55 protein-coding genes and 1 pseudogene (1 of these 56 only partly in view) are annotated in these 56,106 nt (G+C 71.9%); 38 read left to right on the forward strand and 18 right to left on the reverse strand.

Going from position 1 to position 56,106, the window contains the following annotated elements; genetic code table 11:
- Window positions 1-404 precede the first annotated feature (404 nt).
- The 4 genes from ACZ52J_RS13165 to ACZ52J_RS13180 form a co-directional block, all read right to left on the reverse strand.
- Window positions 405-1,097 carry a hypothetical protein gene (locus tag ACZ52J_RS13165; RefSeq protein ID WP_465618286.1) on the reverse strand — a complete coding sequence of 231 codons (693 nt, stop codon included), beginning with the start codon at window positions 1,095-1,097 and terminating at the stop codon, window positions 405-407.
- Between the two features lie 219 nt (window positions 1,098-1,316).
- The gene (locus tag ACZ52J_RS13170; protein ID WP_465618288.1) at window positions 1,317-1,508 is read right to left on the reverse strand and encodes a DUF397 domain-containing protein; all 192 of its coding nucleotides are present in this window, start codon (window positions 1,506-1,508) and stop codon (window positions 1,317-1,319) included.
- A 44-nt stretch (window positions 1,509-1,552) separates the two neighbouring features.
- The gene (locus tag ACZ52J_RS13175) at window positions 1,553-1,744 is read right to left on the reverse strand and encodes a DUF397 domain-containing protein (RefSeq protein WP_465618290.1); all 192 of its coding nucleotides are present in this window, start codon (window positions 1,742-1,744) and stop codon (window positions 1,553-1,555) included.
- An 11-nt stretch (window positions 1,745-1,755) separates the two neighbouring features.
- Window positions 1,756-2,604 carry a helix-turn-helix domain-containing protein gene (locus ACZ52J_RS13180; RefSeq protein ID WP_465618292.1) on the reverse strand — a complete coding sequence of 283 codons (849 nt, stop codon included), beginning with the start codon at window positions 2,602-2,604 and terminating at the stop codon, window positions 1,756-1,758.
- Between the two features lie 242 nt (window positions 2,605-2,846).
- Between ACZ52J_RS13180 and ACZ52J_RS13185 the strand changes: the two genes are divergently transcribed.
- From ACZ52J_RS13185 to dnaE, 5 genes are all read left to right on the forward strand, one after another.
- A complete protein-coding gene (locus ACZ52J_RS13185; RefSeq protein WP_465618294.1) occupies window positions 2,847-3,209 on the forward strand; it encodes an ATP-binding protein in 363 nt (120 codons plus the stop codon).
- An 11-nt stretch (window positions 3,210-3,220) separates the two neighbouring features.
- Window positions 3,221-3,454 carry a hypothetical protein gene (locus ACZ52J_RS13190; protein ID WP_360505420.1) on the forward strand — a complete coding sequence of 78 codons (234 nt, stop codon included), beginning with the start codon at window positions 3,221-3,223 and terminating at the stop codon, window positions 3,452-3,454.
- 172 nt (window positions 3,455-3,626) lie between these two features.
- Complete coding sequence (locus ACZ52J_RS13195; protein WP_465618296.1) at window positions 3,627-4,706, forward strand: hypothetical protein; 1,080 nt, start codon at window positions 3,627-3,629, stop codon at window positions 4,704-4,706.
- The gene (locus tag ACZ52J_RS13200) at window positions 4,703-5,977 is read left to right on the forward strand and encodes a hypothetical protein (RefSeq protein WP_465618298.1); all 1,275 of its coding nucleotides are present in this window, start codon (window positions 4,703-4,705) and stop codon (window positions 5,975-5,977) included. The genes ACZ52J_RS13195 and ACZ52J_RS13200 overlap by 4 nt, the downstream gene beginning before the upstream one ends.
- 129 nt (window positions 5,978-6,106) lie before the next feature.
- On the forward strand, window positions 6,107-9,640 hold the full coding sequence (dnaE, locus tag ACZ52J_RS13205) for a DNA polymerase III subunit alpha (protein WP_360505424.1): 3,534 nt from the start codon (window positions 6,107-6,109) through the stop codon (window positions 9,638-9,640).
- Between the two features lie 132 nt (window positions 9,641-9,772).
- Here the strand turns inward: dnaE and ACZ52J_RS13210 are convergent, their stop codons facing one another.
- On the reverse strand, window positions 9,773-10,660 hold the full coding sequence (locus tag ACZ52J_RS13210; protein ID WP_465618300.1) for a LysR family transcriptional regulator: 888 nt from the start codon (window positions 10,658-10,660) through the stop codon (window positions 9,773-9,775).
- Between the two features lie 72 nt (window positions 10,661-10,732).
- Here ACZ52J_RS13210 and ACZ52J_RS13215 point away from each other — a divergent pair, with 72 nt between their 5' ends.
- The 6 genes from ACZ52J_RS13215 to ACZ52J_RS13240 all read left to right on the forward strand — a co-directional run bounded on the left by ACZ52J_RS13215 (window position 10,733) and on the right by ACZ52J_RS13240 (window position 17,140).
- Entirely contained in the window at window positions 10,733-11,623 is an 891-nt protein-coding gene (locus tag ACZ52J_RS13215) for a dihydrodipicolinate synthase family protein (RefSeq protein ID WP_465618302.1), read from the forward strand.
- A 137-nt stretch (window positions 11,624-11,760) separates the two neighbouring features.
- Window positions 11,761-12,807 (forward strand): aspartate-semialdehyde dehydrogenase, encoded by a 1,047-nt coding sequence (locus ACZ52J_RS13220; protein WP_465618304.1) that lies wholly within the window; start codon window positions 11,761-11,763, stop codon window positions 12,805-12,807.
- A 296-nt stretch (window positions 12,808-13,103) separates the two neighbouring features.
- A complete protein-coding gene (locus ACZ52J_RS13225) occupies window positions 13,104-14,450 on the forward strand; it encodes an NYN domain-containing protein (RefSeq protein ID WP_465618306.1) in 1,347 nt (448 codons plus the stop codon).
- Window positions 14,451-14,552: 102 nt separating this feature from the next.
- Window positions 14,553-15,551, forward strand: coding sequence for an ABC transporter ATP-binding protein (locus tag ACZ52J_RS13230; RefSeq protein ID WP_465618308.1), 999 nt, complete (start codon window positions 14,553-14,555; stop codon window positions 15,549-15,551).
- Window positions 15,548-16,357, forward strand: a complete 810-nt coding sequence (locus ACZ52J_RS13235) for an ABC transporter permease (protein WP_396287777.1) — start codon at window positions 15,548-15,550, stop codon at window positions 16,355-16,357. Before ACZ52J_RS13230 ends, ACZ52J_RS13235 begins: the two co-directional genes overlap by 4 nt.
- Before the next feature lie 54 nt (window positions 16,358-16,411).
- Entirely contained in the window at window positions 16,412-17,140 is a 729-nt protein-coding gene (locus ACZ52J_RS13240) for a hypothetical protein (RefSeq protein WP_465618310.1), read from the forward strand.
- 138 nt (window positions 17,141-17,278) lie between these two features.
- On the opposite strand, the gene ybaK is transcribed toward ACZ52J_RS13240, so the two are convergent.
- Genes ybaK through ACZ52J_RS13255 form a run of 3 tightly spaced genes read right to left on the reverse strand, consistent with a single transcriptional unit; the run spans window position 17,279 to window position 20,179 of the window.
- Window positions 17,279-17,773, reverse strand: coding sequence for a Cys-tRNA(Pro) deacylase (gene ybaK, locus ACZ52J_RS13245; RefSeq protein ID WP_465618312.1), 495 nt, complete (start codon window positions 17,771-17,773; stop codon window positions 17,279-17,281).
- A gap of 46 nt (window positions 17,774-17,819) precedes the next feature.
- Window positions 17,820-18,548 carry an LON peptidase substrate-binding domain-containing protein gene (locus ACZ52J_RS13250; RefSeq protein ID WP_360505440.1) on the reverse strand — a complete coding sequence of 243 codons (729 nt, stop codon included), beginning with the start codon at window positions 18,546-18,548 and terminating at the stop codon, window positions 17,820-17,822.
- 50 nt (window positions 18,549-18,598) lie between these two features.
- Window positions 18,599-20,179, reverse strand: coding sequence for an oxidoreductase (locus ACZ52J_RS13255; RefSeq protein ID WP_360505442.1), 1,581 nt, complete (start codon window positions 20,177-20,179; stop codon window positions 18,599-18,601).
- Between the two features lie 90 nt (window positions 20,180-20,269).
- Here ACZ52J_RS13255 and hisD point away from each other — a divergent pair, with 90 nt between their 5' ends.
- The 8 genes from hisD to hisF all read left to right on the forward strand — a co-directional run bounded on the left by hisD (window position 20,270) and on the right by hisF (window position 26,231).
- The gene (hisD, locus tag ACZ52J_RS13260; protein WP_360505444.1) at window positions 20,270-21,577 is read left to right on the forward strand and encodes a histidinol dehydrogenase; all 1,308 of its coding nucleotides are present in this window, start codon (window positions 20,270-20,272) and stop codon (window positions 21,575-21,577) included.
- Window positions 21,574-22,725 (forward strand): histidinol-phosphate transaminase, encoded by a 1,152-nt coding sequence (locus tag ACZ52J_RS13265; protein WP_465618315.1) that lies wholly within the window; start codon window positions 21,574-21,576, stop codon window positions 22,723-22,725. The genes hisD and ACZ52J_RS13265 overlap by 4 nt, the downstream gene beginning before the upstream one ends.
- A gap of 5 nt (window positions 22,726-22,730) precedes the next feature.
- Window positions 22,731-23,324: an imidazoleglycerol-phosphate dehydratase HisB gene (gene hisB, locus ACZ52J_RS13270; RefSeq protein WP_360505447.1), complete on the forward strand. Its 594-nt coding sequence runs from the start codon at window positions 22,731-22,733 to the stop codon at window positions 23,322-23,324.
- Window positions 23,321-23,473 (forward strand): hypothetical protein, encoded by a 153-nt coding sequence (locus ACZ52J_RS13275; RefSeq protein WP_360505449.1) that lies wholly within the window; start codon window positions 23,321-23,323, stop codon window positions 23,471-23,473. The genes hisB and ACZ52J_RS13275 overlap by 4 nt, the downstream gene beginning before the upstream one ends.
- A 76-nt stretch (window positions 23,474-23,549) precedes the next feature.
- A complete protein-coding gene (hisH, locus tag ACZ52J_RS13280) occupies window positions 23,550-24,185 on the forward strand; it encodes an imidazole glycerol phosphate synthase subunit HisH (protein ID WP_465618318.1) in 636 nt (211 codons plus the stop codon).
- Window positions 24,186-24,280: 95 nt separating this feature from the next.
- Window positions 24,281-25,006 carry a bifunctional 1-(5-phosphoribosyl)-5-((5-phosphoribosylamino)methylideneamino)imidazole-4-carboxamide isomerase/phosphoribosylanthranilate isomerase PriA gene (gene priA / locus ACZ52J_RS13285; RefSeq protein ID WP_360505475.1) on the forward strand — a complete coding sequence of 242 codons (726 nt, stop codon included), beginning with the start codon at window positions 24,281-24,283 and terminating at the stop codon, window positions 25,004-25,006.
- The gene (locus tag ACZ52J_RS13290; protein ID WP_465618320.1) at window positions 25,003-25,464 is read left to right on the forward strand and encodes a RidA family protein; all 462 of its coding nucleotides are present in this window, start codon (window positions 25,003-25,005) and stop codon (window positions 25,462-25,464) included. Before priA ends, ACZ52J_RS13290 begins: the two co-directional genes overlap by 4 nt.
- Window positions 25,461-26,231 (forward strand): imidazole glycerol phosphate synthase subunit HisF, encoded by a 771-nt coding sequence (hisF, locus tag ACZ52J_RS13295; RefSeq protein ID WP_360505455.1) that lies wholly within the window; start codon window positions 25,461-25,463, stop codon window positions 26,229-26,231. Before ACZ52J_RS13290 ends, hisF begins: the two co-directional genes overlap by 4 nt.
- 143 nt (window positions 26,232-26,374) lie before the next feature.
- Here the strand turns inward: hisF and ACZ52J_RS13300 are convergent, their stop codons facing one another.
- The 4 genes and pseudogenes from ACZ52J_RS13300 to ACZ52J_RS13315 form a co-directional block, all read right to left on the reverse strand.
- Window positions 26,375-27,154: a VOC family protein gene (locus ACZ52J_RS13300; protein WP_465618322.1), complete on the reverse strand. Its 780-nt coding sequence runs from the start codon at window positions 27,152-27,154 to the stop codon at window positions 26,375-26,377.
- A 195-nt stretch (window positions 27,155-27,349) separates the two neighbouring features.
- A pseudogene (locus ACZ52J_RS13305) lies at window positions 27,350-27,580 on the reverse strand (LuxR C-terminal-related transcriptional regulator); the annotation flags it as partial.
- A 245-nt stretch (window positions 27,581-27,825) separates the two neighbouring features.
- Complete coding sequence (locus ACZ52J_RS13310) at window positions 27,826-28,470, reverse strand: TIGR03085 family metal-binding protein (protein WP_465618324.1); 645 nt, start codon at window positions 28,468-28,470, stop codon at window positions 27,826-27,828.
- Window positions 28,471-28,634: 164 nt separating this feature from the next.
- Window positions 28,635-29,207, reverse strand: a complete 573-nt coding sequence (locus ACZ52J_RS13315) for a hypothetical protein (protein ID WP_465618326.1) — start codon at window positions 29,205-29,207, stop codon at window positions 28,635-28,637.
- Window positions 29,208-29,341: 134 nt separating this feature from the next.
- Between ACZ52J_RS13315 and hisI the strand changes: the two genes are divergently transcribed.
- The 19 genes from hisI to ACZ52J_RS13410 all read left to right on the forward strand — a co-directional run bounded on the left by hisI (window position 29,342) and on the right by ACZ52J_RS13410 (window position 50,254).
- Entirely contained in the window at window positions 29,342-29,713 is a 372-nt protein-coding gene (gene hisI, locus ACZ52J_RS13320) for a phosphoribosyl-AMP cyclohydrolase (RefSeq protein WP_465618328.1), read from the forward strand.
- 35 nt (window positions 29,714-29,748) lie between these two features.
- Window positions 29,749-31,272, forward strand: a complete 1,524-nt coding sequence (locus tag ACZ52J_RS13325) for an anthranilate synthase component I (RefSeq protein ID WP_465618330.1) — start codon at window positions 29,749-29,751, stop codon at window positions 31,270-31,272.
- A 66-nt stretch (window positions 31,273-31,338) separates the two neighbouring features.
- Window positions 31,339-31,833: a Uma2 family endonuclease gene (locus tag ACZ52J_RS13330; RefSeq protein ID WP_465618332.1), complete on the forward strand. Its 495-nt coding sequence runs from the start codon at window positions 31,339-31,341 to the stop codon at window positions 31,831-31,833.
- Window positions 31,834-31,859: 26 nt separating this feature from the next.
- Window positions 31,860-32,450: a TIGR02234 family membrane protein gene (locus ACZ52J_RS13335; protein WP_360510007.1), complete on the forward strand. Its 591-nt coding sequence runs from the start codon at window positions 31,860-31,862 to the stop codon at window positions 32,448-32,450.
- Window positions 32,451-32,642: 192 nt separating this feature from the next.
- The gene (locus ACZ52J_RS13340) at window positions 32,643-32,924 is read left to right on the forward strand and encodes an HGxxPAAW family protein (protein WP_465618334.1); all 282 of its coding nucleotides are present in this window, start codon (window positions 32,643-32,645) and stop codon (window positions 32,922-32,924) included.
- A gap of 156 nt (window positions 32,925-33,080) precedes the next feature.
- Window positions 33,081-33,521, forward strand: a complete 441-nt coding sequence (locus ACZ52J_RS13345) for a DUF2752 domain-containing protein (RefSeq protein ID WP_360510005.1) — start codon at window positions 33,081-33,083, stop codon at window positions 33,519-33,521.
- A 212-nt stretch (window positions 33,522-33,733) separates the two neighbouring features.
- Complete coding sequence (gene trpC / locus ACZ52J_RS13350; RefSeq protein ID WP_360510004.1) at window positions 33,734-34,540, forward strand: indole-3-glycerol phosphate synthase TrpC; 807 nt, start codon at window positions 33,734-33,736, stop codon at window positions 34,538-34,540.
- A gap of 9 nt (window positions 34,541-34,549) precedes the next feature.
- The gene (trpM, locus tag ACZ52J_RS13355) at window positions 34,550-34,699 is read left to right on the forward strand and encodes a tryptophan biosynthesis modulator TrpM (RefSeq protein WP_373560517.1); all 150 of its coding nucleotides are present in this window, start codon (window positions 34,550-34,552) and stop codon (window positions 34,697-34,699) included.
- Between the two features lie 49 nt (window positions 34,700-34,748).
- A complete protein-coding gene (gene trpB, locus ACZ52J_RS13360; protein ID WP_360510003.1) occupies window positions 34,749-36,017 on the forward strand; it encodes a tryptophan synthase subunit beta in 1,269 nt (422 codons plus the stop codon).
- A 2-nt stretch (window positions 36,018-36,019) separates the two neighbouring features.
- The gene (gene trpA, locus ACZ52J_RS13365) at window positions 36,020-36,829 is read left to right on the forward strand and encodes a tryptophan synthase subunit alpha (protein WP_465618337.1); all 810 of its coding nucleotides are present in this window, start codon (window positions 36,020-36,022) and stop codon (window positions 36,827-36,829) included.
- A 284-nt stretch (window positions 36,830-37,113) separates the two neighbouring features.
- Window positions 37,114-37,359: a hypothetical protein gene (locus tag ACZ52J_RS13370; RefSeq protein WP_360509887.1), complete on the forward strand. Its 246-nt coding sequence runs from the start codon at window positions 37,114-37,116 to the stop codon at window positions 37,357-37,359.
- Between the two features lie 138 nt (window positions 37,360-37,497).
- Window positions 37,498-38,016, forward strand: a complete 519-nt coding sequence (locus tag ACZ52J_RS13375; protein WP_465618340.1) for a MauE/DoxX family redox-associated membrane protein — start codon at window positions 37,498-37,500, stop codon at window positions 38,014-38,016.
- A 96-nt stretch (window positions 38,017-38,112) separates the two neighbouring features.
- A complete protein-coding gene (locus tag ACZ52J_RS13380; RefSeq protein WP_465618342.1) occupies window positions 38,113-38,976 on the forward strand; it encodes a DsbA family protein in 864 nt (287 codons plus the stop codon).
- Between the two features lie 120 nt (window positions 38,977-39,096).
- Entirely contained in the window at window positions 39,097-40,158 is a 1,062-nt protein-coding gene (gene lgt, locus ACZ52J_RS13385; protein ID WP_465618344.1) for a prolipoprotein diacylglyceryl transferase, read from the forward strand.
- A gap of 149 nt (window positions 40,159-40,307) precedes the next feature.
- Window positions 40,308-41,045, forward strand: a complete 738-nt coding sequence (locus ACZ52J_RS13390; RefSeq protein ID WP_465618346.1) for a VIT1/CCC1 transporter family protein — start codon at window positions 40,308-40,310, stop codon at window positions 41,043-41,045.
- Between the two features lie 420 nt (window positions 41,046-41,465).
- Window positions 41,466-46,067: a glutamate synthase large subunit gene (gltB, locus tag ACZ52J_RS13395; RefSeq protein ID WP_465618775.1), complete on the forward strand. Its 4,602-nt coding sequence runs from the start codon at window positions 41,466-41,468 to the stop codon at window positions 46,065-46,067.
- Window positions 46,060-47,520, forward strand: a complete 1,461-nt coding sequence (locus tag ACZ52J_RS13400; RefSeq protein WP_465618348.1) for a glutamate synthase subunit beta — start codon at window positions 46,060-46,062, stop codon at window positions 47,518-47,520. Before gltB ends, ACZ52J_RS13400 begins: the two co-directional genes overlap by 8 nt.
- 349 nt (window positions 47,521-47,869) lie before the next feature.
- Window positions 47,870-48,736 carry a helix-turn-helix domain-containing protein gene (locus ACZ52J_RS13405; protein WP_465618350.1) on the forward strand — a complete coding sequence of 289 codons (867 nt, stop codon included), beginning with the start codon at window positions 47,870-47,872 and terminating at the stop codon, window positions 48,734-48,736.
- A gap of 60 nt (window positions 48,737-48,796) precedes the next feature.
- Window positions 48,797-50,254, forward strand: coding sequence for an aldehyde dehydrogenase family protein (locus ACZ52J_RS13410; RefSeq protein WP_465618352.1), 1,458 nt, complete (start codon window positions 48,797-48,799; stop codon window positions 50,252-50,254).
- 96 nt (window positions 50,255-50,350) lie between these two features.
- On the opposite strand, the gene ACZ52J_RS13415 is transcribed toward ACZ52J_RS13410, so the two are convergent.
- The 6 genes from ACZ52J_RS13415 to ACZ52J_RS13440 all read right to left on the reverse strand — a co-directional run.
- Complete coding sequence (locus tag ACZ52J_RS13415) at window positions 50,351-51,295, reverse strand: AraC family transcriptional regulator (protein WP_360509895.1); 945 nt, start codon at window positions 51,293-51,295, stop codon at window positions 50,351-50,353.
- Between the two features lie 84 nt (window positions 51,296-51,379).
- Window positions 51,380-52,306, reverse strand: a complete 927-nt coding sequence (locus ACZ52J_RS13420) for an NADP-dependent oxidoreductase (protein WP_465618355.1) — start codon at window positions 52,304-52,306, stop codon at window positions 51,380-51,382.
- 137 nt (window positions 52,307-52,443) lie between these two features.
- Window positions 52,444-53,013 (reverse strand): Uma2 family endonuclease, encoded by a 570-nt coding sequence (locus ACZ52J_RS13425; protein WP_465618356.1) that lies wholly within the window; start codon window positions 53,011-53,013, stop codon window positions 52,444-52,446.
- An 82-nt stretch (window positions 53,014-53,095) separates the two neighbouring features.
- Entirely contained in the window at window positions 53,096-54,928 is a 1,833-nt protein-coding gene (locus ACZ52J_RS13430; protein WP_465618358.1) for a bifunctional metallophosphatase/5'-nucleotidase, read from the reverse strand.
- A gap of 341 nt (window positions 54,929-55,269) precedes the next feature.
- A complete protein-coding gene (locus tag ACZ52J_RS13435; protein ID WP_465618360.1) occupies window positions 55,270-55,881 on the reverse strand; it encodes a hypothetical protein in 612 nt (203 codons plus the stop codon).
- Window positions 55,868-56,106: the final stretch of an extracellular solute-binding protein gene (locus ACZ52J_RS13440; RefSeq protein ID WP_465618362.1), read on the reverse strand. The gene runs 1,414 nt beyond the window's last position; only the last 239 of its 1,653 coding nucleotides appear in the window; the start codon falls outside the window, past its right edge; the stop codon is at window positions 55,868-55,870. The genes ACZ52J_RS13435 and ACZ52J_RS13440 overlap by 14 nt, the downstream gene beginning before the upstream one ends.

Consider the following 56,106-nt stretch of genomic DNA (forward strand, 5'->3'; position numbering starts at 1 on the left):
ACGGGCCGAACACCGCGACTGGCCACCACCCGCTCCGGCCATCGTCACGATCGCCGGACCGGGCAGGACCTTAAATCACCGGCATTGGGCCTAGGGCCGCTCCGTGTTCGGGCGGGCATGAAGCGGAGTCAGGGCGGGCTCTCGATTGTCGGGGCGGGCCGGGGCGGGGCGGGCCGGCAGGAATGCCGACCCGACGGGGACTCCGTCGGTGTCGGATGCCAGCCAGGCCAGGCGGTGGGCGGACGGGCCGCCGGCAGGATCGGTCAGTGCGGTGATGCGAACGGGCAAAGTGTCTCCGCCGTAGAGAACGGCGACAGCCTGGAGCGACCGGCGGCCCCTCGCGCGAAAGTTGGGCGCGAGGGGCCGGCGTCATGCTGTGGTCCGCGTGGGTGCAGGAGCAGGCGTCACGGCGAGGCGGTGGCGGACTGGGTGGAGAGGGCGGAAGCGGCGAAGGCGCGGGTCCGTTCCGCGGCCTGGTCCAGGGGGACGTGCTGGTTGTTCGGCGGGTAGAAGTCGACCTCGCCGACCGCGCCGTAGTTCGCCCAGAAGCACGTCGTCATCGGGAAGCCGTCGGTGACGTTCTGCTGGCACTTCATCACCATGGTCATGGTGGAGTACGCCTTCGGCTCGCCGACGGGCGAACGGCCGTAGCCCTGAGCCAGCTTCATGGAGTGCTCGAAGGACGCGTCGAGCGCGCTCTGCGGGTCGGCGACCTTGGTGAAGAGGCTGGTCCTTCCGGTGAGGTGAGGAACCGTCGCGCTGTGCGACCCCTTGCTGATCGTGATCCGGGGGTTCCCGAAGCACGAGTCCTCGCCTTCGACCTCGCGCCCGTCCTCCTTGAGGGCGGGGAGGCGGTTGACCCCGAAGACGCCCATGTCCAGGTCGCTGCCGAACCTGAAGCCGCCATCGCCATCGGAGCAGGTCAGTCCGTCGAGTCGGGGGACGGTGACCTCCGAGTAGCGCGTGCCGGTGTCCGGCCCGAGCTTCTCCGCCTTCGGCGCGGCGGCCGGCTTGCCGCCGTCCCCCTGGCTTGACCCGCACCCTGCGGCGAGCACACCCAGAACCAGGGCTGCTGCCGGAATCCCCCACCTGCGCATGTACGTGGTACCTCTCGTGTCCCCGTAAACGATCACCGGGGATCGTACGCGACGCTACCTCGGGTACCGCTGGTTCATGCGTCAAGAAGGTCGGCGGCATCTTCATCTGACCGCATCCGCACGGTCGGTGGGGTGGGGTGAGGTGGGTCGTGGCGGAGGGGCGGTGGTTGCGCAGGAAGTCGGGCGGGCCGACTTCCTGCGCGGGCGGGGCATGAGGTGTCAGGCGTGGTGGTCGAATTCGCCGGCCTTGATGCCGTGGAGGAGGGCGGCGAAGGTGGTGGCGGTGGTGCTGAGGATGGTGTGGCCCTCGTCGGACTCGCGGAGTTCGACCGCACCGCCCACCGTGCGGACCTCCACACAGTTCTCGGCGTTGCCGCTGAAGGAGGACTTCTGCCACTCGGTGTCGGTCATTCGCGGGCCTCCCGCTGTGATTGGTTGGGCTCCGGGTGGGGTTGTCAGGCGTGGTGGTCGAATTCGCCGGCCTTGATGCCGTGGAGGAGGGCGGCGAAGGTGGTGGCGGTGGTGCTGAGGATGGTGTGGCCTTCGTCGGACTCGCGGAGTTCGACCGTCCCGCCCACCGCGCGGACCTCTACACAGTTCTCGACGTTGCCGCTGAAGGAGGACTTCTGCCACTCGGTGTCGGTCATGTCGGGCCCTTTCACAGGTTTCGCGCGATCTTGCGAATCAAGTCGCGAGAGTCATCCTCGCTCAGCGCCGACGCTTCGGTGCGTTCGAAGATCGCCCGGTAGCTGGTCAGCTCGCTGACGGCATCGAGGTATTCGGGGCCGTGGGAGGACTCCCGTTCAACGGTGTCCAGTTCACGGACCGCACCGAACGCGTATGTGAGGTTCTCGGCGGGCCCGGGGAAGGTCTCGATGTCGAACGGCACCACTCGAATGGTCATCCAAGGCAACTCGGAGTCTTCGAGCAGGGAAGAAAGCTGCTCCCTGAGGATCTGCGTGCCGCCGAACCGCGTCCACAGCACTGACTCGTAAATGAAGAAGGTCAAGGGCTTCGGGTTGCGACGCAGATCGGCCTTGCGCTGCATCCTGAAAGCGGTGCGGGCTTCCAGCTCGTGTCGAGGCAGCGGAGGGAAGACGCGTCCAAAGACGGCTGAGGCGTAGTTGAGGGTCTGGCAGGGGCCAGGCATGTGGGTGAGAAGCCACAGCATGAGTTCGCGGGAGGTCTTCTCAAACTCTGCGTTCTCGAGGACGCCGTCCGGGACAGTGCCTCGGTACTCCTCCCACCAGCCCTTGGATCGGTCCCGAACCATGGCTTCCAGAGCCTCGATCAGAGGTGGATTCATGCACTTGCAGGCTGCCGCGAAGGACCGGAGTCGGTCCACGTTGACGCTGGTCTTTCCGTTCTCCATCTGCGTCACCTGGGCAGCGCTCACTCCGAGCGCGCGAGCGAGCTGGCTCCCACCGAGGCCGGCTTGCTCGCGCATCTTCCGTAGCTCGGCGCCCAGGCGGCGCTGACGAAGGGTTGGGTTCTGGCGACCAGGCATGGAGTCAGTTTGCCTCGCCTGCACTCGATGGGGCCATCTGTCCCTCGGGAGAGGGAACCTCGGCAGAACAACCTAAAATTAAGTAGTTGCTGCGCTATGGTCGGTTTCACATCGATCCGACGGATCGTCAGTAACGCCTGCTAGCAAGCACCGCAGAGCACCCAGGCCCATCTGCCTGGCCTTGCTCACGGCGACATGTGTTCCGCCGGTTCTTCCCTCACTCACGCCTCGGGAGAAGTCCCATGCGTCACCTCAACACGCCCTCGATCGCCATCGCCCGTCAGTCCCTGCGCGACACCATGCAGCGCGTCGGGTGGGAGTCGTCCATCATCTTCGACGCGCAGCTCGCGCTCGTTGAGCTGCTCGTCAACGCGTGGCGGCACGGGGCCACGCCCGCGCCGATCGTCCAGATCATCTCCGCGAACCAGACCCTCCGCGTCTCCGTCACGGACGAGAGCCCGATCCCGCCCTCCCCGCAGGCGCCGGGCCTGTTCGCCGAATCGGGCCGGGGTCTCCAGCTGGTCGCCGGCCTCACGCACCGGTGGGGCGTGGACCCCCAGGAGCGTGGCAAGTCGGTCTGGTTCGAGCTGGACGGTGCCGCGTGAGGCGCCACCCCATGAAGCCGACCGATCCCCGGATCCGGCACTACACGGACGACCACATCCGCACCCTGCTGGCCGAAGTCCAGGAGCGCGGTAGGAAGTTCGGCCTGATCTGGCCGTCGGCCTGCACGGACAAGACCATCGAGGGCCGCGTCCTCGTCTGCTTCAACACCGCGCCCGCGTCGACCTTGCTCAACCTCCTCATGCTGCTCCTCGACGCCGAACGTGAGACCCCGTGCGATTCCTGATCGGGACGGCGTTTGCCGTCCTCCTCGCCCTCGCCTTCGCGACCGTCGCCCTGGGCGTCGTCACCGCCCTCCGCGCGACCCCGCCCGACGAGGACGCCTGACCGGCCAGCCCCTGCCGGCCCCCGCCAGCCCCCGCCGCCCGTGCGTCGGGGGCTGCGGCACGATGAACCCCATGTCAGAGCAGAGAGGCGACCGCTACGCGCCGCCGACCACCCTCCCGGGCCTCCTGCAGCGCGGCCGGGGGCAGGGTGCGCTGATCGCTGCCGAGGGCCCGGCTTCGGCCGCCGACCTCGTGTACGGCTGCATCCGTTGGGAGTGGCGCTGGGACTCGCAGGTCGACGACCGGGCGCTCTACCTCGCCCGACTGATCCGGGACTTGGAGCTGCCGCTCGGGCTGATCGTCGCACTTCTGGCCGGGGATGAGGACACCCGGTACCGGGCCAGCAGCGTTCTGGAGCTGCTTGCGCTCGCCGGCTCGGAGGAAGCCCGGAAGGCGCTGCCGGACTTCGTGCCGGAGCACAAGGAGCCGACCATGCGGCGCCCCGTGAAGCGGGTGGATCCGTACCCGGAGCGGGACAGCGCGAGCCTGCTTGCCCTGCTGCGCGACCCGGACGCCTCCGAGGGTGCCAAGGCGACCGCTCTGTGCGCGCTGTCGTTCCGGCCGCCCGAGCCCGCGCTGATCCCGCTGGTGCCCGAACTCGGTGCCGCCGACGGCACTCGGCAGCTGCCGCTCCTGGGTCGGGCGGTCGAGCGGCTGGCCGGGCAGGCCGTGCCGGCGGCTCGGGAGTGGGCGGCCTCGGACCGAAAATGGCTGGCCTGGACGGGTCTGGGAGTGTTGGCTGACCACGGTGATGAGAGTGATGTGCCGACGTTGATCGCTGAGCTGGAGCAGTGCTGGGCGGACCAGTCCTGGTGCGGCCCGGACGTACTCGCGGGCGGCCTGGCCCGGTTCGGTCCGAAGGCCGCCGACGCGACCTCCCTGCTGCGCCGCTTCTGGCTCTCCACCCCGCACTCGTACGAACGCCCCGCCTACCTGGAGGCGTTGGCGGCGATGGAGGCTGCGGGCATGGCCGAGGCGTTTGCCGAGTCGCTGTGGGACTGCGAGCCGAGCGCCCGCCTGCTCGGGATCGAGCGCGCTCCCGACCGGCCGTCCGTGAGGCTGAGGCTCGCCTGTCTTCGGGATGACCTGATGGAAGAACCGGAGGTCCGTGAGGCCGCCGGAGCACGACTCGCGAGATGGGCCAGACCATGACAGAGCGGATGTACGAGCACGCGCCGCCGACCACCCTCCCGGGCCTCCTGCAGCGCGGCCGGGGGCAGGGTGCGCTGATCGCCGCCGAGGATCCGGTAGCCGCCGCCGACCTCGTGTACGGCTGCATCCGTTGGGAGTGGCGCTGGCACCGGCAGATCGACGACCGGGCGCTCTACCTCGCCCGACTGGTCCGGGACCTGGAGCTGCCGCTCGGGCCGATTGTCGAACTGCTGGCCGGGGACGAGTACGCCTGCGCGCGGGCCACCCAGGTGCTGGAGCGGCTGGCACTCGGCGGCTCGGACGAGGCCCGGGAGGCGCTGCGGGCGTACGTCCGGGACGGCGAGCACTGGGTGGACGTCCTGGAGTCGGTGGCCGGCCGTTGGCCGGTGGCGTGGTGGGACGACCTCGAGGACGTGGCGCGGGCACGCCTGGAGGCGGGCCAGGACGACCCGCAGCCGTGGGCGTTGCCGTGGCACCGCTGGGACCTGGCTGCCCCGAAGCGGGAGCGCCCGGCCGAAGCGCGGGAGCAGACGGCGGAGCTGGCGGAGATGGCCTCCCCGGAGCTGCTGGAGCTGCTCGCCGACCCGGGTGAGTCGTTCCTGCGGAAGGCGTTCACGTTGGGCCGGCTCATCCACCGTGAGCCGGAGCCCGGCCTGGTCCCGCTGGTGCCGCTGCTCGGGATGGCGAACGGCCGGTACGCCATGCCGTTTCTGCGCCGGGCGGTCGGGAAGCTCGGCCCGCTGGCCCGGCCGGCGGCGCGGGGCTGGGTCACCTCCGGGACGCCCTGGCTGGCGGGGCTCGGGCATGAGGCGCTGGCCCGGCACATCGAGGAACAGGACGTTCCGACCTTGCTCGCCGCTCTGGAGCGGGACTGGGTGGAGCAGGTCTGGTGCGGCCCGATGCACACCGCCCGGGGGCTGGCCCGGTCCGGCCCCGGGGCGGCGGACGCGACATCGCTGCTGCGCCGGTTCTGGCTCTGGACCCCGCACTCGTACGAGCGGCCCGGCTACCTCAGGGCGCTGGCCGCGATCGACCCCGCCGGACTGGACGGCGCGTACGTCGAGTCGCTCTGGGACTGCCAGTCCGATGCCCGGCTGTGGGCGGTCGAGCACGCTCCGGAACGGCCCGCTGTGACGGCCCGCCTCGCCTACCTCCGGGACGATCCGATGGAGGAGCCGGAGGTCAGAAATGCCGCCGCAGTGCGACTCGCCGGGCTGACCTCGGGGCCCCTCCCGCAAAGCGAGGAAGCGTTGGAAGGGAGGCTAGAGTAGACGCGTGAACGTGTGAGTGATGGTCCGGGCCCCGCGAGGCGCTCCGGGCCACATCCATTTCCAGGGCATCCCCTGTGACCTGCACGTTCGCCGGCCCACCAGACCAGCACGAGCCCCGGAGGCCCCGCCTTGAGCGACCAGCCGTTCGCGCATCTGCACGTCCACACCGAGTACTCGATGCTGGACGGTGCCGCCCGGCTGAAGCAGATGTTCAAGGAGGTCGAGCGCCTGGGCCAGACCCATGTCGCGATGACCGACCACGGCAACATGTACGGCGCCGCCGAGTTCCACCGGCAGGCCACCGACGCGGGCATCACCCCCGTCATCGGCATCGAGGCGTACGTCGCCCCCGAGTCCCGTTCCAACACCAAGCGCATCCTGTGGGGCCAGCCGCACCAGAAGCGGGACGACGTCTCCGCGTCCGGCGCGTACACCCACAAGACGATCTGGGCCCGGAACAAGGAGGGCCTGCACAACCTCTTCAAGCTGACCTCGCGCTCCTACGCCGAGGGCTGGCTGGTGAAGTGGCCCCGGATGGACAAGGAGCTGATCTCCGAGCTGTCCGGCGGCCTGATGGCCACCACCGGCTGCCCGTCCGGCGAGGTGCAGACCCGCCTGCGGCTCGGCCAGTTCGACGAGGCCGTGAAGTCCGCCGCCGACTACCAGGACATCTTCGGCAAGGAGAACTACTTCCTGGAGCTGATGGACCACGGCCTCGACATCGAGAAGCGGGTCCGCGACGGGCTGCTGGAGATCAGCAAGAAGCTGGACATCCCCCCGGTCGTCACCAACGACTCGCACTACACCACCGAGGCCGACGCCGGCGCGCACGACCTGCTGCTCTGCGTCCAGACCGGCAAGAACCTCTCCGACCCGGACCGCTTCCGCTTCGACGGCACCGGCTACTACATCAAGTCCGCCGCCGAGATGTACGCGCTGGACTCCTCGGACGCCTGGCAGGAGGGCTGCCGCAACAGCCAGCTCCTCGTCGCCTCCCGCGTCGACACCGAGGGCATGTTCAAGTTCAAGAACCTCATGCCCCGCTTCCCCATCCCGGAGGGCTTCGAGTCCGAGGCGGACTTCTTCAAGTCCAAGGTCTGGGAGGGCATGGACTGGCGCTTCCCGGGCGGGTACGACGAGGAGCACAAGAAGCTCGCCGAGTACGAGATGGACACCATCATCCAGATGGGGTTCCCGGCGTACTTCCTCGTCGTCGCCGACTTCATCATGTGGGCCAAGAGCCAGGGCATCGCGGTGGGCCCCGGCCGTGGCTCGGCGGCCGGCTCGTTGGTCGCGTACGCGATGGGCATCACCGACCTCGACCCCATCCCGCACGGCCTGATCTTCGAGCGCTTCCTCAACCCCGAGCGCATCTCCATGCCCGATGTCGACATCGACTTCGACGAGCGCCGGCGCGGCGACGTGATCCGCTACGTGACCGAGAAGTGGGGATCCGACAAGGTCGCCATGATCGTCACGTACGGCACCATCAAGGCCAAGGCCGCCATCAAGGACTCCTCGCGAGTCCTCGGCTACCCCTACGCGATGGGCGACCGCATCACCAAGGCGATGCCGCCGGACGTCATGGGCAAGGGCATCCCGCTCTCCGGCATCACGGACAGCAGCCACCCGCGCTACGGCGAGGCCGGCGAGATCCGCGGGCTCTACGAGAGCGACCCGGACGTCAAGAAGGTCATCGACACCGCGCGCGGCATCGAGGGCCTGATCCGCCAGCCCGGCGTGCACGCCGCCGGCGTCATCATGTCCGCCGAGCCGCTCACCGACCACATCCCGGTCTGGACCCGGCACACCGACGGCGTCACCATCACGCAGTTCGACTACCCCACCTGTGAAGGCCTCGGCCTCCTCAAGATGGACTTCCTCGGCCTGCGCAACCTGACGATCATGGACGACGCCGTCAAGGCGATCGAGCGCAACAAGGGCGAGAAGATCGAGCTGCTCAAGCTGCCGCTCGACGACAAGCCGACCTACGAACTCCTCGCCCGCGGCGACACCCTCGGCGTCTTCCAGCTCGACGGCGGCCCCATGCGCTCGCTGCTGCGCCTGATGAAGCCCGACAACTTCGAGGACATCTCCGCGGTCCTGGCGCTGTACCGCCCGGGCCCGATGGGCGTCAACTCCCACACCAACTACGCGCTGCGCAAGAACGGCCAGCAGGAGATCACCCCGATCCACCCGGAGCTGGAGAAGCCCCTGGAGGAGGTGCTCCGGCCGACGTACGGCCTGATCGTCTACCAGGAGCAGGTGCAGAAGGCCGCGCAGATCCTCGCCGGCTACTCGCTCGGCCAGGCGGACCTGCTGCGCCGGGCCATGGGCAAGAAGAAGAAGGAGATCCTGGAAGCGGAGTTCGTCCCCTTCCAGAAGGGCTGCCGCGAGCGCGGCTACTCCGACGCGGCCATCCAGGCCGTGTGGGACGTCCTCGTCCCCTTCTCCGGCTACGCGTTCAACAAAGCGCACACCGCCGGGTACGGGCTGGTCTCGTACTGGACGGCCTACCTCAAGGCCAACTACCCGGCCGAGTACATGTCCGGCCTGCTCACGTCCGTCAAGGACGACAAGGACAAGTCCGCGGTCTACCTCAACGAGTGCCGCAAGATGGGCATCCAGGTGCTCCCGCCGGACGTCAACGAGTCGGACTCGGACTTCACCCCGCACGGTGACACCCTCGTCCGGTTCGGCCTCACCGCCATCCGCAACGTCGGCGGGCCGGTCGTCGAGTCGATGATCCGGACCAGGAAGACCAAGGGGAAGTTCTCCTCCTTCCCCGACTTCCTGGACAAGGTGGAGTCGGTGGTCTGCAACAAGCGGACCGTCGAATCGCTCATCAAGGCCGGCGCCTTCGACTCGCTCGGGCACACCCGCAAGGGCCTCAGCGCCCAGTTCGAGCCGATGATCGACAACGTCGTCGGGGTGAAGCGCAAGGAGGCCGAGGGACAGTTCGACCTCTTCGGCGGCGACGCCACCGACGACGAACCGAGCTTCGGACTCGACGTCGTCTTCTCCGAGGAGGAGTGGGAGAAGTCCTTCCTGCTCGCCCAGGAACGCGAGATGCTCGGCCTGTACGTCTCCTCGCACCCGCTGCACGGCATCGAGCACGTCCTCTCCGACAAGGCGGACTGCGCGGTCGCCGACCTCGCCGAACGGCCGGACGGGACGATCGTCACCATCGGCGGCATCATCTCGGGCCTGCAGCGCAAGATGACCAAGCAGGGCAACGCCTGGGCCATCGCTACCGTCGAAGACCTGGCAGGCTCCATCGACTGCATGTTCTTCCCGGCGAGCTACCAGCTGGTCTCCTCCCAACTGGTCGAGGACGCCGTGGTGTTCGTGCGCGGCAAGCTCGACAAGCGGGAGGACGTGCCGCGGCTGATGGGCATGGAGCTGTCCGTCCCCGACCTGTCGAACGCGCACGCCGACGCGCCGATCACCATCAACATCCCCAGCGGGAAGATCACGCCGCCGCTGGTCGCCCGGCTCAGCGAGGTGCTGACCCACCACAAGGGCACGACCGAGGTCCGGGTGCGCCTGGAGAGCCGCACCAAGACCACGGTGCTGCGGCTCGACCGGCACCGGGTGAAGTCGGACCCGGCGCTGTTCGGTGACCTGAAGCAGCTGCTCGGGCCCAGCTGTCTGGCGGTGTGAGAAGTCTGCGTGCGCTACGGGCGGTTGACGCCTGAGCGCGGGTAGTGGCCGTCCGCCTCGCCCGGTTCCCCGCGACCCTTTCGGGCGCGGGGAACTTCTGTCGGGGGAGTCGGGGGAGAGGGGCAGGGGTTTTCAGGAACCGCTGCCGAGGCCCGGGGGTACCGCGGTGTGGAGGGCGGAGACGAAGGCGGAGACGGCCGGGTGGGAGCCGGCGCCGGCGCGGAAGGCGGCGCGGGTGCGGCGGTACATGGGGAGGCGGGTGAGGGTGACGCCGGGCGGGGGCTGGGCGGTGCCGAGGTGGGGGACGAGGGCCACGCCCTGACCGGCGGCGACCAGCGCGAGCACGGTGGTGAAGTCGTCGATCTGGTGGCGGATCCGGGGTGCGAAGCCGGCCGACTCGCAGGCGCGGACGGCCATGGTGTGGCAGAGGGTGCCGGGTGAGGACACGATCCACGGCGCGCCGCGCTGTTCGGCGATGGTGCCCGGGGTGCGGGCGGCCAGGTACATGGGTTCGGTGAAGACCGGGCGGGTCGTGGCGAGACCGGGTTCGGGGTCGGTGGGGACGAGGTCGTACTCGTGGACCAGGGCCACGTCCAGTTCGCCCGCACGCAGGGCCGCGCCGACGGCCGCCGGGTCGACCTCGGTGACCATCGGCTCCAGTCCGGGGTGCCAGGCGGCCAGTTCGCCGAGCACCGCCGGGATGATCGCGCGGGCCGCCGACGGGTAGGTGCCGATCCGCAGCGGACCGGCCAATCCCCGCTTGGCGTGAGCGAGTTCGGCGCCCGCCTGCTCCAGGAGGGCGAGCACCGATTCGGCGTGCCGGACCAGGTTGCGTCCGGCCGGGGTGAGGGTGACCCGCCGGCCGGTGCGCTCCAGCAGCGGGACGCCCGCCTCCTTCTCCAGGACGGACAGCTGCTGGGAGACCGCCGACGGGCTGAAGGAGAGCGCCTCGGCGACGGCCGCGATGGTGCCGAGGTGGGCGAGTTCGCGCAGCAGGCGCAGGCGTCGGACGTCGAGCATCGGCTCAGCTTACGAGAAGCGTCGGAAATGTGAACTGGACCTGGGTGATCGGTGGGCCGCAGGATCGTGGGCATGGAACTCAAGGGCATCTACGTCCCCCTGATCACCCCCTTCGCCGCCGACGGCACCGTCGCGCTGGACGCGCTGGAGAAGCTCGCGCACGAGCTGCTCGACGCCGGGGCAGCCGGCCTGTGCGCGCTCGGCACCACCGGCGAGCCGGCCGCGCTGAGCGCCGAGGAGCGGGACGCGGTGGTGGACGTCGCCGCGGCCGCCTGCGCCGCGCGCGGGGCGCAGCTGATCGTCGGCGCGCACGGTGGGGACACCCGGGCCGTCGGCGAGTCGCTGGCCGCGCTCGGTGCGCGGGTGCCGAGCGCCGCGGCCGCGCTGGTCACCGTCCCGGCGTTCGTGCGGCCCGGCGAGGCGGGGACGGTCGCGCACTTCCGGGCGCTGGCCGCCGGCAGCCCGCTGCCGCTGCTCGTCTACCAGATCCCGTACCGCACCGGGCAGCAGCTCTCCACCGCCGCGCTGCGCGAACTCGCCGCGATCGAGGGCGTGGTGGGCGTCAAGTACGCGACCGGCGGGCTGGACCAGGCGGCGGCGGAGCTGCTCGCCGACACCCCCGAGGGGTTCGCGTTCCTCACCGGGGAGGACGCCTTCCTGCCGCCGATGCTGGCGCTCGGCGCGGCCGGGGGCATCCTCGCCGCCGCGCACCTGGCGACCGGTCGGTTCGTGGAGCTGGCGCAGGCCTGGCAGGCGGGGGACGTCGAGCGGGCGCGGGCGCTCGGGCACCGGCTGACCGGGCTGGCGCTGGCCGCGTTCACGGCGCCGAACCCGACGGTCACCAAGGGCGTGCTGCACGCCCAGGGGCGGATCCCGACCCCGGACGTACGGCTGCCGCTGCTGCCGGCCGACCGGGCCGAGGTGGAGGCCGCGTTGGCGCTGGTGAATGGTCTGGACCACTAGGGTCCGTCCGGCATCCTGTCCGGGATCCCGTCCGGGGAGCCTCTCAACCAGTGAAATGGCAGGTCGCCCGGCCCGCGTGACAAGGCATGATGGGCAGAGTGCGGCTGTGAACAGCACCATTCAGAGGAGTAGTCGGAATGAAGATCGGCATTGTCGGTGCCACCGGCCAGGTCGGCAGCGTGGTCCGCGAGATCCTGGCGGACCGGGCTGGTCGTGAAGGTGGACTGGGCCCGGTGGAGCAGCTGCGGCTGTTCGCCTCGGCCCGCTCGGCCGGGCGCACGCTGCCGTGGCAGGGCACCGAGGTCACCGTCGAGGACGCGGCCACGGCCGACTACACGGGCCTCGACATCGTGATCTTCTCCGCCGGCGGCGCCACCTCCAAGGCCCTCGCCCCGAAGGTCGCCGCGGCCGGTGCCGTCGTCATCGACAACTCCTCCGCCTGGCGCCGCGACCCCGAGGTCCCGCTGGTCGTCTCCGAGGTCAACCCCGAGGCCATCGCGGACCGCCCCAAGGGCATCATCGCCAACCCGAACTGCACCACCATGGCCGCCATGCCCGTGCTGCGCCCGCTGCACGCGGAGGCCGGCCTGGCCGCGCTGATCGTCTCCACCTACCAGGCCGTCTCCGGCAGTGGCGTCGCCGGCGTCGCCGAGCTGCAGGACCAGGCCGCCAAGGTCATCGACGGTGCCGCCGGGCTCGCCCACGACGGCGCCGCGGTCGAGTTCCCCGAGCCCAAGGTCTACAAGCGCCCGATCGCCTTCAACGTGCTGCCGCTGGCCGGCTCCATCGTCGACGACGGCTCCAACGAGACCGACGAGGAGCAGAAGCTCCGCCACGAGAGCCGCAAGATCCTCGGCATCCCGGAGCTGAAGGTCGCCGGCACCTGCGTGCGCGTCCCGGTCTTCTCCGGCCACTCCCTGCAGATCAACGCCCGCTTCGAGCGCCCGATCAGCCCCGAGCGCGCCGCCGAGCTGCTCGCCGCCGCCCCCGGCGTCGAGCTGTCCGACATCCCCACCCCGCTGCAGGCCGCGGGCAAGGACCCGAGCTACGTCGGGCGCATCCGGGCGGACGAGACCGTGGACAACGGCCTGTCGCTGTTCATCTCCAACGACAACCTGCGCAAGGGCGCCGCGCTCAACGCCGTCCAGCTGGCCGAGCTGGTCGCCGCCGAGCTCAAGGGCTGAGCGCCGGGGCTCGCCATGCCCAGGGCCCATGGGCCCGTACGCCGCCGCGTGACCTCGGGCGGGCTCCGTCGTTGAACGGGGCCCGCCTTCGCGTTTCTTTGCGTGCCGTTGGGGCGGCTGTTGCGGTACCGGGACATCCGGCAAGGTTCGGCAGGCGAACCCCGGGTAAAAGGTGACCCAACGATCGGGCGACGACGGGGGCCCCTCACCTCAGTACGCCCGGACGGAGGGCGGACCGCCCGCCCCCCGAACGCCCCACCCGACTGATTCCGAGGGCGAGCGAAAAGAGGTGCGCGATGGACCGCTGTGTCGTCCTGGTGGACGCCGGATATCTGCTGGGCGCCGCCGCCAGCCTGCTCGCGGGGGATCCGTCCCGGTCCAAAGTCACCGTGAACCACACGGCCCTCATCACCGCGCTGCGCGAGCGCGCCGAGGCCGAGACCGGGCTGCCGCTACTGCGCATCTACTGGTTCGACGCCGCGCCCGACCGGCGCCCGATGCCCGAGCACCGACGGCTTCGCGTCCTGCCCCGGGTCACCGTACGGCTCGGAGCGCTCACCCGGGCCGAGGGGCGCTGGGTGCAGAAGGGCGTGGACGCGGCCATGCACGCCGAACTCTCCGAACTCGCCCGCAACCGGGCCTGCGCCGACGTCGTACTGATCACCGGGGACGGTGACCTGCTGCCCGGCATGATGACCGCCAAGGAGCACGGCGTCGCCGTCCACCTGTGGGCCCTGCAGGCCGCCGACGGCGACTTCAACCAGTCCGAGGACCTGGTCGGCGAAGCGGACGAGCGGCGGGTGCTGGACCGGGAGTGGATCGAGGGGTCGTTCTCGCTGCGGGACAACTCCAACCTCTTCCCGGCACCCGGGGCACGGCAGGAGATCACCAAGATCCTCGCCGCCCCGCCGGCCGCGCTGCCCAGCGTCGTGCCGGGCGTGGCGCCGGCGGCGGTCCGTCCGGCGGCCGTCGCCGAGGAGGGCGCTGCCTCCGCCGCCGCCAACGGGCGGCCGCAGTCCGCGGCCACCGCGCTCAAGGTCGTCCCCACGCCGAAGGACCTGGCCGGACGCGCCTCCTCCGTCACACCGATCACCCCGGTGGCGAACGGGCACGGGGCGGTCGGGTCCGGGACGGTCGGGGCCGGCGTCAACGGGCACGGCGCGAACGGGCACGGCCTGAACGGCCACGGTACGAACGGGCACGGCGCCGTCGCGCAGGCCGGACCGGTGCTGCGGTGGTCCTCCGACCGCGGCTGGGTCGACCGGCCCGCCCCGGAACCCGCCGTCACCGCCGGCGACAGCCTGCCCACCCTCGCCCAGCTCACCACCTCCGAACAGCGCTGGGCCGACCGCGAGGAGGACATCACCACCATCGGCGGCGACGCCCACGAAGTCGGGCAGGTCTTCGCCCGCCGCTGGAGCGACCGGATCGGCGACTCCGAACGGCTCACCGTGCTGTGGCCCGACTACCCGCGCATCCCCCACCGCGTCGACGGCGAACTGCTCCGCTACGCCGCCCGCTTCGGGCTGCTCGCGCACAAGGACGACCAGATCGACGAGCACGACCGCTACGCCATCCGGGCCGGGTTCTGGAAGGAACTGGCCGCACGGGTGCCGGGCGGGTCGATGGTCGTCGACGACTGAGTCGGCTGAGGCGCACCGGGATGCGCGGTGTGACACCCGCCCCTCCCGGCGAACAGGCCCCCTTGTCCGGTTCGCCCGTATGAGCGCGTAGAGTCTTCGGTCGTGAGTGAGACGGCCGGGAGAGCCCCCGACGAAACCCCGCCGTGCATCGCCGTGCGCGACCTGGTCAGGACCTACCGCAGCGGACGCGGCGCGGCCGCCACCGAGATCCGGGCCAACGACGGCATCAGCCTCATCGTCCGGCAAGGCGAGATCTTCGGGCTGCTCGGGCCCAACGGCGCCGGGAAGTCGACGCTGGTCCGCCAGCTCACCGGACTGCTGCGCCCCGACTCCGGCACGGTCGAACTCCTCGGCCACGACATCGTGCGATATCCCGAGAGGGCCGCCCGGCTGCTCGGGTACCTCGGGCAGGAATCCACCGCGCTGGACGAGCTGACGGTCGCCCTCGCCGCCGAGACGACCGGGCGGCTGCGCGGGCTCGGCCGGGCGCAGGCCCGGAGCACGGCCGCCGACGTCCTGGACGAACTCGGGCTGACGGCCATCGCCGCCCGCCCGCTCGCCAAGCTGTCCGGCGGGCAGCGGCGGCTCGCCTGCTTCGCGGCCACCCTGGTCGGGGACCGGCCGCTGCTCGTCCTCGACGAACCGACCACCGGCATGGACCCCGTCGCCCGGCGGGCCGTGTGGAGCGCCGTCGACCGGCGGCGCGCCGAACACGGCACGACCGTGCTGCTGGTCACCCACAACGTGATCGAGGCGGAGACCGTGCTCGACCGGGTCGCCGTGGTGGACGAGGGCCGGGTGATCGCCTGCGACACGCCCGGCGGGCTCAAGGCGCTCGTGGACGGCGACGTCCGGCTCGACCTGGTCTGGCGCGACGAGGCACCCATCGGTGTGCCCGCCGTCGCCGCGCTGCGCGAACGCGCCGAGTGCACCGGGCGCCGCTGGACCGTCCGCACCACCCCCGATCAGGCCCGCGAACTGGTCGCCGCCGTCACCACCGGCCCGGCCTTCGCCGCGCTCGACGACTTCACCCTCGCCACCCCGAGCCTCGAGGACGCCTACCTCAAGCTGGGCGGCCGCCACGGAGGACTGGCCAAGTGACCCTGCTCTCGGCGCCACCGCGAACCGACCGGACCTCGGCCGGACCTGCCCCGCTCGCCCCCGCGGCCCGGCTGCTGCCGGCTCTCGCCGCCGTGTACCGGGCGCAGCTCGCCCGGGCGCGGGTCGCGCGGATCCCGCTGCTGTTCGTCGCCACCTTCCAGTCCGTCGGCATCCTGGTGATGATGCGCGGCGTCGTGGACGCCGGGCAGTCCTCGGCGGCACGGTCGGTGGTCGCCGGGTCGAGCGTGCTGGTGGTGGCGTTCGTCGCGCTGAACCTGCTCGCCCAGTACTTCGGGAAGCTGCGGGCCACCGGCGGCCTCGACCACTACGCGACGCTGCCGGTGCCGGCGGCCTCGGTGGTGCTCGGGGCGGCCGCCGCGTACGCCTCCTTCACCCTGCCCGGGACGGTCGCCACCGCGGCCGTCGGGGCGGTCATGTTCGGACTGCCGCTCGGACAGCTGTGGGTGCTGCTGGCGGTCGTCCCGCTCGCCGGGGCCGCGCTGTCCGGGCTGGGCGCGGCCTGCGGGCTGCTCGCGCCCCGGCAGGAGATCGCGACCATGCTCGGGCAGCTCGGCATGTCCGCCGCCCTGCTGCTCGGCGTGCTGCCGGTCGACCACCTGCCGCAGCCGGTGCTGTGGCTGCGGGACCTGCTGCCGTCCACGTACGGGGTGGAGGCCTTCGCGCGGACCTTCACACCCGACCCGGACTGGGCGATGGTGCTCGCGGACCTGGGGGTGTGCGCCGGGGTGGGCGTGGTGTCGCTGGGCGTGGCCACGTGGGCGTACCGGCGGGCCGTCGCGCGGTAAGGGCCGAACGGGTGGTGGGGTCGTTCCGAGGGGCGGCGTGAAACGATGGGGCCTGTGACCGTACCGAACACACCTCCGGATCCCGCCCACACCGATGTGCAGGCGGCGCCGGAAGACGCCGTGCCCGACGCCGTGCCCGACCCGTACGCGCCCCCGCAGGGGCTTGCGCCCGTCGCGTCCGACGCTCACGGGCCTTCGCTGGTGCAGCGGCTGCTGCCGGAGGTACGGGTCTGGGCAGGGGTCGTCGTCGCCTGCCTGGTGGCCGGGCTGGTGATGGCCGCCCTGTGGGCGTGGCTGGCACCGAAGGTGCCGCTGGTCGTGGACGGCGACCGGATCCTCTACGTGGACCCCGAGGGCGAGCAGCGGGCCGGGGCCGACGCGGTGTTCGTGATCATCGCCTTGGGCGCCGGCATCCTGACCGCGCTCGGCGCCTTCCTGGTCACCCGGCGACGCGGCGGCGGCATCGCGGTCGCGCTGGGGCTGACCGTCGGCGGACTGCTCGGGGCACTGGGGGCCTGGCGGATCGGCCGGTGGCTCGGGCCGACCAAGGACCTGATCGGCGAGGCCCGGCGGGTCGGGAACGGCGGGCACTTCGACGCGAACATCGACCTGGGGGCGATGGGCGCGCTGCTGGTGTGGCCGATGACGGCGATGGTGGTGCTGCTCGCGCTGTCGGCGGCGTTCGGCAAGCGGGAGGAGGACCCGCCGCCGTACTGGGGGGCGCCGGTCGCTCCCCCGGCGGCTCCGCCCACGCTTCCGGTGGGGCCGGAGGACCGGGGCTGAGGTTCGGCGGTCCGAGGTCCGAGGTCCGAGGTTCGCGGTGTGGTGGCAGGGCGGAGGGTCGGTGGTCCGGGGACGGGCCGCGGCCTTCCGCCCTGCGGCGTTTCCGGTGGGGGCTCGGTGGGCGCGGGCTCAGCGGGCTCAGCGGGCGATGGGGGCGGTGAGGGCCCGGGTGAGGGCGATGAGGTCGGCGGGGGCGAGTTCCACTTCCAGGCCCCGGCGGCCTGCCGAGACGTAGACGGTGGGGTGGGTGAGGGCGCTGGCGTCGACGACGGTGCGCAGGGGGCGGCGCTGGCCCAGCGGGGAGATGCCGCCGAGGACGTAGCCGCTGCTGCGTTCGGCGGCCGCGGGGTCGGCCATGGTGGCGCGCTTGCCGCCGACGGCCGAGGCCAGGGCCTTGAGGTCGAGCTGGCCGGCGACGGGGACCACGCCGACGGTGAGGGTGCCGTCCACGTCGGCCACCAGGGTCTTGAAGACGCGCTCGGCGGCCACGCCGAGGACCTCCGCCGCCTCGCCGCCGTAGGAGGCGGCGGCGGGGTCGTGGTCGTAGGCGTGCACGGTGAACGGGACGGCGGCGGATTCCAGGGCGACGGTGGCCGGGGTGCCCTGGCCGCCCTTCTTGGTCTTCTTGGCCATGCGAGGGGTCCTGGGCTCCTGGGTTCCTGGTTTCTGGGTTCCTGGGTCAGTTGGGGCTGAAGGACTGGCGGGTGAGGTCGACGGCGGGCAGCGAGGGCAGCCAGGTGAGGACGGCGGTCTCGCGGCGCAGCAGGTCGAGTTCGGTGCGCAGGCGCTGGGCGGTGTCCGGGCAGGCGAGCAGCTGCTGCTTGACCGGGGTCTCGAACACCGAGGCGGCGGCGACCAGGTAGGAGAGCACCTGCGGGTCGTCGGGGAGGTCCTGGCGGCCGACGGTGCTGGCCTCGCGGGCGCCGGCGAGGCGCTTCTGGTAGACCCGGAAGGCCCGCTCGACCTCGGCGGCCAGCGCGCCGGAGCCCTCGCCGGGGCGTTCCTCGATCGGCTCGATCTCGCCGGTCAGGTACGGACCGGAGACGTCCACCGAGCGGAGCCGGAACCGGGTGGTGCCGGTGACCAGGAGCTCGTAGCGGCCGTCGGGCTGGTGCTCGGCGGAGGCGACGTCGGCGACGCAGCCGACCGGGAAGACCGCCTCGAGCGGGTCCCCGGTGAACGTGCCGAGGCCGTCGAGCGGTCCGGCCGGGCCTTCCTCGGGCCGGACCGGGGCGACCTCGCGGCCGTCCTTGATCGCGAGCACGCCGAAGCGCCGGGGGGCGTCCTCGGGCTGTTCGAGCAGGTCGGCGACGAGACGGCGGTAGCGCTCCTCGAAGACGTTCAGGGGCAGCACCAGGCCCGGGTAGAGCACGGTGTTCAGCGGGAAGAGCGGAAGCCGTTCTGTCACGGCGGACAGCGTAGTTCCCCGGACGGGGGCCTTGTCGCGCGGTTGAGGGCTCACCCGCGCTGAAGCATCCGGGTGGCGCCCGCGACGACGGTGGAGGCGAGCAGCCAGCCGATGACCACGAGTGCGGCGGAGATCCACTGGGCGAGGCCGCCCGGGTTCCAGCCGCCCTGGTTGAGATCGACGATCGGCAGCAGCTGGTTGAGGGTGTAGAGCACCGGGTTCCAGTGCGGCCGTTCGTCGGCCTTGAGCGGCTCCAGCGGGTGGGTGGCGAACCAGAGGCTGCCGAGGACCCAGGCGAGCAGCAGCCACAGGCCCGCCCGGCCGGGGCGGTAGCCGTAGCCGACGGTGGCGTCCTGGACGGCGCCCCAGACCCGGGCGGGCAGCGGCAGGGTCCGGCGGCGCCGGCGCTGCTTGGCGTACAGCACCTCGCGGGCGTCGTCGTCGGCCCCGTCGCGGCGCAGGGCGGCGGCCAGCTGCTCGTAGGACTCCGGCTGGAACTCGACCGAGGAGCCCTCCAGCCACTCGATCCGCTCCTGGATGCCGAAGGCCCTCAGCGGGCGCAGGTTCTCGTAGACGAAGCCGGTCAGGCCCAGGTGCTTGCCGAGCGGCCAGGCCTCGGGGATGTCGACCAGGTTGCCGACCCGGGCGCGGGAGAGGGAGACCGTGCCGGTGGGGCGGAACTTGCAGGTGAAGCGGAGCTCGGGGGTGTGGATGCGGCGCAGGGAGAGTTCGTCGTCACCCTCCAGGTGGAATTCGCCGGAGATCAGGCAGGCGCCGTCGAAGCGGCTGTCGGACAGCCGGACCCGGCCGAAGGCGCGGAAGGGGGTGACGGGGCCGTCGGGCGGCGGGTTCGCGCCGTAGCCGGACCCGTAGTAGCCGCGGGAGCCCGCCCAGCCGCGGTCGGCGGAGCCGGTCAGGTAGAGGGTGTGGCCGACGGTGACCCGGACGGCGTTGAGGCAGGTGTTGTTGTGCTGCCGGTCGGCGTGCAGCTGGGCGCCGCGCAGCGAGAGCCGGCCGCCTATCCGGGCGGTTCGTATGCTCAACTCGCCCTGGGTGTGCAGGCGTTCGGCCTCGAAGTCCTGGTTGACGCTGATCCCGTCGGCGGAGACGGCGCGGCCGTAGCGGTCGCCGCCGACGACGGCCTGGTTGAGCAGCAGGTCGGTGCCGATCCTGGCGTCGGTGAGCCGGATGCCGTCGGGGAGGCGGCAGCGGGCGAGGTGGAGGTCGCCGGTGGTGGAGAGCCGGGAGGCCTCCAGGCGGGGGATCAGGCAGTTCACGAAGCGCAGCGTGGACACCGCCGCCTCGGAGATGAGGATCTTGTGCTCGAAGCGGCAGTCGTGCAGCTCGACGTAGTGGCCGATGGCGGCGCCGGCCAGGTTGAGCGCGCCCGTGACCAGCGCGCCGCTGAGGCGCAGCGAGGCGACGCGCCCGGGCGCGGGCTCCGGACCGACCAGCAGCAGGTGGGCGAGCACCTCGGCGCGGACGGTGCGCCGAGCGTCCCAGACGGCGTCGCCGAACGGGTCGTCGGTGTCGGCTCCGCCACTGCGGAGGTCGAGGATCTCCCCCTGGTGGTAGGCCTCCCAGAGCTGCCGCTCGGTATCGGTCCAGCCCTCTGGAGCGCGCTCCACCATGGTTTCCCCCGTCCCCCGGTCGTCTCGCCTTTCGTATCACGGACTGAAATGCGGGACCAGCGGTTCCGGCCACTCCTTACACTGGGTGGCGTGATCTCTCGAATCGACCTCCGCGGCTCGCTCGACGACCCGCGTGACCTGCTGCCCCGTGCCGACTTCGACGTCGCGGCCGCCCTGGAGAAGGTGCGACCGATCGCCGAGGACGTCCACCATCGCGGGGTCGCGGCGCTGATCGAGATCACCGAGCGCTTCGACGGCGTCCGCCTGGAGTCCACCCGGGTCCCGGCCGAGCAGCTGACCGAGGCCCTGGAGACGCTGGACCCGCAGGTACGCGCCGCGCTGGAGGAGTCGATCCGCCGGGCCCGCGCCGTGCACGCCGACCAGCGCCGCACCGGGCACACCACCCAGGTGGTGCCGGGCGGCACGGTCACCCAGCGCTGGGTGCCGGTCGAGCGGGTCGGCCTGTACGTGCCCGGCGGGCTCGCGGTCTACCCGTCCTCCGTGGTGATGAACGTGGTGCCGGCCCAGGAAGCGGGCGTCCGGGGCATCGCGGTCACCTCCCCGCCGCAGAAGGCCTTCGGCGGCCGCGTCCACCCGACGATCCTGGCGGCCTGCGCGCTGCTCGGCGTCGACGAGGTCTACTCCGTCGGCGGCGCCCAGGCCGTCGCGATGTTCGCCCTCGGCACCGAGGAGTGCGAGCCGGTGAACATGGTCACCGGCCCGGGCAACATCTACGTGGCCGCCGCCAAGCGCTACTTCGCCGGCCGGATCGGCATCGACTCCGAGGCCGGACCGACCGAGATCGCCGTCCTCGCCGACGACAGCGCGCTGCCCTCCGACGTCGCCGCCGACCTGATCAGCCAGGCCGAGCACGGCCCCACCTCCGGCTCGGTGCTGGTCACCGACTCTCCGGCGCTGGCCGACGCCGTCGAGGCCGAACTGACCGTGCAGGTCGCCAAGACCAAGCACAGCGAGCGCGTCGCCGAGGCGCTGGGCGGCAAGCAGTCCGGCATCATCCTGGTCGACGACCTCACCCAGGGCCTCGCCGTCGTCAACGCGTACGCGGCCGAGCACCTGGAGATCCAGACCCGCGACCCGCACGCGGTGGCCGCCCGGGTCGTCAACGCGGGCGCGATCTTCATCGGCCGCTGGACCCCGGTCTCGCTGGGCGACTACGCGGCCGGCTCCAACCACGTGCTGCCCACCGGCGGCTGCGCCTGCCACTCCTCCGGGCTGTCGGTGCAGACCTTCCTGCGCGGCGTCCAGGTGGTCGAGTACGACCGCGACGCGCTGGCGGACGTCGCCGCGCACGTGGTCACCCTGGCGAACGCCGAGGACCTCCCCGGGCACGGGGACGCCATCAAGGCTCGATTCGACTGGACGGTGCCGGGCTCGTGACCGCTATTGACGATCTTCCGATCCGGGACGAGCTGCGCGGCCAGTCCCCGTACGGCGCACCGCAGTTGGACGTACCCGTCCAGCTGAACACCAACGAGAACCCGTACCGGCTGCCCGAGGAGCTGGTGGCCCGGATCGCCGAGCGCGTCGCCGAGGCCGCCCGCAACCTCAACCGCTACCCCGACCGGGACGCGGTCGAGCTGCGCGAGGGCCTCGCCGGGTACCTCGGGCGGACCACCGGCTTCCCGGTCGTGCGCGAGCAGGTGTGGGCCGCCAACGGCTCCAACGAGGTCCTCCAGCAGCTGCTGCAGGCCTTCGGCGGCCCCGGCCGCAGCGCACTCGGCTTCGAGCCCTCGTACTCGATGCACGCGCTGATCTCCCGGGGCACCGGCACCGCCTGGATCTCCGGCCCGCGCAACGACGACTTCACCATCGACCTCCACGCCGCGCTCGCCGCGATCGCCGAGCACCGGCCCAACGTGGTCTTCATCTGCTCGCCGAACAACCCGACCGGCACCGCCGTCGAAGCCGACACCGTGCTGCGGCTGTACGAGGCCGCGCAGGCCGCCCGGCCCAGCCTGGTCGTCGTGGACGAGGCGTACGTCGAGTTCTCGCACCGCGCCTCGCTGCTCTCGCTGATCGAGGGCCGCCCCAACCTGGTGGTCACCCGCACCATGTCCAAGGCCTTCGGCGCGGCCGGGCTGCGCCTGGGCTACCTGGCCGCCGACCGGGCGGTCGTCGACGCCGTCCAGCTGGTCCGCCTGCCGTACCACCTGTCCGCCGTCACCCAGGCCACCGCGCTGGCCTGCCTGGAGCACACCGACACCCTGCTCGGGTACGTCGGCCGGCTCAAGGAGCAGCGCGACCGGCTGGTCGACGCGCTGCGGGCGATGGGCCTGGAGGTGACCGACTCGGACGCCAACTTCGTCCAGTTCGGCCGCTTCGCCGACACCCACGCCGTCTGGCAGGCCATCCTCGACCAGGGCGTCCTGGTCCGCGACAACGGCGTGCCCGGGTGGCTGCGCGTCACCGCCGGCACCCCCGCCGAGAACGACGCCTTCCTGGACGCCGTCCGCACCGCCCTCCCGTCTCCCACCCCCACCCTTGATCGAGCACGCTCCGCGCGCGCTGCCAGTCAGGAGCTGTAACCCCCATGTCCCGCATCGGACGCGTCGAGCGCACCACCAAGGAGACCTCCGTCCTGGTCGAGATAGACCTCGACGGCACCGGCAAGACCGACATCTCCACGGGCGTCGGCTTCTACGACCACATGCTCGACCAGCTCGGCCGGCACGGCCTGTTCGACCTCACCGTCAAGACCGACGGCGACCTGCACATCGACACCCACCACACCATCGAGGACACCGCCCTCGCGCTCGGCGCCGCCTTCAAGCAGGCGCTCGGCGACAAGGTCGGCATCTACCGCTTCGGCAACTGCACGGTGCCGCTGGACGAGTCGCTCGCCCAGGTCACCGTGGACCTCTCCGGCCGGCCCTACCTGGTGCATACCGAGCCCGAGGGCATGGCGCCGATGATCGGCAGCTACGACACCACGATGACCCGGCACATCCTGGAGTCCTTCGTGGCCCAGGCGCAGATCGCGCTGCACGTCCACGTGCCGTACGGGCGCAACGCCCACCACATCGTGGAGTGCCAGTTCAAGGCGCTGGCCCGGGCGCTGCGCTACGCCGCCGAGCGCGACTCGCGCGCGGCCGGCATCCTCCCGTCGACCAAGGGTGCGCTGTGAGCAATTCCGCGTTGGCTCTGATCTTCGTCGGCCTCTTCCTGGCCGGCGGAGTGATCTCCTTCTGGAAGCAGAAGCTGCCGAAGGGCGTCATCCTCGTGCTGGGGCTGGGCGCGGGGATGTGCCTGGCCGCCGGCGTCATGCGCCTGTAGCCCCGCCCGACCTGCCAGACGTGTCAGACCTGGCCCGACCTGCCAGACCTGCCCTAGAAAGACTGGACACCTGAACATGGGCAAGAACGTCGTCGTCCTCGACTACGGCTCCGGCAACCTCCGCTCCGCGCAGCGCGCCCTGGAGCGGACCGGGGCGAACGTCACGGTCAGCTCCGACTACGACACCGCGATGGCCGCGGACGGCCTGCTCGTCCCCGGTGTCGGCGCCTTCGAGGCCTGCATGCGCGGGCTGAAGTCGGTCCGCGGGGACTGGATCATCGACCGCCGCCTCGCCGGGGGCCGCCCGGTCATGGGCATCTGCGTGGGCATGCAGATCCTCTTCGAGAAGGGCGTCGAGCACGGCGTCGAGACGGCCGGCTGCGACGAGTGGCCGGGCACCGTCGAACCGCTGGAGGCCCCGGTCGTCCCGCACATGGGCTGGAACACCGTGGACGTCCCCGAGGGCAGCCGGATGTTCGCCGGCCTCGACCCGCAGACCCGCTTCTACTTCGTGCACTCCTACGGGGTGCGGCGCTGGGAGCTGGAGACCCACAGCGCGCGGATCAACCCGCCGCTGGTCACCTGGGCCACGCACGGGCAGCCGTTCGTCGCGGCCATCGAGAACGGCCCGCTGTGGGCCACCCAGTTCCACCCCGAGAAGTCCGGTGACGCCGGCGCCGCCCTGCTGACCAACTGGGTCAACACCCTCTGACGAGCTGAAAGTTGTATCTGATGAGCGAACGAAGTGAGCGAGCCGTCGAGGCTGTGCCTGGCGATGCCACCGCTGAGCGGAGCGAGAGCGGGGGCCTGAGCCGCCTCGAACTGCTTCCTGCCGTCGACGTCCGCGACGGCCAGGCCGTCCGCCTGGTCAAGGGCGCCTCCGGCACCGAGACCTCCTTCGGCGAGCCGCTGGCCGCCGCCCTCGCCTGGCAGAACGCCGGCGCCGAGTGGCTGCACCTGGTCGACCTCGACGCCGCTTTCGGCACCGGCTCCAACTACGAGCTGCTGCGCGAGGTCACCGGGCAGCTGGACATCAAGGTCGAACTGTCCGGCGGCATCCGGGACGACGAGTCGCTCGCCCGCGCCCTCGCCACCGGCTGCACCCGGGTCAACCTCGGCACCGCCGCCCTGGAAGCCCCCGCATGGGTCGCCAAGGCCATCGCCGAGCACGGCGACAAGATCGCCGTCGGCCTGGACGTGGTCGGCACCACCCTGCGCGGCCGCGGCTGGACCCGCGACGGCGGCCAGCTCTTCGAGGTGCTCGAGCGCCTCGACCAGGAGGGCTGCGCCCGCTACGTCGTCACCGACGTCAACCGCGACGGCACCCTGACCGGCCCCAACCTGCAGCTGCTGCGCGACGTCTGCGCCGCCACCGACCGCCCGGTGGTCGCCTCCGGCGGCGTCTCCTCGCTGGACGACCTGCGCGCCATCGCCACGCTCGTCGGCGAGGGTGTCGAGGGCGCCATCGTGGGCAAGGCACTCTACGAGCAGAAGTTCACCCTCGAAGAGGCCCTGGAGGCGGTTTCAGGATGACCGATGGTCGGATCGTACGTGGCGAGGTCGTGCGGGGCGAGGTCGTGCGGGGCCGAGTCCGCGGATTCTCCCCCTGGGAGGACGAGTTCGGCTACTCCCGGGCCGTCGCCGCGGGCGACCACGTGCACGTGGCCGGCACCACCGCCTGGGTGGACGGCCGGATCGAGCACGAGGGCGACCCGTACCGGCAGACCCTCGCCGCGTTCGGCGTCGGGCTCACGGCCCTGGCCGCGTACGGTCTGACCGCGGACGACGTGGTCCGCACCCGGATGTACATCACCCACGTCCGCGACGCCGACGAAGTGGGCCGCGCCCACCACGAACTCTTCGACGCCGCACGCCCGGTGGCCACCATGGTGGTGGTCGAGGGACTGATCGACTCCCGGATGATGGTCGAGATCGAGCTCGACGCGTACCGCTCCGGGCTGGCAAAGACCCTGGAAGGCAATCAGCCGTGACCCTCGCCGTACGAGTCATCCCCTGTCTGGACGTGGACGCCGGGCGGGTGGTCAAGGGCGTCAACTTCCAGAACCTGCGCGACGCCGGCGACCCGGTCGAGATGGCCAAGCTCTACGACGCCGAGGGCGCCGACGAACTCACCTTCCTCGACATCACCGCCTCCTCCGGCGACCGGGAGACCACCTACGACGTGGTCCGCCGCACCGCCGAGCAGGTCTTCATCCCGCTCACCGTCGGCGGTGGCATCCGCGCCGTCGAGGACGTCGACAAGCTGCTGCGGGCCGGCGCCGACAAGGTGGGCGTCAACACCGCCGCCATCGCCCGGCCGGAACTGGTCCGGGAGATCGCCCAGCGGTTCGGGCGGCAGGTGCTGGTGCTCTCGGTGGACGCCCGGCGCTGCCCGGAAGGCACCGAGACGCCGTCCGGCTTCGAGGTCACCACGCACGGCGGACGCCAGGGCACCGGCCTGGACGCCGTCGAATGGGCGGGCCGCGCCGCCGAACTGGGCGCCGGGGAGATCCTGCTCAACTCGATGGACGCGGACGGCACCAAGGACGGCTACGACCTGGAACTGATCCGGGCCGTGCGCAAGGCCGTCTCCGTGCCGGTGATCGCCTCCGGCGGGGCCGGCAAGCTCGCCGACTTCGCGCCGGCCGTGGACGCGGGCGCGGACGCGGTGCTGGCCGCCAGCGTGTTCCACTTCGGGGACCTGCGGATCGGCGAGGTCAAGGGCGCGCTGCGGGAGGCCGGGCACCCGGTGCGGTGACCGTTTCGTGCGGATGAGGGCCCGCCGGTGCTGGTGCGCACCGGCGGGCCCTCACGTGTCTCAGGACTCCTGCCGCGACTCGGGTCCCGTCGCGACTCAGGTACGGCCGCGACTAGGGTCCGCGACTCAGGTACGGCCGCGACTCAGGACTCCCGCGGCTCGCCGTGGATCAGCGCGAACGGGGCGCCGTTCGGATCCGCCAGCCAGGCCAGCCGGCCGACGTTCTCCACGTCCGAGGCCGCCATCAGCACCGAGGCGCCGGCCGCCGTCGCCTTCGCGATCACCGCGTCCACGTCGGCGGCCGCGAAGTACGGCGTCCAGGCGGAGGGCTGCTCCGGGGACATCGTCGGGGCGATGCCGCCGAAGCTGGTCGCCTGCTGGTCGCCCTCGGAGGTCGAGATCACCCGGTAGGCCATGCCCGGCGACGGCTCGAAGTTCTCCATCCGCCAGCCGAACAGCTTCTCGTAGAAGGCGAAAGCGACCTCCGGGCCGGAGGTGTGCAGCTCCGACCAGACCAGCGCGTCGTCCTCGGAGACGATGCCCAGACCCTTGGTGTTGCCGGCCTGCCAGACGGAGAACTCGGCGCCCTGCGGATCGGTGAGCGCCGCGAACCGGCCCTCCTGCATGACGTCCATCGGCGGCACGCGGACGGTGGCACCGGCCTGCTCGGCGGCCTTCACCGTGGCGTCCACGTCCTCGGTGCGGAAGTACGTCGTCCAGGCGGACCGCGCCCCCTCGTCGAGATTGCCGAGGGCGCCGACGGTCTTGCCGTTCAGCTGGAAGAAGCCGTAACCACCGGCCTCGGGGACCTCCTGGAACGTCCAGCCGAAGACCTTCCGGTAGAACTCGGCGGTGGCGGGGATGTCCGGGCTGCCGAGGTCGATCCAGCAGGGGGAGCCGGTGGGGAAGTCGGTGGTGAGCATGGAGTGGTGCCCCTTCGACGCAGAGTGACCGGGAGTGGCCGGGAAGGTTCCGTCGGGCGCGAGCACGCCCCCGCCCCGGCCACCTGCGAGTCTGCACCCGGGCACTGACTTCCGCAGCTCGGGCACGGCTGACCCGCGGATTCGTCGTGGACGGCTACGCCGTGCGTGGCCCCGCAGTAGCCCCGTGCCGGCCGCTCACAGCCAGCCGCGCTGCGCCGCCTTGAGACCGGCCTCGAAACGGCTGGCGGCGTCGAGCCGCTCCATGAGGGCGGACATCTGGCGACGCACGGTGCGCACCGAGATGCCGAGCCGCTTGCCGGCGGCCTCGTCGGTCAGGCCCGTGCCGAGCAGCCGGAGCAGGTCGCGTTCGGCCGGGGTGAGGCCGGTGTCGTGATGGGTGGGCCGGTCGGCGCCGAGCGGCACGGCGGTGGCCTCCGACCCGGGCCAGACCGGAAAGCTCTACCTCTACAAGGGCACCGGCAGCGGCCTGAGCTCCCGCACCGAGATCGGCTCCGGCGGCTGGTAACCGGAGAACGGACGACGCCGACCCGGTAGCGGGAGTGATCTGCGGTGACGGTGCTGCCCCACAGGTTGCTGTGGGGCAGCACCGTCACCGCGCCGGCCGCTTCCACCGGCACCCTCCCCGGCCCGATGCGCAAAGGGCGGGCGTCCTACGGCGCAGGCAGCGGCAGGACGTGCCGGAGGGCCTCGACCGCGTCCGGGGCGCCGTCGACGGTCAGGGTGGTACGGGCACCACGGCCGTAGACGAACAGGACCAGCTCGCCCGGTTCGCCGGTGAGGTGGACGGTGGGAGCGCCGGCCGGGCCGACGGTCAGCGACCGGCCGTCCGGGCGGGCGAGAGTGAGACGGACGGGAGAGCGGCGGCCGGCCTCCAGCCGGGCCAGCAGGGGAAGCCGGCGCCAGAGCGCCTCGGCGCGCCCCGGCGGGACGGGCTGCGCCGTCCAGTCCTCGCCGGCACGCAGGACGTCCTCGGCGTGCACGAAGTACTCGATGGTGTTCGCCGCCTCATCCGCGCCGGGCAGGGCGAACAGCGAGAACACCGGCGGCCCGCCCCGGAACAGCCGCACCAACTCCTCGTACGGTCGCGCGGCGTAGTCGTCCTGCACCCGCTGCGTCCACCCGGCCAGCGCACCCACCCGGATACCGGCCGCCGCATCGGCACGGCGCTCCCGGATCACCAGATGGGCAGCGAGGTCCCGGGTGGTCCACCCCCCGCAGAGCGTGGGGGCCTCCGGCCCGGCAGCGGTGAGGAGTTGAGCGAGACGGTGGCGCTCGGCAAGCGCATGGTTCGACATGCTGAAAGCCTAGGGGTTGCACACACCCGGCCCACCCGGAGCCACCCCCCGCCTCGGCTGCTCCCCGGCTTCCAACGGAGATGCCCCCTCGGCGCGCCGAGGGGGCATCTCAGGTTTTGGCCTGTCTCTGCACCTCTTGTGGGTCCGAATTCCTATCCGAATTCCTACGGGTGCAGCCGGCCGGTGAGTTTGGGGGCGCCCTGTTTGTTGCCGCCGGTGAGGGTGCAGGTGTAGTCGCGCCAGCCCTGTTGGTAGTTGACCAGGGCGGGGCCGAACTGGCGGCCGTAGTAGGTCTTTCCGTCGGCCTGTTTGGCTTTGGCGGTGGCTTCGGCTTCCTTGCAGCCGTCGCGCATGGCGAGGGCGATCGGGATTTCGCCGGTGAGATTGTCGGGCAGTTTGAGGTCGGCGATGACTTCGCCGTCGTGGTCGCCGGTGCAGGGGCGTTCTTCGGCGCGGGTGATCACCGGGCTCAGCTGCGGGTGGTCGAAGCAGGTGCCGACGGGGAAGTAGGCGTACGGCGGCTGTGGCTTGGTCGGCGTCGGGCTGGGTGTCGGGGTCGGCGTGGGGGTGGCCGTGGGGGTGGGTGGGGGCGGTGCGGCGGCCGGCTTCCTGTCGTCCGGCCAGAGCACCGCGGTGGCCAGCACCGCGAGGAGGGCGACCAGCACGGTGATGACGGTGAGGACCAGGCCGCGCGACGGGCGGGAGGCGGCGGCTGCGGGCGGCTGCTCGGGGGTCATGGCCATGAGGATGGCCCACGCGTGCGGCGCCTGGCAGGCGGTTGGCCGAACTCGCCCCCGTACGGGCGGATGACCGGGACCAGAGGTCGGACGGACCAGCCGGGTCGGACGGCCGGGCTGACACAATGGGCCGCATGTCCACCACACCCGCCACTCCCGGCACCACCGCCCTGGCCCCCGAGATCGCCGCCCGCCTCAAGCGCACCGAGGACGGCCTTCTTCCGGCCATCGCGCAGCAGTACGACACCGGCGAGGTGCTGATGCTCGGCTGGATGGACGACGAGGCCCTGCACCGTACGCTCACCACCGGCCGCTGCACCTACTGGAGCCGCAGCCGCCGCGAGTACTGGGTGAAGGGCGACACCTCCGGTCACGTCCAGGCGGTCAAGTCGGTGGCCCTGGACTGTGACGGCGACACCCTGCTGGTCAAGGTCGACCAGGCCGGCGCGGCCTGCCACACCGGCGACCGCACCTGTTTCGACGCCGACGTGCTCCCCTTTTCCTGATCACCCGACCACAACTCCAGAAGGTGCCGCCGCGCATGGACCTCGAAGCCTTCCGCAAGCTCGCCGTCGACACCCGGGTCATCCCGGTCACCCGCAGGCTCCTCGCGGACGGCCTCACTCCGATCGGCCTCTACCGCAGCCTCGCCGGGGAGCGGCCCGGCACCTTCCTGCTGGAGTCCGCGGAGCAGGGCCGCAGCTGGTCGCGCTACTCCTTCGTCGGCGTGCGCGGCGCCGCCACGCTGACCGTCGACCAGGACGGCAACGCCCGCTGGCTCGGCACCCCGCCGGTCGGCATCCCCACCACCGGCGACCCGCTGCAGGTGCTGCGCGCCGCGCTGGAGGCGCTGCACACCCCGCGGCACGCCGACGACGGCCTGCCCCCGCTCACCGGCGGCCTGGTCGGCTACCTCGGCTACGACATCGTCCGCCGGCTGGAGAAGCTGCCCGACCTCAACCCGGACGACCTCAAGCTCCCCGAGCTGACCATGCTGCTGGCCACCGACCTGGCGGTGCTCGACCACGCCGACGGCACGGTGCTGTTGATCGCCAACGCCGTCAACCACAACGACCTGGCCACCGGCGTGGACGAGGCCTACGCGGACGCGGTGGGCCGGCTGGACGTGATGGAGGCCGACCTGTTCAAGCCGGTCGACCCAGGCCTGGCCACCTTCACCCCGGCCGGCCCCGGCGAGGTGCACTCGCCGTTCGGCGGCGAGCCGTACCGGGCGGCGGTGGACGAGATCAAGGAGCGGATCCGGGCCGGCGAGGCCTTCCAGGTGGTGCCGTCGCAGCGCTTCGAGGCGCCCTGCCCGGCCTCCGCGCTGGACGTTTACCGGGTGCTGCGCACCACCAACCCCAGCCCGTACATGTACCTGTTCCGCTTCCCGGGCCCGGACGGCACCGCCGAGGGCGGCTTCGACGTGGTCGGCTCCAGCCCGGAGGCGCTGGTCAAGGTCACCCGGGGCGAGGCGATGCTGCACCCGATCGCGGGCACCCGGCACCGCGGCGCCACCCCGCACGAGGACGCGGGGCTGGCCGCCGAGCTGCTCGCCGACCCCAAGGAGCGGGCCGAGCACCTGATGCTGGTGGACCTCGGCCGCAACGACCTCGGGCGGGTCTGCGAGCCGGGCAGCGTCGAGGTGGTCGACTTCATGCAGATCGAGCGGTACAGCCACGTGATGCACATCGTCTCCACCGTCACCGGCAAGGTCGCGCCCGGGCGGACCGCCTTCGACGTGCTGACCGCCTGCTTCCCGGCGGGCACCCTCTCCGGCGCGCCCAAGCCGCGGGCGATGCGGATCATCGAGGAGCTGGAGCCCACCCGCCGCGGCCTGTACGGCGGTTGCGTCGGCTACCTGGACTTCGCCGGGGACTCCGACACCGCGATCGCGATCCGGACCGCGGTGCTGCGCGACGGCACGGCGTACGTGCAGGCCGGGGCGGGCGTGGTCGCCGACTCGGACCCGTACGGCGAGGACACCGAGTGCCGCAACAAGGCGGCCGCCGTGCTGCGGGCCGTCGCCACCGCCAATACGCTGCGGAGGCCGGAACTGTCCTGACCGGAGCTGTCCTGACCGGAGCTGTCCTGACCGGAACTGTCCTGAGGCGTGAGGGAGGCGGCCGGGGTGCCCGAGGTGCCGTACGACGAGCTGCGCTGGGAGGTCGTGCTGGGCACGGCCGGGCAGCTCGGCGAGCAGCCGGCGGGCCACGGCCGGGTGCTGTCCGGTGTGGCGGTCGACTTCCCGGCGGCGCCCGGCGGCCTGGCTCCCGACGAGGTGGCGGTGCTCGCCCCGGACGTCGCCGTGCTCGCCCGCGACGCGGTGCGGGGCGAGCGGGGCCGGTTCGGCGCGGCCGGGGTCGAGGCGGTGCTGGAGGTGGCCCGGCCCGGTCTGTCGGAGGCCGGGCGGGCGTACGCGCGCAGCGGCGTGCCGCTGTACGTGGTGGTCGACCCGGCGGCGGCGGTCTGCACCGTGCACACCGCGCCGTCGCCCGAAGGGGTGTACCGGGAGGCCGAGCGGGTGCCGTTCGGCAACGACCTGTTCCTGCCGCTGGGCGGGCGGACGGTGGTGCTGCGGACGGACGTCTTCCCGGGCCCGTTCCCCACCCCGGGTACGGACTGAGGTGTCGGTCGGGGGATAGTGGACGGGTGAGCGCTGACCAGACCCCCGCCCCCACCGCCGCCGCAGGCCGCCGCACGCTCGGCGTGATGCTGCTGCTCACCGTGCTGAGCGCCGTGCTGGTGCTGACCGCGGCCGGGCGGACCTGGGCCCAGGGCCGGGCCGGCACCCTGGACGTCTCCGTCACCGGCGGCAACATCTCCGAACTGCCCGGCGGGCTGGCCCTGGTGGGCCTCGCCGCGGCCGTCGCGGTGTTCGCGGTGCGCGGCGCCGGACGGCTGGCGGTCGGCGCGCTGACCCTGCTCGCCGGGATCGGCGCGGCCGCCGCGTCGGTCGCCGGGGCGGGCGACACCGCCGCGCTGGACGCCGAGGCCGCCCGCAAGCTCGGCCTGACCGGCTCGGCGGCCACCGAGGTCGCGCACACCGGCTGGCCCTGGGTCGCGTTGGTCGGCGGCGTGCTGCTGGCCCTCGCCGGACTGCTCACCCTGCGCTACGGCCGCCGCTGGCCCGCCATGGGCAGCCGCTACGAGGCGCCGACCCGCAAGGCCCCGGCCAGGGCCGAGACGCCCGGCGACCTGTGGAAGGCGCTGGACCGCGGCGAGGACCCCACGGCCCTCTGAGGCCCCACGGCCCTCCGAGGGGCGCTCGGCCGCCCCGTCGGGCCCCGTACCCGCCCGAAGCGCGCATGTGACGCGATAGACGCGGCACCCGCTTTGGGGGCCCGGTGTGTGGCCCGGCACAATGGAACCCGTCCACCCGCCGACGGCCCCGCAGGCCCGGTCGGGCCCCGAGAGCCAAGGAGCACCACGCAGATGGCAGCAGCAGCGCACGGCCACAACCCCGCCGCCTGGACCGGCGTCGTCATCACCTTCGTCGGTTTCGGCATCGCGGGTGTCGCGATGATCCTGCCGTCGGTGCTGCTCGTCTGGGCCGGCCTGGCGGTCGCCCTGGCCGGTGGCGTGGTCGGCAAGGCCATGTCGATGGCGGGCATGGGCAAGCAGCCGAGCACCAACGTCTACAAGTCGGTCGAGGAGCAGAGCGAGGCCCGCGCGGCCCGCCAGCCCCACCCCGCCGTCGCCGTCGCCGCCGCCTGACGACCGGCCCCGGTACGGAACGGCTGCCTCCGGGACGGTTTCCGTACGACGTACGGGAAGGCCTTCGTAGGACACGCCTTTCGCACAACCGAACGGCGGGCGCGCCGCGCCCGCCGTTTCGTCGTCTCCGGGCCCGGGCGCGGGCAGAATCGGGGCGTGAACGCCGCCCCCACCGCCTCCGCCCCGTCGCCCGTGCTGCGCCGGCTGGGTCCGCCGCTGACCGCGCTGGCGGCGGTGGCCGTCCCGACCGTGTACGTCGCCGTGGTGGACCCGAACAGCCCCGGGCACTACCCGGACTGCCCGTTCCTGACCGCCACCGGCTGGTGGTGCCCCGGCTGCGGGGGGCTGCGCTGCGTCCACGCGCTGACCCACGGGGACTTCACCGGCGCGCTGCACGACAACGCCGCCGCCGTCCTGCTATTGGGCGTGCTGGGGGTGCTCTGGCTGCGTTGGGCCTGGGCCGCGCTGACCGGTGGGCCGCTGCCGAGGGTCACCGTCGGGGGCCGGCGCTGGGCGCTGATCGCGCTGCTCGTGCTGGTGTTTACCGTGGTGCGAAACTCGCCGGTCGGAGCGGGTTTGGCGCCGCCACTGGTCTGAGCGGCGCGAACGGCCCGGTCGGGGGTGGAGAAGCGGTGAAGTCGCAGTTGAGGGCGGCCGGAGCGGGCGTCCGGTCCGCGAGACGTGTGCCGGGCTGATGCGCCCCGCGCCCCCGGGTGCCGATACCATCGAAGAGCCGGCGGGTTGCCGCCCGCGCGGTTCTGCCGGCCGACCGGCAGAACCGACTGGCAGATAAAGATGGGGGCTCCTGCGTGAGTGTGCTCGACTCGATCATCGAAGGGGTCCGCGAGGACCTCGCCGAGCGGCAGGCCCGGGTCTCCCTGGACGAGCTGAAGGAACGCGCCGCCAAGGCCCCGGAGGCCAAGGACGGCGTCGCCGCCCTCAAGGGCGACGGGGTCCGGGTGATCTGCGAGGTGAAGCGCTCCAGCCCCTCCAAGGGCGCTCTGGCCTCGATCGCCGATCCGGCCGCCCTGGCGCGCGACTACGCGGCCGGCGGTGCCGCCGCGATCAGCGTGCTGACGGAGCAGCGCCGCTTCGGCGGTTCGCTGGCCGACCTGGACGCCGTCCGCGCCGCGGTGGACACCCCGCTGCTGCGCAAGGACTTCATCGTCACCGCGTACCAGCTGTGGGAGGCCCGCGCGCACGGCGCCGACCTCGCGCTGCTGATCGTTGCGGCCCTCGACCAGTCGGCCCTGGTGTCGCTGATCGAGCGCGCCGAGTCGATCGGTCTGACCCCGCTGGTCGAGGTGCACGACGAGGAGGAGATCGGGCGCGCGGTGGACGCCGGGGCGCGGATCATCGGCGTCAACGCCCGCAACCTGAAGACCCTCGAGGTGGACCGCAACACCTTCGGGAACGTGGTCCACGCCATTCCGGACCACATCGTCAAGATCGCCGAGTCCGGGGTGCGCGGCCCGCTGGACGTGATCAACTACGCCAACCTGGGCGCCGACGCGGTGCTGGTCGGCGAGTCCCTGGTGACCGGCAAGGACCCGCGTGCCGCGGTCGCCGACCTGGTCGCCGCCGGGGCCCACCCCGCCGTCCGGCACAAGGACTGACACAGCCCGATGAAGATCGCCACCCGACTCGCCCCCGGCTGCCGCCCGCGCGGCTGCCGCGCGCCCGCACGCCGGGTGCTGGGGCGTCGGGTGCGGTACGTGATCGGCTGCGAGCCCGGCCAGGTACCGGGACGACGATGGCGCGTGACGCGCGGCTGACCCCAGCCGATCAGACGTCACTGTCGTCCAACTCCCCAAGGGAAACCACATGTCCGAGAAGGACTACCTGCCCGGTGCCCAGGTGCCGGACGCGCGCGGATACTTCGGCGCGTACGGCGGCCGCTTCATCCCCGAGGCGCTGGTCGCCGCGGTCGAGCAGGTCGCCGAGGAGTACGAGAAGGCCAAGACCGACCCGGCCTTCACCGCCGAGCTCGACGCGCTGCTCAAGGACTACACCGGGCGCCCGAGCCCGCTGACCGACGTGCACCGCTTCTCCGCCGAGGCGGGCGGCGCGCGCGTCCTGCTCAAGCGCGAGGACCTCAACCACACCGGCTCGCACAAGATCAACAACGTGCTGGGCCAGGCCCTGCTCACCAAGCGGATGGGCAAGACCCGGATCATCGCCGAGACCGGCGCCGGCCAGCACGGCGTGGCCACCGCCACCGCCTGCGCGCTGTTCGGCTTCGACTGCACCATCTACATGGGCGAGGTCGACACCCAGCGCCAGGCGCTGAACGTCGCCCGGATGCGGATGCTCGGCGCCGAGGTGGTGGCCGTCACGTCCGGCAGCCGCACGCTGAAGGACGCCATCAACGAGGCGTTCCGCGACTGGGTCGCCAACGTGGACTCCACCCACTACCTGTTCGGCACCGTCGCCGGGCCGCACCCGTTCCCGATGATGGTCCGCGACTTCCACCGGGTCATCGGCGTCGAGGCGCGGCAGCAGGTGCTCGACCGGACCGGGCGGCTGCCCGACGCCGTGGTCGCCTGCGTCGGCGGCGGCTCCAACGCGATGGGCATCTTCCACGAGTTCATCCCGGACGCCGGCGTGCGCCTGATCGGCTGCGAGGCGGCCGGCGAGGGCGCCGAGACCCCCCGGCACGCCGCCACCCTCACCAAGGGCGACCCGGGCGTGCTGCACGGCTCCCGCACCTACGTCCTGCAGGACGAGGACGGCCAGACCATCGAGTCGCACTCGATCTCGGCCGGCCTGGACTACCCGGGCGTCGGCCCGGAGCACGCCTGGCTGAAGGACACCGGACGGGCCGAGTACCGCCCGGTCACCGACGACGCCGCGATGCAGGCACTGCGGCTGCTGTCCCGCACCGAGGGCATCATCCCGGCCATCGAGAGCGCCCACGCGCTCGCCGGGGCCCTGGAGCTCGGCCGCGAACTCGGGCCGGAGGCCACCATCCTGGTCTCCCTCTCCGGGCGCGGCGACAAGGACATGCACACCGCCGCCGAGTACTTCGGCCTGTACGACGAGCCGGGCGCCGGTACCGCCGGCGGCGCCGGTTCCGCCCAGGGGGGTAAGTGATCATGGCTTCGAAGCTGAGTGACGCCCTGGCGGCCGCCAGGGCCGAGGGGCGCGCCGCACTGATCGGCTACCTGCCGGCCGGCTTCCCGACCGTCGACGGCGGCATCCGGGCGGTCAACGCGCTGCTGGAGGGCGGCTGTGACGTGGTCGAGGTCGGCCTGCCGCACTCCGACCCGGTGCTGGACGGCGCCGTCATCCAGACCGCCGACGACATCGCGCTGCGCGGCGGCGTGCGGATCAAGGACGTGCTGCGCACCGTCCGGGAGGTCGCGTCCGCGCACCCCGAGGCGGCGGTGCTGGTCATGACGTACTGGAACCCGGTCGACCGCTACGGCGTGGCGCGCTTCGCCGCCGACCTGGCGGCCGCGGGCGGGGCCGGCTGCATCCTGCCGGACCTGCCGGTGGAGGAGTCGCAGGAGTGGCGCAAGGCGGCGGACGAGCACGGGCTGGACACCGTGTTCGTGGTCGCCCCCAGCAGCAAGGACGCGCGGCTGGCCGAGGTCACCGCGGCGGGCAGCGGGTTCGTGTACGCGGCCGCGGTGATGGGCGTGACCGGCACCCGGTCGGCGGTCGGGTCGCTGGCCGAGGACCTGGTCGCGCGCACCCGGGCCACCACGGACCTGCCGGTCTGCGTCGGGCTCGGGGTCTCCGACGCCGGGCAGGCGGCGGAGGTCGCGCGGTTCGCGGACGGCGTGATCGTCGGTTCGGCGTTCGTGAAGCGGATCCTCGAAGCGGGCGACGACGAGGCGGCGGCACTGGACGCCGTGCGCGCGCTGGCCGGGGAACTGGCGGCGGGCGTGCGGAGGCGCTGACGCGCGGTCGGAAACGGTCGGTCGACGGCCCGCCACTCCCCGGGGAGTGGCGGGCCGTCGGCGTTGGCGCCGTCGGCGTCGGGCGGGACGGATCGAGGCGGGGGCCGTCGGCTGAGGGTGGGACGGCGCGGTGCGGGTCGGGACGGGTCGGCGCCGGGCGCGTCGACTTCGGGGTGGCCCCGAACGAGTGAACAGCGGCGGCGACACGCATCAGCGGGGGTTGACGGGCGTTGAGTGGAGGGACGAGTGCACGGAGGCAGCGGAGCGAGCGAAGGGGTGAGCCGGTGCGGGGTTTTCATCGGGCCGTTCTGCTGCGGGCGGCGGCGGCCGCACTGGCTCTCGGCGCCGCCGTCGGGGCGCACACCGAGGTGGGGCAGGCGCTGGCCAAGCGGGGTGCCGAGCGGGCGGAGCGGGAGGCGGTCGCGTGTGCCGAGGCGGCCCGCTGGGACGCCGCCGAGCGGGCCGGCCGCACGCAGCACGAGGGGCGTCCGGACCTGTTCGACCCGGGGCGGATGCCGGGGTGCCGCTGACGTACGGGTGTTCGCCGGATTCGGACAGACCGCCATCTAACGTCACCCATACGGCTTAATTCCTGAATACGGAGGAACCCCCCTTCATCCCTTACGGTTCATCAGGAAGTGAACGAGTTTCCCGAGGGGGGTTCCCTGATGGCCGGCCCGGCAGCACAGCCCGGTGACCCGGCACCCACGCCGTCGGCGCGTCGGCCGGTGCCGGCCTGGAGCGACTGGCTGGGCACGGCCGCACGGCTCGGCCTCGCGGTGGTCTGGGGCTGGGCCGGACTGGCCAAGATCGCCGACCCGGCGGAGGCCGCCCAGGCCGTGCGCGCCTACGAGATCCTGCCCGAGAGCCTGGTCAAGCCGATCGGCTACGGCCTGCCCTTCCTGGAGCTGGCGCTCGCGCTGCTGCTGGTGATCGGGCTCGGCGTCCGGCTGGTCGCCGGGGTCTCCGCGCTGCTGCTGCTCGTCTTCATCGCCGGGATCTCCTCCGCCTGGGCGCGCGGCATCTCGATCGACTGCGGCTGCTTCGGCGGCGGCGGGCGCGTCGACGAATCCCAGACGGCGTACCTACAGGAGATCCTGCGCGACACCGGGTTCCTCCTGCTGGCCGGGTGGCTGCTGTGGCGGCCCCGTACCCGGTTCTCGGTGGACGGCTGGCTGGCGAGCTGACCCTCCGGCCCCACCGGACCCCCCACCGCTGCACCCCCACCCCGCACCCCCACCCCTGCACCCGACGAAGGCCCCCCGACCGTGGATGTCAAGGCAATGAGCGAGAAGAACCGAGAAGGCAAGCGCACCGCCCGCGAGCGGATGCTGGAGCAGCGGGCGGCCGACGAGGCCTCCTCCCGGCGCAAGAAGAAGCTGATCGTGGGCGGCGCCGTGCTCGCGGTGATCGCCGCCGCCGTGATCGCCGGCGTCGTGGTGCAGAACGAGCGCTCCAAGCCGGAGACCCCGACCGCCGCCCCGGCCGGGACCATCGGCGACAAGAACCTCGTCATCCCGGTCGGCGCGGGCAACGCGCCCGCCGTCCTCACCGTCTACGAGGACCCGCGCTGCCCCGCCTGCGGCGCCTTCGAGCGGGAGTTCTCGGCGACCGTCGACCAGCTCGAGGACGCCGGCAAGGTCTACACCAACTACCACATCGTGTCGTTCATCGACCGGGCCGTGCCGGGCAAGGGCTCCAAGGCCGGCGCCAACGCGCTCGCCTGTGCCCAGGACGCCGGGCACTTCCGGGACTACCACGACGTGCTGTACCGCAACCAGCCGGACGAGACCAGCGACGCCTTCGGCAACAAGGCCGTCCTGCTGAACCTGGCCAAGCAGGTCAACGGGCTGGACACGCCTGAGTTCCAGGCCTGCGTCAACGACAACAAGTACGGCGGGTGGGTGTCCTCGGTACAGCAGGACTTCGACAAGTCCAGCTACAAGTCCACCCCGACCGTGCTGCTCAACGGCCAGCCGATCTACCCCAAGAACGGCAACGACGAGATCACCCCGGAGAACCTGGTGAAGTGGGTGGACGCCGCCAACCAGGGCAAGCAACTGGGCACGGCGGGCTCGCACGGGCAGACCCCGGCGCCGACCAGCGGCGCCTCGGAGGCCAACAACCCGTCGCCGAACGCCGGCTGACCCCCGCACCCGGCCGCCGCGCCCTCCCCGTCCGGAGGGGGCGGCGGCCGCTGTTGTTCGGTTTCTGTGACCCGGGGGGTGTCGGACGGGGGCCGTCGACCCTGTAGCGTCGGAACTGCCATGGATATCGCCTACATTCCCAGCCCGTCGCGGGGCGTCCTCCACCTCGGACCCATCCCGCTGCGCGCCTACGCCTTCTGCATCATCCTCGGTGTCGTCGTCGCCGTCTGGCTCGGCAGCAAGCGCTGGGTCGCCCGGGGCGGTGGTAAGCACACGGTCGGCGACATCGCCGTGTGGGCCGTGCCGTTCGGACTCGTCGGCGGCCGCCTCTACCACGTGATCACCGATGGCGGCCGGCTGTACTTCGGTGAGGGGAAGAACCCCTGGGACGCCCTCAAGATCTGGGAGGGCGGCCTCGGGATCTGGGGCGCGATCGCGCTGGGCGCGGTCGGCGCCTGGATCGGCGCCCGCCGCCGGGGCGTGCCGCTGCCCGCGTACGCCGACGCCATCGCACCGGGCATCGCCCTCGCGCAGGCGATGGGCCGCTGGGGCAACTACTTCAACCAGGAGCTGTACGGCCGCGAGACCACGCTGCCCTGGGGCCTGAAGATCCACAAGGTGCTGCCGGACGGCACGGTCGTGGACGGCGTCTACCACCCGACCTTCCTGTACGAGTCGCTTTGGTGCGTCGGCGTCGCGCTGCTGGTGATCTGGGCGGACCGCCGGTTCACGCTGGGCCACGGCCGGGCCTTCGCGCTGTACGTGGCCGCGTACACCGTGGGCCGGTTCTGGACCGAGTGGCTGCGGATCGACGAGGCGCACGTCTACTTCGGCCTGCGCCTGAACGACTGGGTGTCCATCGCGGTGTTCCTGGGCGCCGTGGCGTACCTGGTGATCGTCGGCAAGAAGCGGCCCGGCCGGGAGGACCCGGCGAGCATCGACCCGGGCGCGCAGCTGGAGATGGAGGGCCACGACGGCACGGCGGGCGGCACGGCGGACGCCACGTCGGATGCCAAGGCCGAGCGGAAGGCCGGCGCCGTGGGCGAGCAGAAGGCCGACGCCAAGGCCGGGAAGGACGCGGACGGGAAGAAGCCGTCCCGGTCCGTGGACGAAAAGCCGGCCGCCGAGCCGACTGCCGTGATCGCCGAGAAGGCCGGCGAGGACGCCAAGAACCCGATCTGACCTGGGACTTCCCCCCGGCTGAGGCCACCCTTCGCGAGGCTTGCGAAGGGTGGCCTCAGTGCTGTTCGGACAGCCTTACTTTGCTGGAAATGCCCAGGTCAGGCGGGCTACGTTCAAGGCGGACGAACGACGACGGAGGGGAAGAGACGATGACTGTGACCACCCTGGAGCCCGATGCCGGACACCAGCCCCGGATACCCGCGGCCGGTCACCACCGGGACGTCAACGGCGGCTGGCTGCGCCCGGCGGTGTTCGGCGCGGTGGACGGGCTGGTGTCCAACTTCGCGCTGATGACCGGTGTGGTCGGCGGCGCGGTGTCCAACGGCACGGTGATCCTGACCGGGCTGGCGGGCCTGGCGGCCGGTGCCTGCTCGATGGCGGCGGGGGAGTACACCTCGGTGGCCTCGCAGCGGGAGCTGGTGCAGGCCGAGATCGAGGCCGAGCGGCTGGAACTGAGCCGCAACCCGCACGGCGAGCTGGCCGAGCTGGCCCAGCTGTACGTCTCGCGCGGGGTGGACCCGGAGCTCGCCCACGAGGTGGCCCGGCAGCTGTCCGCCGACCCGGAGCTGGCCCTGGAGGTGCACGCCCGCGAGGAGCTGGGCGTCGACCCCACCGACCTGCCCTCGCCGCTGGTCGCGGCCGGGTCCTCGTTCCTGTGCTTCGCGCTCGGCGCGCTGCTGCCGCTGCTGCCGTACCTGCTGGGCGCGACCTCGCTGCTGCCGGCCCTGGTGCTGGCGGGGGCCGGACTGTTCCTGTGCGGCGCGGTGGTGGCCCGGGTGACGGCGCGCAGCTGGTGGTTCAGCGGACTGCGGCAGCTGGTGCTGGGCGGGGCGGCGGCCGGGGTGACCTACCTGCTCGGCCTGTTGATCGGCGGGCATGTGGGATGACCCAGAACTGTGCATGATTATGCTGGGCAGCGCGTGACGTTTCACACATGGGCGTCGCGTAGCGCCTGGCCTAGTCTCATCATCCGGGCCTCGGCGCCGCGGATTCGCATCCGTGGACGGGCTCCCGGGATGGATTCGCAGGCGGCCATGATCGGCCTCTGTGGCGATCCGGTTTCGCCCCTGTTTCGGGCCGCGGAGGGTTGGGCACAATCGTCGGGACGCGCACTGTGGCGCGTCCTTCTTCCCACACCCCCTGACCTGCGGCTCGTCCCGCCATGTGGACGGGATATTCCGCTTCTCGGGATCCTGGGCATCATGTAACTTGCACGACACCGCACCACCGCATCAGGGCCAACGTCGTCCCTACTTGCACCAACTTGCCGAAAGACGACGACGGGAGAGCCGATGCTGCCTGCATCCATGCACTCCGCCAACGAGCCCCAGGCCGGCGCCGCCCGCCAGCCGTACGCGCTCGTGCCGGATGCGCGACCTGCTGCTCAGGGCCTGTACGACCCGCGAAACGAGCACGATGCCTGTGGCGTCGGTTTCGTCGCCACGCTGACCGGCATCGCCGACCACACCATCGTCGAGCAGGCGCTGAACGTCCTGCGCAACCTGGAGCACCGCGGCGCCACCGGCGCCGAGCCGGACTCCGGTGACGGCGCGGGCATCCTGACCCAGGTCCCCGACGCCTTCCTGCGCGGCAAGGTCGACTTCGAGCTCCCGGCAGCCGGCTCCTACGCCGTCGGCATCGCCTTCCTGCCCGACAACGACGACGAGGACGCCGCCGCCGTCGCCCGGATCGAGGGCATCGCCGCCGAGGAGGGCCTCACCGTCCTCGGCTGGCGCGACGTCCCGGTCACCCCGGACCTGCTCGGCGCCACCGCCCGCAGCGTCATGCCGCGCTTCCGCCAGATCCTGCTGTCGCACGGCGAGAGGGCCGGCATCGAGCTGGACCGGATCGCCTTCGTGGTCCGCAAGCGGGCCGAGCGCGAGGCCGGGGTCTACTTCCCGTCGCTGTCCGCGCGCACCATCGTCTACAAGGGCATGCTGACCACCGGCCAGCTGGAACCCTTCTTCCCCGACCTGTCGGACCGCACCTACGCGTCCGCGCTCGGCCTGGTGCACTCGCGGTTCTCCACCAACACCTTCCCGAGCTGGCCGCTCGCCCACCCGTACCGCTTCGTCGCCCACAACGGCGAGATCAACACGGTCAAGGGCAACCGCAACTGGATGAGCGCCCGCGAGTCCCAGCTCGCCACCGACCTGATCCCCGGCGACCTGTCGCGGATCTTCCCCGTCTGCACCCCGGACCACTCCGACTCCGCCTCCTTCGACGAGGTCCTGGAGCTGCTCCACCTCGGCGGCCGCTCGCTGCCGCACTCGGTGCTGATGATGATCCCGGAGGCGTGGGAGAACCACGCCACTATGGACCCGGCCCGCCGCGCCTTCTACCAGTACCACTCCAACCTGATGGAGCCCTGGGACGGCCCGGCCTGCGTCACCTTCACCGACGGCACCCAGATCGGCGCCGTGCTCGACCGCAACGGCCTGCGCCCCGCCCGGTACTGGATCACCGAAGACGGCCTCGTCGTCCTCTCCTCCGAGGTCGGCGTCCTCGACATCGACCAGGAGAAGGTCACCAAGAAGGGCCGGCTGCAGCCCGGCCGGATGTTCCTGATCGACACCCTCGAAGGCCGCATCGTCGAGGACGAGGAGATCAAGTCCGCCCTCGCCGCCGAACACCCCTACGAGGAGTGGATCGGCGCCGGACAGATCCAGCTCGCCAAGCTGCCCGAGCGCGAGCACATCGCCCACACCCACGCCTCCGTCACCCGCCGCCAGCAGACCTTCGGCTACACCGAGGAGGAACTGCGCGTCATCCTCGCGCCGATGGCCCGCACCGGCGGCGAAGCGCTCGGCTCGATGGGCACCGACTCGCCGATCGCCGCGCTGAGCGAGAAGCCGCGCCTGCTGTTCGACTACTTCGTGCAGCTCTTCGCGCAGGTCACCAACCCGCCGCTGGACGCCATCCGCGAGGAACTCGTCACCTCGCTGCTCTCCAACCTCGGCCCGGAAGGCAACCTGCTGGCCGCCGAGGCCTCCGCCTGCCGCTCGGTCGGCATCACCTTCCCGGTGATCGACAACGACGAGCTGGCCAAGCTCGTCCACATCAACGCCGACGGCGACCAGCCCGGCCTCAAGGCCGTCACGCTCTCCGGCCTCTACAAGGTCGCCACCGGCGGCGAGGGCCTGGCCTCCCGCCTCGCCGAGATAGCCGCCGAAGCCGACGCCGCGATCGCCGACGGCGCCCGGATCATCGTGCTCTCCGACCGGCACTCCGACGCCGAGCACGCCCCGATCCCCTCGCTGCTGCTCACCTCCGCGATCCACCACCACCTCATCCGCACCAAGCAGCGCACCCAGGTGTCGCTGCTGGTCGAGGCCGGCGACGTCCGCGAGGTGCACCACGTCGCGCTGCTGATCGGCTACGGCGCGGGCGCGGTCAACCCGTACCTGGCCATGGAGTCCGTCGAGGACCTCGTCGCGCAAGGCACGTTCCTGAATCAGCGGGGCATCGAGGGCGTCGAGCCCGAGAAGGCCATCAAGAACCTGATCAAGGCGCTCGGCAAGGGCGTGCTCAAGGTCATGTCCAAGATGGGCATCTCCACCGTCGGCTCCTACCGCGGCGCCCAGGTCTTCGAGGCCATCGGCCTCTCCCAGGCCCTGGTCGACGGCTACTTCGCCGGCACCACCACCAAGCTCGGCGGCATCGGCCTGGACGAGATCGCCCGCGAGACCGCCGCCCGGCACGCCAAGGCGTACCCGGCCTCCGGCATCCCGGCCGCGCACCGCGCCCTGGAGATCGGCGGCGAGTACCAGTGGCGCCGCGAGGGCGAGCCGCACCTGTTCGACCCGGACACCGTCTTCCGGCTGCAGCACTCCACCCGCAACCGCCGGTACGACATCTTCAAGCAGTACACGGACCGGGTGAACGAGCAGTCCTCCCGCCTGATGACGCTGCGCGGCCTCTTCCAGCTGGACGGCCTCGACCGCGAGCCGATCCCGGTCGAGGAGGTCGAGCCGGTCTCCGAGATCGTCAAGCGCTTCTCCACCGGCGCCATGTCCTACGGCTCCATCTCGATGGAGGCGCACGAGACGCTGGCCATCGCGATGAACCGCCTCGGCGGCAAGTCCAACACCGGCGAGGGCGGCGAGGACCCGGAGCGCCTGTACGACCCGGAGCGCCGCTCCGCGATCAAGCAGGTCGCCTCCGGCCGCTTCGGCGTCACCTCCGAGTACCTGGTCAACGCGGACGACATCCAGATCAAGATGGCCCAGGGCGCCAAGCCCGGCGAGGGCGGCCAGCTGCCCGGCCACAAGGTGTACCCGTGGGTCGCCAAGACCCGGCACTCCACCCCGGGCGTCGGCCTCATCTCGCCGCCGCCGCACCACGACATCTACTCGATCGAGGACCTGGCGCAGCTGATCCACGACCTCAAGAACGCCAACCCGGCGGCCCGCATCCACGTGAAGCTGGTCTCCGAGGTCGGCGTCGGAACGGTCGCGGCCGGCGTGTCCAAGGCACACGCCGACGTGGTCCTGGTCTCCGGCCACGACGGCGGCACCGGCGCCTCGCCGCTCACCTCGCTGAAGCACGCCGGCGGCCCCTGGGAGCTCGGCCTCGCCGAGACCCAGCAGACCCTGCTCCTCAACGGGCTGCGCGACCGCATCGTCGTCCAGACCGACGGCCAGCTGAAGACCGGCCGCGACGTCGTCATCGCCGCGCTCCTCGGCGCCGAGGAATTCGGCTTCGCGACCGCCCCGCTCGTCGTCTCCGGCTGCATCATGATGCGCGTCTGCCACCTGGACACCTGCCCGGTCGGCGTCGCCACCCAGAACCCGGTGCTGCGCGACCGGTTCTCCGGCAAGCCCGAATTCGTCGTCAACTTCTTCGAGTTCATCGCCGAGGAGGTCCGGGAGATCCTGGCCTCGCTGGGCTTCCGCTCCATCGAGGAAGCCGTCGGCCACGCCGAGCACATCAACGCCCAGGCCGCGATCGACCACTGGAAGGCCGCCGGGCTCGACCTGGCCCCGCTCTTCCACGTGCCGGCCCTGCCCGAGGGCGCGGCCCGCCACTGCACCACCACCCAGGACCACGCGCTCGACAAGGCCCTGGACAACCAGCTCATCACGCTCGCCGAGGACGCCCTGGAGCGCGGCGACGCCGTCCGCATCCAGCTGCCCATCCGCAACGTCAACCGCACCGTCGGCACCATGCTCGGCCACGAGGTGACCAAGCGGTACCGCGGCGAAGGCCTGCCGGAAGGGACCATCGACGTCACCTTCACCGGCTCCGCCGGACAGTCCTTCGGCGCCTTCCTGCCCCGCGGCGTCACGCTGCGCCTGGAAGGCGACGCCAACGACTACGTCGGCAAGGGCCTCTCGGGCGGCGTCGTGATCGTCCGCCCGGCCCGCGACGCCGCCGCGATCGGCGCCGACGCGCAGAACCACGTCATCGCCGGCAACACCATCGGCTACGGCGCCACCGGCGGCCGGATCCACCTGCGCGGCAAGGCCGGCGAGCGCTTCGCCGTCCGCAACTCCGGCGCCACCCTGGTCGTCGAAGGCGTCGGCGACCACGGCCTGGAGTACATGACCGGCGGCCGGGTCGTCATCATCGGCGAGACCGGACGCAACCTCGCGGCGGGCATGTCCGGCGGCATCGCGTACGTCCTGGACCTGCGCCCCGCCAACGTCAACGACGGCATGGTGGGCATCGAAGCCCCCACCGCCGCCGACCGCGACTGGCTGCGCGAGACCGTGCAGCAGCACTACGAGGAGACCGGCTCCACCGTCGCCGCCGAACTCCTGGCCGACTGGGGCAGCGGAGTCTCCCGCTTCTCCAAGATCATGCCGACCGACTACAAGGCAGTGCTCGCCGCCAAGGACGCCGCCGAGCGCGATGGCCTCTCCGAGGCCGAGACCACTCGCAAGATGATGGAGGCGGCACATGGCTGACCCCAAGGGCTTCCTGACCACGCCCAAGCAGCTGGCCGAGCGCCGCCCCGTGGACGTCCGTCTGCGGGACTGGAACGAGGTCTACGTCGAGCGCAGCCTCCTGCCGATCATCACCAAGCAGGCCGGCCGCTGCATGGACTGCGGCATCCCGTTCTGCCACAACGGCTGCCCGCTCGGAAACCTCATCCCCGAGTGGAACGACCTCGCCTACCGGGACGACTTCGTCGGCGCGATCGAGCGGCTGCACGCCACCAACAACTTCCCGGAGTTCACGGGCCGCCTCTGCCCCGCGCCGTGCGAGTCCGCGTGCGTCCTCGGCATCAACCAGGACGCGGTGACCATCAAGAACGTCGAGGTCACCATCATCGACAAGGCCTGGGACCGCGGCGGCGTCACCCCGCAGGTGCCGGAGCGCCTGTCCGGCAAGACCGTCGCCGTCGTCGGCTCCGGCCCGGCCGGCCTCGCCGCCGCCCAGCAGCTCACCCGCGCCGGGCACACCGTCGTCGTGTACGAGCGCGCCGACCGCATCGGCGGACTGCTGCGCTACGGCATCCCCGAGTTCAAGATGGAGAAGCGCCACATCAACCGCCGCATCGAGCAGATGCGCGCGGAAGGCACCCGGTTCCGCACCGGCGTGCACGTCGGCGAGGACATCACCGGGCAGCAGCTGCGCGAGCGCTTCGACGCCGTCGTCGTCGCGGCCGGCGCCACCACCGCCCGCGACCTGCCGGTGCCCGGGCGCGAGCTCAAGGGCGTCTACCAGGCCATGGAGTACCTGCCGCTGGCCAACAAGGTGCAGGAAGGCGACTTCGTCGAATCGCCGGTCAGCGCCAAGGGCAAGCACGTCGTGGTCATCGGCGGCGGCGACACCGGCGCGGACTGCGTCGGCACCGCCCACCGGCAGGGCGCCGCCTCCGTCACCCAGCTCGAGATCATGCCGCGCCCCGGCGAGGACCGGCCCGGACACCAGCCGTGGCCGACCATGCCCATGACGTACAAGGTCACCTCCGCCCACGAGGAGGGCGGCGAGCGGATCTACTCCGTCAACACCACCCACTTCACCGGCGACGAGGACGGCAACGTCCAGGAACTGCACCTCGTCGAGGTCGAGTTCAAGGACGGCCGGTTCGAGCCCGTGCCGGGCACCGAACGGGCCATCCCCGCGCAGCTCGTCACCCTCGCCATGGGCTTCACCGGCACCGACGTCAAGAACGGGCTGGTCGAGCAGCTGGGAGCCGACCTCGACGCGCGAGGTAACATTGCCCGCGACGGCCGGTTCGCCACCAATGTCGATGGCGTGTACGTCTGCGGAGACGCCGGCCGAGGCCAGTCGCTGATCGTCTGGGCCATCGCGGAAGGCCGTTCGGCCGCTGCCGCGGTGGACACGTACCTGGGCGGCAAGACCCCGCTTCCCGCCCCGATCCGGCCCACGGACCGCCCCCTGGTGGTCTGACGATCCGACCGGCCCCCGAACCCCCGGCGCCGCATCGCCGGGAGCTCAACCCGCTGCCCCCGCCAGAGTCGCCGGGCCAACGCGGTCTCCTGGCGCCTGCCCTCTTCCCCGACCAGTTGGAGGGCGGGCGCCGTCGCGTTTTCCGGGAGGTTTTCCGGGGGGTGCCGGGCAGGGGAACCGGTGGGTGCCGCCGTTTTTTCGTCCGCACACCGAGGGTTGGCTCACAGCGGAACCACAGGCTTCTCCCAGGGACCGGAAAGCCTCCCGGGACGGGCTGTTGTTCGTCGGTGCCAGGTGGCAGACTGCCGCCGACGGCCGGGGGGCTGCGCGAGTGCGGAGGGTGACTTCGATGGGCACGACTCAGGCAGGCGGGGGCGCGACGGTACGACGCCTCATGCTCGGCACCCAGCTGCGCAAGCTCCGTGAGGCCAGAGGCGTCAGCCGGGAGGAAGCCGGGTACTCGATCCGCGCCTCCGAATCCAAGATCAGCCGGATGGAACTCGGCCGCGTCGGCTTCAAGGAACGCGACGTCGCCGACCTGCTGACCCTCTACGGCGTCGACGCCGAACAGGAACGCGCCACCGTCCTCGGACTGGTCCGCGACGCCAACGCCAACTCCTGGTGGCACGAATACGGCGACGTACTGCCCGGCTGGTTCCAGAACTACCTCGGGCTCGAGGAATCCGCCGCCGAGATCCGCAGCTACGAGGTCCAGTTCGTCCACGGGCTGCTGCAGACCGCCGACTACGCCCGCGCCGTCGTCACCGCCGGCTGCCACGACCACGGGGCCGAGGAGATCGAACGCCGGGTCGACGTACGCCTCAAGCGCCAGGCCGTACTCACCGACGAACGCGCACCGCAGCTCGTCGCCGTACTGGACGAAGCCGCACTGCGCCGCCCCTGGGGCGGACCCGAACTGATGCGGGCCCAGCTCGACCGGCTGCTGGAACTCGGCGAACTGCCCAACGTACGGCTGCAGGTACTGCCCTTCGGCAACGCCGGACTGGCGGCCGAGAGCGGCGCCTTCACCGTGCTCGGCTTCGCCGAACCGGAACTCTCCGACGTCGTCTACCTCGAGCAGTTCACCACCGCGCTCTACCTCGACAAACCCGCCGAGGTCACCGAGTACCGGCACGCCATGGACGACCTGGTCGCCGACAGCCTCGACCCGGCGCGGACCCGGGACTTGTTGCACGCGGTACGCCAGGAGCTGTAACACATCAGTACGATGATGCCCCATCAGGGCGGTGCATGATCGGTGCATGAGAGGGATCAGATGTCGTACTTCTCCGAGTTGGCGCTGCAGTACATCGACGGCGAATGGTGCAGCGGCAGCGGCTCCTGGGACATCGTCGACGTCGACCCCTACACCGGCGACAAGCTCGCCACCATCACCGTCGCCACCACCGCCGAAGTCGACCGCGCCTACCGCGCCGCCGAACGCGTCCAGAAGGGGTGGGCCGCCGACAACCCCTACCAGCGCCGACTGGTCTTCGAACGCGCGCTGCGCCTGATCGAGGAACGCGAACCCGAGATCGTCGCGGCGATCATGACCGAGCTCGGCGGCACCGCACTCAAGGCCGGCTTCGAGCTCTCCCTGGTCAAGGACCTGCTGCGGGAGTGCCTGCACCTGTCGGTGGCCGCCGAGGGCCGACTGCTGCCCTCGCCCGCCCAGGGCAAGGAGAACCGGCTCTACCGGCTGCCCGTCGGCGTCGTCGGCGTGATCAGCCCGTTCAACTTCCCGCTGTTCCTGGCGCTCAAGGCGGTCGCCCCGGCGCTCGCCCTCGGCAACGGCGTGGTGCTCAAGCCGCACCAGGAGACCCCCGTCGTCGGCGGCGGCCTGATCGCGAAGATCTTCGAGGACGCGGGCCTGCCGCCCGGCCTGCTGAACGTCGTGATCACCGACATCGCCGAGATCGGCGACAGCTTCATCGAACACCCGGTGCCCAAGGTGATCTCCTTCACCGGCTCCGACAAGGTCGGCCGGCACGTCGGCACCGTCGCCGCCGCCCACTTCAAGCGCTCGGTCCTGGAACTCGGCGGCAACAGCGCGCTGATCGTGCTCGACGACGCCGACCTCGACTACGCCGTCGACGCCGCGGTGTTCAGCCGCTTCGTCCACCAGGGTCAGGTCTGCATGTCCGCCAACCGCATCCTGGTGGACCGCGCCGTCGAGGCCGAGTTCACCGAGAAGTTCGTCGCCAAGGTCGCCTCGCTCACCGTCGGCGACCCGAAGGACCCGGCCACCCACATCGGCCCGCTGATCAACCCCGTCCAGGCCGACGCCCTCTCCGCCCAGATCGACCAGGCGGTCGCCGCCGGCGCCACCGCGCTGCTGCGCGGCACCACCACCGGCAGCCTGATGGCACCGACCGTGCTCACCGGCCTCGCCGAGGACGCGCCGATCCTGCAGCGCGAGCTGTTCGGCCCGGTCGCCCTGGTGGTGCCCTTCGACGGCGAGGACGAGGCCGTACGCATGGCCAACAACACGCCGTTCGGACTCAGCGGCGCGGTGCACACCGCCGACCTCGAGCGCGGCGTGCGGCTCGCCCAGCGGATCGAGACCGGCATGATCCACGTCAACGGCGCGACCATCGCGGACGAGCCGGGAGTGCCCTTCGGCGGGGAGAAGAACTCCGGTGTCGGGCGGCTCAACGGGGAGTCCACGGTGGACGCCTTCACGACGCTGAAGTGGATCTCGGTGCAGCACGGGCGGGCGGCGTTCCCGTTCTAGCCCTTGTGGCTTCGCGCGAGGCCTCGTGCGTGGGTTCTTGTGAGGCCTCGCGCGTGGGCTCTTGTGAGGCCCCGCGCGTGGCTTCTCGCGCGGTTTTTATGCGGCGCGGGCCTCTCGGCGGTAACCGCCGGGGGCCTGGCCGAACTCCCGCTTGAACGCCTTCGCGAAGGCGTACTCCGAGCCGTAGCCGGTCTGCGTCGCGACCGAGGTCAGCGGCGCCTCCGACTCGCGCAGCAGCCGGGCCGCCGTGGTCATCCGCCAACGCGTCAGGTACGCCATCGGCGGCTCGCCCACCATGGTGGTGAAACGGCGGGCGAAGGCCGCCCGGGACAGGCCCGCCCGGTCCGCCAGGGACTCCACCGTCCACGGGGTGGCCGGCGCCTCGTGGATCGCCGCCAGGGCCGGGGCGACGGCGGCGTCCCGCAGCGCCGCCGCCCAGCCGTCGGCCGTCGCGGCGGGCTGGTCCTCGAACCAGGCCCGCAGGATGTACAGCAGCAGCGAGTCGATCAGCGCCGGGACGATCCCGGCCGAGCCGATCCGCGGGTTCTCCAGCTCGGTGCCCAACAGCTGTACCGCGGCGGCCAGTTCGGGGTGGCGGCCGTGCCGGGTCGGCAGGTGGATCAGGGTCGGCAGTTGACGGACCATCGGGTGCGGGCGGCCCTGGTCCAGGTGGTAGCTGCCGCACAGCAGGCTGGTGCGGGCGCCGTCGCCGCCCAGACTGAGGGTGCCGATCGGCGAGGCGTCGTTCACCCGGCAGGCGTGGGTGTCCACCGGCGGCGTGTCCGGATGGTCGGCCAGGACGTGGCCGCCGCCGTCCCGCAGGAAGACGATGTCGCCGGGGCTGAGCGGCACCGGCGCGTGCCGCTCCGCCCCCTCCCCGGTGCCCAGCGGGAGCAGCCAGCAGGTGCCGTACAGCACCACGTGGAAGCCGGCGCCGAGCACCGGGGGCAGGCGCAGGGCCCACGGGGCGCGGCCCTCGGTGCGGACGGAGGACGGGTACGCCGTCCGCATCGAGCCCAGTGCCTCGGTCAGGATGTCCAACGCCCGTCCCCCTTCGGTGCTTTCGGTGCCTTTGGTGGTCCGCCCTCGATCGTGGCCCGCAACCGTCGCCGTCCGTTCGGGCCTTCAGTCGACGGTGAGGACGACCTTGCCCTGGACGGTACCGGAGCCCACCAGCTCGTGCGCCCGGCCGGCCTCGGCCAGCGGGAAGGCCTGCGCGACGTGCGGACGGATCCGCCCCTCGTCCACCAGGGCGGCGATCGCCTCCAGCGCGGCGTAGTCGGGCTCGACGGAGATGCCCGCGAAGCGGCGTCCGGCGGCCTCGACCGCGGCGGCGAGCTCCCGGTCGCGGTGCTCCATGATGCTCACCAGGAAGCCGCCCGGCTTCAGCACCTCCAGCGCGCGGGTGTTCTCGGAGGAGGAGTCGAAGACGACGTCGACGTCCTTGACCGCCTGGGTGTAGTCGGTGGTGCGGTAGTCGATCACCTCGTCGGCGCCGATCTCCTTGAGGAAGGCGTGCTTGGGCTCGCTCGCCAGCGCGATCACGTACGCGCCGCGGGCCTTGGCGATCTGCACCGCGAAGTGGCCGACGCCGCCCGCCGCCCGGTGGATCAGCACCCGCTGCCCCTCGCCGACGTTCGCCGCGTCCACCAGGCCCTGCCAGGCGGTCAGCGCGGCCAGCGGCAGGGCGGCGGCCTGCACGTGGTCGACCGAGGCGGGCTTGCGGGCCAGCTGGCGGGACGGCGCGGCCACGTACTCGGCGTAGGCGTTCGCGGCACGCGGGAAGAACGGCATCCCGTACACCTCCTCGCCCACCCGGTACCGGGCGCCGGGCGCGGCCTCCTCGACCACCCCGGAGACGTCCCAGCCCACCGTGAACGCCGGCTCGCCCAGCAGCGGGAACAGGCCCGCCCGCACCGCCACGTCCACCGGGTTCACCCCGGCGGCCTTCACCCGCACCAGCACCTCGCCGCTCAGCAGCTCCGGACGCGCCACCTCGGCGACCTCCAGGACCTCCGGCCCGCCGACCTCACGCTGCACCACCGCACGCATTGCACTCACTCCCCACCCGGTCAACACCGGCCCCCCGTGGGGCCGTTCTCGATGCCTCAACGATAGGGAGGGCGGGCGAGCCGATGAATATCCTCCAGTCTCTGTCAGATGTCCGATCGTCTTGATCGGAGAGCAAGTCAGGCCGGGTAGCGGACGAGGCCGTCGGTGGCGAGCTCGAAGCCGAAGGGGGCCGGGATCGGCACCCGGTCGCCGAACTTCCCGTTCCACTGCTGGTGGTAGCCGGTGGCGGAGGGCTCGGAGTAGAGCGTGATGGCGCTGGTGCGCGGGTCGATCAGCAGGTACAGCGGGATGTCCATCAGCGGGTAGTCGCGGACCTTGCCGACCAGGTCGTTCTCGGGGTTCGACGGGGAGACGATCTCCACCGCGATGGCCGCCTGCTCGGCGGGCACCTCGTTGCCGCCTTGCTTGACGAGGGAGCGCGGGATGTAGGTCAGGTCGGGGTTTCGCAGCGTGCCGACGTTCGGGGAGGCGAGGTCTGTGTTCTCGCTCGGCATCAAGTCGGACGGACGGTGTGCGTCGATCTGCTCGCGGACGAACAGAACGTTGTGCTGGTGGATGACTGAGGGGCCGGCCATCATGATGATCTCGTCTCCGGAGATCTCGATCTTCCACCCGGCGGGCGGGGTCAGGCTCTGCGCGTACGCCAGGAGCCGCGCGTGGCGCTCGGGGATCTGGAACTCGCTCATGACGCCATTCTTCCACCGCCCGGATGTGGCGAGGCGCCGCCGGGCGGACGGGCCCGGCGGCGCCTCGTGGGGGGAGGGCCGGTCAGAAGACCGGCTGGCCGGCGCGGACCAGGCGCCAGGAGTTGGTGAAGAAGTCGGCGGGGTCGATGACGCCCTTGGCCTTCACCCAGGCGATCATGGTGTTGCGGATCTCGTCGGAGTTCGACCAGACCAGCTTGGCGCCGGCGACGTGCGGGAAGTTGCCGCCGCCGTTGGCGCGGTAGTTGTTGACGGCCAGGACGAACTGGGCGGCGGGGTCGATCGGCTTGCCCTGGAAGGACAGGTTGACGATCCGCTGGCCCTTCGGCTGGGCGATGTCGATGTCGTAGCTCAGGCCGTAGACCGAGTCGTAGTTGTAGTCCGGGGTGGTCTCGGCGCCGGTCAGGGCGTCCTTGTCGACCGGGGCGCCCGGGGCGAGCTGGTTGTAGTACTTCGCCGAGAACTCCAGGTAGTCCTTGAGCTGGGCGCCCGTCAGGATGCGGGCCTCCATGGTGTTCTCGTAGATGTAGAGGCCCGCGGCGTCGCGCAGCTTGACCTGGCCGGACGGGATCAGGGCGGTGCGGTTGAACGGGGCGGCCTGGGCGAGCACCGGCAGGTTGGCGTACTGCCCGCCCGCCAACGCGGCCTTGACGGCGTCGGCCTGGACCTTGCCGATCAGGTCGATGATCGGGGTCGCCTTGAAGCGGGCGTCGGCGATCGACAGCTCGATCTTGCTGGTGCCGATGTTCTGGTTGACGTACGCGACGACCTTCTTGTGCTGCTCGGAGAGCGCGTTGGTGATCTCCGGGTTCTCCGGCACGGTGTTGGAGTTCAGCACCCGCGAGGAGACCGAGGTGACCTTCCAGGCACCGTTGGCGAACTCGACCTCGAAGTCGAAGCAGCTCAGGCGCTGGCCCCAGCAGAGCGGCTCGGAGAGCACGACCGTCTTGCCGGTCTTCTTGTTGACGATCAGGCGCTGCGGGACCTCCTTGTGGGTGTGGCCCACCAGCACCGCGTCGATGTCCGCGACGGTCTCCGCCATCTCGCCCGAGGCGTCCTCGGGCCAGGGCAGCTGGTCGCCGTAGGTGGTCGGCTCGTCGATGCCGGAGTGCGCCGAGACCACGATGACGTCCGCGCCCGCCGCCTTCATCCGCGGCACGTACTTGGCGGCGGTCTCCACGATGCCCGGGAAGATCATCTGGCCGCTGACGTTGGCCTTGTCCCAGATCGCGATGCCCGGGTTGGTGAGGCCGAGGATGCCGACCTTCAGCGGCTTGCCCTCACCGAGGTGCAGCTCCTTGATCACGTACGGCGGGAAGGCCGGCTTCTCGTTCTTCGCGTGCAGCGCGTTGGCGCCCAGCAGCGGGAACTCCAGCTGGTCCTCGAAGGCCTTCACGGTCGGGATGCCGTAGTTGAACTCGTGGTTGCCGAGCGCGGCGGCGTCGTACTCCATGAGGTTCATGGCGACGGCCATCGGGTGGTCCGGGACGGTGTCGCCGTCGGTGGCGATCGGCTCGACCCGGGCGTAGTAGTAGGTCAGCTGGGTGCCCTGGATGATGTCACCGGAGTCGATCAGCAGGCAGCGGTCCCAGCCCTTCTCCTCGCGCACCTGGTTGGCCAGGGTGGAGATCTTGGCGAGGCCGACCGCGTTGTGCGCCTTGTCGAGGTACTCGGCGTCGGTGAAGTAGTCCCAGTTGAGCACCCGGCCGTGCAGGTCGGTGGTGCCCATGACGGTGAAGGCCTGCTTGCGGGGCTTGCGCGGGCCCTTGGCGGCCGCCGTGTCCGGCTCGGCGGCCGCGGCGGAGGGGGCGGCGGCCACGGCGGCACCGCTCGCCAGGGCGGCGCCGGCGGCGGTGGCGGCGGACCGGGTGACGAAGTCACGGCGGTTCAGGGGCATGGACGACTCTCCCGGGTGGGAACGACGGCAGATGGGCCGTCAACTGGTGTACGTGAGTGGGTGCGCGTCGACGCGTCGACATCGCGTCAATGCATCGACGCGCGTAGAGGGACGCGCGTAGAAGTGTGCCGTGCGGGCCGGGTCGCTGAATAGCCCCCGGACCTGTCCAAGAGGTGAGATCTTGGCGACTCGTTCGTGACGAAGATGGGCGGGGGCGGGGGTGGTAAAGGGAGCAGGCGGGTCCTGACCTGCGCTCCTGACCTGCGGCTCCGGCTCGGGGCTCTGGTTTGGAGCCCTGGCTCGGGGCCCTGGCTCGGGGCCGGCTCGCGGCCGGCCCCGGGTCAGGACAGTTCGGCGGTCAGCAGGACCACCTCGCGGCCCAGTTCGGCCGCCGGGTCCGGGGCGTCCGGGCCCGCCCACGGCTGCCAGGTCCGCGCCCGCAGGTAGCCGGCCACCGCGAGCGGCAGCCGGTGCCGGACGATCCGCTCCGCCACCGGGCCGGGACCGGCCTCGCGCAGCGCCGTCAGCAGACCGTCCACCCCGGCGGTGGGCGGCAGCGGCACGGCGCCCAGGTAGGCGGCCAGCGCCTCCAGCTCGGGGTCGGGCAGGGGCACCGGCTGAGGCACCGAGACCGACACCGACACCGGGACCGGCCGGGACACCGACCCCGTTCCTGACCCTGACTCCGACTCCGACTCTGACTCCGACTCCGACCCTGACTCCGGGCCCGGGTTGGGGTCCGTCGTCGGCCGGCCGGGCGGGTCGGGCTTGCGGCCGGGCGCCACCAGCGCGCCCACCCCGTACAGGGCGGCCGCCACCCCGGGCCACAGGCTCCCGCCGAGCTCGAACTGGTGCAGCCCCACCCCGACCGCGGCGCCCGCGAGGCCGGCCAGGTTCTTGGCCGAGTTCAGGTACCGCAGCGCCAGCCGGACGGGCCCGTCACTGGTAGCCACGGATCTCCTCGAACGCCCCGTCCAGCGAGCCCGAGCCGTCGAACAGCTTGCCGCCGCTGATGTCCGCGATCCCCTGCAGCTGGGTCACCGCGGCCTCGCCGAACTTGATCGGGAACACCGGGATCGACTTCTCCCAGGCCGGCAGCCCGTCGTGGAATCGCTTGAAGTCGGCGTCCGACGCGCCGACGTTGCTCTCCCCGTCGGTCATCAGCACGATCGAGGTGA

The sequence above is a fragment of the Kitasatospora sp. NPDC034035 genome (genome assembly GCF_055575755.1).

Excerpts from the sequence above, each read along its gene's own strand:
- ACZ52J_RS13375 (WP_465618340.1), top strand. The coding sequence starts at position 37,498 with ATGGCCGGCCCGGCAGCACAGCCCGGTGACCCGGCACCCACGCCGTCG.
- ACZ52J_RS13340 (WP_465618334.1), top strand. The coding sequence starts at position 32,643 with ATGGCAGCAGCAGCGCACGGCCACAACCCCGCCGCCTGGACCGGCGTC.
- trpM (WP_373560517.1), top strand. The coding sequence starts at position 34,550 with ATGAAGATCGCCACCCGACTCGCCCCCGGCTGCCGCCCGCGCGGCTGC.
- hisB (WP_360505447.1), top strand. The coding sequence starts at position 22,731 with ATGTCCCGCATCGGACGCGTCGAGCGCACCACCAAGGAGACCTCCGTC.
- ACZ52J_RS13185 (WP_465618294.1), top strand. The coding sequence starts at position 2,847 with ATGCGTCACCTCAACACGCCCTCGATCGCCATCGCCCGTCAGTCCCTG.
- ACZ52J_RS13315 (WP_465618326.1), bottom strand. The coding sequence starts at position 29,207 with ATGACCCCCGAGCAGCCGCCCGCAGCCGCCGCCTCCCGCCCGTCGCGC.
- ACZ52J_RS13430 (WP_465618358.1), bottom strand. The coding sequence starts at position 54,928 with ATGCCCCTGAACCGCCGTGACTTCGTCACCCGGTCCGCCGCCACCGCC.
- ACZ52J_RS13170 (WP_465618288.1), bottom strand. The coding sequence starts at position 1,508 with ATGACCGACACCGAGTGGCAGAAGTCCTCCTTCAGCGGCAACGCCGAG.
- ACZ52J_RS13220 (WP_465618304.1), top strand. The coding sequence starts at position 11,761 with ATGAAGATCGGCATTGTCGGTGCCACCGGCCAGGTCGGCAGCGTGGTC.
- ACZ52J_RS13425 (WP_465618356.1), bottom strand. The coding sequence starts at position 53,013 with ATGAGCGAGTTCCAGATCCCCGAGCGCCACGCGCGGCTCCTGGCGTAC.
- hisI (WP_465618328.1), top strand. The coding sequence starts at position 29,342 with ATGTCCACCACACCCGCCACTCCCGGCACCACCGCCCTGGCCCCCGAG.
- ACZ52J_RS13325 (WP_465618330.1), top strand. The coding sequence starts at position 29,749 with ATGGACCTCGAAGCCTTCCGCAAGCTCGCCGTCGACACCCGGGTCATC.
- ACZ52J_RS13410 (WP_465618352.1), top strand. The coding sequence starts at position 48,797 with ATGTCGTACTTCTCCGAGTTGGCGCTGCAGTACATCGACGGCGAATGG.
- ybaK (WP_465618312.1), bottom strand. The coding sequence starts at position 17,773 with ATGGCCAAGAAGACCAAGAAGGGCGGCCAGGGCACCCCGGCCACCGTC.
- trpB (WP_360510003.1), top strand. The coding sequence starts at position 34,749 with ATGTCCGAGAAGGACTACCTGCCCGGTGCCCAGGTGCCGGACGCGCGC.
- ACZ52J_RS13225 (WP_465618306.1), top strand. The coding sequence starts at position 13,104 with ATGGACCGCTGTGTCGTCCTGGTGGACGCCGGATATCTGCTGGGCGCC.
- ACZ52J_RS13210 (WP_465618300.1), bottom strand. The coding sequence starts at position 10,660 with ATGCTCGACGTCCGACGCCTGCGCCTGCTGCGCGAACTCGCCCACCTC.
- ACZ52J_RS13400 (WP_465618348.1), top strand. The coding sequence starts at position 46,060 with ATGGCTGACCCCAAGGGCTTCCTGACCACGCCCAAGCAGCTGGCCGAG.
- ACZ52J_RS13290 (WP_465618320.1), top strand. The coding sequence starts at position 25,003 with ATGACCGATGGTCGGATCGTACGTGGCGAGGTCGTGCGGGGCGAGGTC.
- ACZ52J_RS13215 (WP_465618302.1), top strand. The coding sequence starts at position 10,733 with ATGGAACTCAAGGGCATCTACGTCCCCCTGATCACCCCCTTCGCCGCC.
- ACZ52J_RS13380 (WP_465618342.1), top strand. The coding sequence starts at position 38,113 with ATGAGCGAGAAGAACCGAGAAGGCAAGCGCACCGCCCGCGAGCGGATG.
- ACZ52J_RS13405 (WP_465618350.1), top strand. The coding sequence starts at position 47,870 with ATGGGCACGACTCAGGCAGGCGGGGGCGCGACGGTACGACGCCTCATG.
- ACZ52J_RS13195 (WP_465618296.1), top strand. The coding sequence starts at position 3,627 with ATGTCAGAGCAGAGAGGCGACCGCTACGCGCCGCCGACCACCCTCCCG.
- ACZ52J_RS13180 (WP_465618292.1), bottom strand. The coding sequence starts at position 2,604 with ATGCCTGGTCGCCAGAACCCAACCCTTCGTCAGCGCCGCCTGGGCGCC.
- gltB (WP_465618775.1), top strand. The coding sequence starts at position 41,466 with ATGCACTCCGCCAACGAGCCCCAGGCCGGCGCCGCCCGCCAGCCGTAC.
- ACZ52J_RS13390 (WP_465618346.1), top strand. The coding sequence starts at position 40,308 with ATGACTGTGACCACCCTGGAGCCCGATGCCGGACACCAGCCCCGGATA.
- ACZ52J_RS13420 (WP_465618355.1), bottom strand. The coding sequence starts at position 52,306 with ATGCGTGCGGTGGTGCAGCGTGAGGTCGGCGGGCCGGAGGTCCTGGAG.
- lgt (WP_465618344.1), top strand. The coding sequence starts at position 39,097 with ATGGATATCGCCTACATTCCCAGCCCGTCGCGGGGCGTCCTCCACCTC.
- ACZ52J_RS13255 (WP_360505442.1), bottom strand. The coding sequence starts at position 20,179 with ATGGTGGAGCGCGCTCCAGAGGGCTGGACCGATACCGAGCGGCAGCTC.
- trpA (WP_465618337.1), top strand. The coding sequence starts at position 36,020 with ATGGCTTCGAAGCTGAGTGACGCCCTGGCGGCCGCCAGGGCCGAGGGG.
- ACZ52J_RS13200 (WP_465618298.1), top strand. The coding sequence starts at position 4,703 with ATGACAGAGCGGATGTACGAGCACGCGCCGCCGACCACCCTCCCGGGC.
- ACZ52J_RS13190 (WP_360505420.1), top strand. The coding sequence starts at position 3,221 with ATGAAGCCGACCGATCCCCGGATCCGGCACTACACGGACGACCACATC.
- ACZ52J_RS13175 (WP_465618290.1), bottom strand. The coding sequence starts at position 1,744 with ATGACCGACACCGAGTGGCAGAAGTCCTCCTTCAGCGGCAACGTCGAG.
- ACZ52J_RS13165 (WP_465618286.1), bottom strand. The coding sequence starts at position 1,097 with ATGCGCAGGTGGGGGATTCCGGCAGCAGCCCTGGTTCTGGGTGTGCTC.
- hisH (WP_465618318.1), top strand. The coding sequence starts at position 23,550 with ATGGGCAAGAACGTCGTCGTCCTCGACTACGGCTCCGGCAACCTCCGC.
- ACZ52J_RS13310 (WP_465618324.1), bottom strand. The coding sequence starts at position 28,470 with ATGTCGAACCATGCGCTTGCCGAGCGCCACCGTCTCGCTCAACTCCTC.
- ACZ52J_RS13300 (WP_465618322.1), bottom strand. The coding sequence starts at position 27,154 with ATGCTCACCACCGACTTCCCCACCGGCTCCCCCTGCTGGATCGACCTC.